The sequence below is a fragment of the Pseudomonas sp. CCC4.1 genome (assembly GCF_035019225.1).
Classification (GTDB): domain Bacteria; phylum Pseudomonadota; class Gammaproteobacteria; order Pseudomonadales; family Pseudomonadaceae; genus Aquipseudomonas; species Aquipseudomonas bubulae.
Genome location: NZ_JASJWL010000005.1, coordinates 57116 through 114786, shown reverse-complemented (window position 1 = coordinate 114786; position 57671 = coordinate 57116). Strand labels below are relative to the sequence as shown.

Annotated in this window: 49 protein-coding genes and 4 tRNA genes (2 of these 53 running past the window's edge); 38 read left to right on the top strand and 15 right to left on the bottom strand. The window is 58.4% G+C overall.

Features of this window, described 5'->3' with window-relative positions:
- The 9 genes from QN377_RS03770 to QN377_RS03730 all read left to right on the top strand — a co-directional run.
- Positions 1 to 218 carry the 3' portion of a TadE/TadG family type IV pilus assembly protein gene (locus tag QN377_RS03770; protein WP_095001738.1) on the top strand. The gene continues 253 nt to the left of window position 1, outside the view, so the window shows 218 of its 471 coding nt (coding positions 254-471); the start codon falls outside the window, past its left edge; its stop codon occupies positions 216 to 218.
- Positions 218 to 721, top strand: a complete 504-nt coding sequence (locus tag QN377_RS03765; RefSeq protein WP_095001737.1) for a TadE/TadG family type IV pilus assembly protein — start codon at positions 218 to 220, stop codon at positions 719 to 721. Before QN377_RS03770 ends, QN377_RS03765 begins: the two co-directional genes overlap by 1 nt.
- Positions 715 to 1932 carry an AAA family ATPase gene (locus QN377_RS03760; RefSeq protein ID WP_095001736.1) on the top strand — a complete coding sequence of 406 codons (1218 nt, stop codon included), beginning with the start codon at positions 715 to 717 and terminating at the stop codon, positions 1930 to 1932. The genes QN377_RS03765 and QN377_RS03760 overlap by 7 nt, the downstream gene beginning before the upstream one ends.
- Before the next feature lie 3 nt (positions 1933 to 1935).
- Positions 1936 to 3375, top strand: coding sequence for a CpaF family protein (locus tag QN377_RS03755; protein WP_095001735.1), 1440 nt, complete (start codon positions 1936 to 1938; stop codon positions 3373 to 3375).
- Complete coding sequence (locus QN377_RS03750) at positions 3372 to 4358, top strand: type II secretion system F family protein (protein WP_095001734.1); 987 nt, start codon at positions 3372 to 3374, stop codon at positions 4356 to 4358. Before QN377_RS03755 ends, QN377_RS03750 begins: the two co-directional genes overlap by 4 nt.
- Before the next feature lie 24 nt (positions 4359 to 4382).
- A complete protein-coding gene (locus QN377_RS03745; protein ID WP_095001733.1) occupies positions 4383 to 5345 on the top strand; it encodes a type II secretion system F family protein in 963 nt (320 codons plus the stop codon).
- 204 nt (positions 5346 to 5549) lie between these two features.
- On the top strand, positions 5550 to 6890 hold the full coding sequence (locus QN377_RS03740) for an MFS transporter (RefSeq protein WP_095019340.1): 1341 nt from the start codon (positions 5550 to 5552) through the stop codon (positions 6888 to 6890).
- Between the two features lie 25 nt (positions 6891 to 6915).
- Entirely contained in the window at positions 6916 to 8178 is a 1263-nt protein-coding gene (locus tag QN377_RS03735) for a gallate dioxygenase (protein ID WP_095019332.1), read from the top strand.
- A gap of 55 nt (positions 8179 to 8233) precedes the next feature.
- Positions 8234 to 9481, top strand: a complete 1248-nt coding sequence (locus tag QN377_RS03730; protein ID WP_095001731.1) for an OprD family porin — start codon at positions 8234 to 8236, stop codon at positions 9479 to 9481.
- Here the strand turns inward: QN377_RS03730 and QN377_RS03725 are convergent.
- Entirely contained in the window at positions 9460 to 10674 is a 1215-nt protein-coding gene (locus tag QN377_RS03725; RefSeq protein WP_322212582.1) for a LysR family transcriptional regulator, read from the bottom strand. The genes QN377_RS03730 and QN377_RS03725 overlap by 22 nt on opposite strands.
- Before the next feature lie 156 nt (positions 10675 to 10830).
- Between QN377_RS03725 and galB the strand changes: the two genes are divergently transcribed.
- From galB to nadA, 5 genes are all read left to right on the top strand, one after another.
- Positions 10831 to 11565 carry a 4-oxalmesaconate hydratase gene (galB, locus tag QN377_RS03720; protein ID WP_095019330.1) on the top strand — a complete coding sequence of 245 codons (735 nt, stop codon included), beginning with the start codon at positions 10831 to 10833 and terminating at the stop codon, positions 11563 to 11565.
- Positions 11562 to 12278 (top strand): 4-carboxy-4-hydroxy-2-oxoadipate aldolase/oxaloacetate decarboxylase, encoded by a 717-nt coding sequence (locus tag QN377_RS03715; protein ID WP_095019329.1) that lies wholly within the window; start codon positions 11562 to 11564, stop codon positions 12276 to 12278. Before galB ends, QN377_RS03715 begins: the two co-directional genes overlap by 4 nt.
- A 2-nt stretch (positions 12279 to 12280) precedes the next feature.
- On the top strand, positions 12281 to 13357 hold the full coding sequence (locus tag QN377_RS03710) for a 4-oxalomesaconate tautomerase (protein WP_095001727.1): 1077 nt from the start codon (positions 12281 to 12283) through the stop codon (positions 13355 to 13357).
- A 76-nt stretch (positions 13358 to 13433) separates the two neighbouring features.
- Complete coding sequence (locus QN377_RS03705) at positions 13434 to 14120, top strand: type 1 glutamine amidotransferase domain-containing protein (protein WP_095019328.1); 687 nt, start codon at positions 13434 to 13436, stop codon at positions 14118 to 14120.
- A gap of 215 nt (positions 14121 to 14335) precedes the next feature.
- Complete coding sequence (gene nadA, locus QN377_RS03700) at positions 14336 to 15394, top strand: quinolinate synthase NadA (RefSeq protein ID WP_095001725.1); 1059 nt, start codon at positions 14336 to 14338, stop codon at positions 15392 to 15394.
- 39 nt (positions 15395 to 15433) lie between these two features.
- Here nadA and QN377_RS03695 read toward each other — a convergent pair whose 3' ends face one another.
- Positions 15434 to 16864, bottom strand: a complete 1431-nt coding sequence (locus QN377_RS03695; RefSeq protein ID WP_322212583.1) for a M48 family metalloprotease — start codon at positions 16862 to 16864, stop codon at positions 15434 to 15436.
- 120 nt (positions 16865 to 16984) lie between these two features.
- Between QN377_RS03695 and QN377_RS03690 the strand changes: the two genes are divergently transcribed.
- Positions 16985 to 17224, top strand: a complete 240-nt coding sequence (locus QN377_RS03690) for a sulfurtransferase TusA family protein (RefSeq protein WP_095001723.1) — start codon at positions 16985 to 16987, stop codon at positions 17222 to 17224.
- Positions 17225 to 17311: 87 nt separating this feature from the next.
- On the top strand, positions 17312 to 18382 hold the full coding sequence (locus tag QN377_RS03685) for an AI-2E family transporter (protein ID WP_029611582.1): 1071 nt from the start codon (positions 17312 to 17314) through the stop codon (positions 18380 to 18382).
- A gap of 69 nt (positions 18383 to 18451) precedes the next feature.
- Here the strand turns inward: QN377_RS03685 and acnB are convergent, their stop codons facing one another.
- A complete protein-coding gene (acnB, locus tag QN377_RS03680) occupies positions 18452 to 21052 on the bottom strand; it encodes a bifunctional aconitate hydratase 2/2-methylisocitrate dehydratase (protein ID WP_095001721.1) in 2601 nt (866 codons plus the stop codon).
- A gap of 406 nt (positions 21053 to 21458) precedes the next feature.
- Here acnB and QN377_RS03675 point away from each other — a divergent pair, with 406 nt between their 5' ends.
- On the top strand, positions 21459 to 21929 hold the full coding sequence (locus QN377_RS03675) for a DUF1289 domain-containing protein (RefSeq protein ID WP_095001720.1): 471 nt from the start codon (positions 21459 to 21461) through the stop codon (positions 21927 to 21929).
- Between the two features lie 4 nt (positions 21930 to 21933).
- Here QN377_RS03675 and QN377_RS03670 read toward each other — a convergent pair whose 3' ends face one another.
- The gene (locus tag QN377_RS03670; RefSeq protein ID WP_095001719.1) at positions 21934 to 22797 is read right to left on the bottom strand and encodes a universal stress protein; all 864 of its coding nucleotides are present in this window, start codon (positions 22795 to 22797) and stop codon (positions 21934 to 21936) included.
- A gap of 220 nt (positions 22798 to 23017) precedes the next feature.
- On the opposite strand from QN377_RS03670, the gene QN377_RS03665 reads away from it, so the two are divergent.
- The 5 genes from QN377_RS03665 to QN377_RS03645 all read left to right on the top strand — a co-directional run bounded on the left by QN377_RS03665 (position 23018) and on the right by QN377_RS03645 (position 28641).
- Positions 23018 to 23626 (top strand): tRNA-(ms[2]io[6]A)-hydroxylase, encoded by a 609-nt coding sequence (locus tag QN377_RS03665; RefSeq protein ID WP_095001718.1) that lies wholly within the window; start codon positions 23018 to 23020, stop codon positions 23624 to 23626.
- A gap of 261 nt (positions 23627 to 23887) precedes the next feature.
- Positions 23888 to 24361, top strand: coding sequence for a MarR family winged helix-turn-helix transcriptional regulator (locus tag QN377_RS03660; RefSeq protein WP_095019327.1), 474 nt, complete (start codon positions 23888 to 23890; stop codon positions 24359 to 24361).
- A complete protein-coding gene (locus QN377_RS03655; protein ID WP_095019326.1) occupies positions 24358 to 25833 on the top strand; it encodes an efflux transporter outer membrane subunit in 1476 nt (491 codons plus the stop codon). The genes QN377_RS03660 and QN377_RS03655 overlap by 4 nt, the downstream gene beginning before the upstream one ends.
- A gap of 9 nt (positions 25834 to 25842) precedes the next feature.
- Positions 25843 to 27048 carry an efflux RND transporter periplasmic adaptor subunit gene (locus QN377_RS03650; protein WP_095019325.1) on the top strand — a complete coding sequence of 402 codons (1206 nt, stop codon included), beginning with the start codon at positions 25843 to 25845 and terminating at the stop codon, positions 27046 to 27048.
- Positions 27049 to 27111: 63 nt separating this feature from the next.
- On the top strand, positions 27112 to 28641 hold the full coding sequence (locus QN377_RS03645) for a DHA2 family efflux MFS transporter permease subunit (RefSeq protein WP_095001714.1): 1530 nt from the start codon (positions 27112 to 27114) through the stop codon (positions 28639 to 28641).
- Positions 28642 to 28762: 121 nt separating this feature from the next.
- On the opposite strand, the gene lpxH is transcribed toward QN377_RS03645, so the two are convergent.
- Positions 28763 to 29500 carry a UDP-2,3-diacylglucosamine diphosphatase gene (gene lpxH, locus QN377_RS03640; protein ID WP_095019324.1) on the bottom strand — a complete coding sequence of 246 codons (738 nt, stop codon included), beginning with the start codon at positions 29498 to 29500 and terminating at the stop codon, positions 28763 to 28765.
- Positions 29497 to 30000, bottom strand: a complete 504-nt coding sequence (locus tag QN377_RS03635) for a peptidylprolyl isomerase (protein WP_095001712.1) — start codon at positions 29998 to 30000, stop codon at positions 29497 to 29499. Before QN377_RS03635 ends, lpxH begins: the two co-directional genes overlap by 4 nt.
- Before the next feature lie 277 nt (positions 30001 to 30277).
- Here QN377_RS03635 and QN377_RS03630 point away from each other — a divergent pair, with 277 nt between their 5' ends.
- Positions 30278 to 31975, top strand: coding sequence for a glutamine--tRNA ligase/YqeY domain fusion protein (locus QN377_RS03630; protein WP_095019323.1), 1698 nt, complete (start codon positions 30278 to 30280; stop codon positions 31973 to 31975).
- Positions 31976 to 31997: 22 nt separating this feature from the next.
- A complete protein-coding gene (cysS, locus tag QN377_RS03625) occupies positions 31998 to 33380 on the top strand; it encodes a cysteine--tRNA ligase (protein WP_095001710.1) in 1383 nt (460 codons plus the stop codon).
- 220 nt (positions 33381 to 33600) lie between these two features.
- On the opposite strand, the gene folD is transcribed toward cysS, so the two are convergent.
- On the bottom strand, positions 33601 to 34458 hold the full coding sequence (gene folD / locus QN377_RS03620) for a bifunctional methylenetetrahydrofolate dehydrogenase/methenyltetrahydrofolate cyclohydrolase FolD (protein ID WP_088377854.1): 858 nt from the start codon (positions 34456 to 34458) through the stop codon (positions 33601 to 33603).
- 280 nt (positions 34459 to 34738) lie between these two features.
- On the opposite strand from folD, the gene QN377_RS03615 reads away from it, so the two are divergent.
- The 10 genes from QN377_RS03615 (at position 34739) to QN377_RS03570 (ending at position 44108) form a co-directional block, all read left to right on the top strand.
- Positions 34739 to 34815, top strand: a tRNA-Arg gene (locus QN377_RS03615).
- Positions 34816 to 34856: 41 nt separating this feature from the next.
- Positions 34857 to 34932, top strand: a tRNA-His gene (locus QN377_RS03610).
- A 56-nt stretch (positions 34933 to 34988) separates the two neighbouring features.
- Positions 34989 to 35073: transfer RNA gene (locus QN377_RS03605), tRNA-Leu, on the top strand.
- Positions 35074 to 35159: 86 nt separating this feature from the next.
- Positions 35160 to 35235, top strand: a tRNA-His gene (locus QN377_RS03600).
- A gap of 359 nt (positions 35236 to 35594) precedes the next feature.
- Positions 35595 to 36905: a trigger factor gene (tig, locus tag QN377_RS03595; protein WP_029611584.1), complete on the top strand. Its 1311-nt coding sequence runs from the start codon at positions 35595 to 35597 to the stop codon at positions 36903 to 36905.
- 90 nt (positions 36906 to 36995) lie between these two features.
- Positions 36996 to 37637 carry an ATP-dependent Clp endopeptidase proteolytic subunit ClpP gene (gene clpP, locus QN377_RS03590; protein WP_095001709.1) on the top strand — a complete coding sequence of 214 codons (642 nt, stop codon included), beginning with the start codon at positions 36996 to 36998 and terminating at the stop codon, positions 37635 to 37637.
- A gap of 106 nt (positions 37638 to 37743) precedes the next feature.
- A complete protein-coding gene (clpX, locus tag QN377_RS03585) occupies positions 37744 to 39027 on the top strand; it encodes an ATP-dependent Clp protease ATP-binding subunit ClpX (protein WP_016782313.1) in 1284 nt (427 codons plus the stop codon).
- Positions 39028 to 39189: 162 nt separating this feature from the next.
- Positions 39190 to 41586 carry an endopeptidase La gene (lon, locus tag QN377_RS03580; protein WP_095001708.1) on the top strand — a complete coding sequence of 799 codons (2397 nt, stop codon included), beginning with the start codon at positions 39190 to 39192 and terminating at the stop codon, positions 41584 to 41586.
- A 148-nt stretch (positions 41587 to 41734) separates the two neighbouring features.
- Positions 41735 to 42007 (top strand): HU family DNA-binding protein, encoded by a 273-nt coding sequence (locus tag QN377_RS03575; RefSeq protein WP_016782315.1) that lies wholly within the window; start codon positions 41735 to 41737, stop codon positions 42005 to 42007.
- Between the two features lie 229 nt (positions 42008 to 42236).
- Positions 42237 to 44108 (top strand): SurA N-terminal domain-containing protein, encoded by a 1872-nt coding sequence (locus QN377_RS03570; protein WP_095019322.1) that lies wholly within the window; start codon positions 42237 to 42239, stop codon positions 44106 to 44108.
- 240 nt (positions 44109 to 44348) lie between these two features.
- Here the strand turns inward: QN377_RS03570 and fabI are convergent, their stop codons facing one another.
- The 8 genes from fabI to gloB all read right to left on the bottom strand — a co-directional run bounded on the left by fabI (position 44349) and on the right by gloB (position 54972).
- Positions 44349 to 45143, bottom strand: coding sequence for an enoyl-ACP reductase FabI (fabI, locus tag QN377_RS03565; RefSeq protein WP_016782317.1), 795 nt, complete (start codon positions 45141 to 45143; stop codon positions 44349 to 44351).
- 19 nt (positions 45144 to 45162) lie between these two features.
- Complete coding sequence (locus tag QN377_RS03560) at positions 45163 to 46773, bottom strand: ABC transporter ATP-binding protein (protein WP_095019321.1); 1611 nt, start codon at positions 46771 to 46773, stop codon at positions 45163 to 45165.
- 1 nt (position 46774) lies between these two features.
- On the bottom strand, positions 46775 to 47794 hold the full coding sequence (locus QN377_RS03555; RefSeq protein WP_095019320.1) for an ABC transporter permease: 1020 nt from the start codon (positions 47792 to 47794) through the stop codon (positions 46775 to 46777).
- Position 47795: 1 nt separating this feature from the next.
- The gene (locus QN377_RS03550; protein WP_095019319.1) at positions 47796 to 48869 is read right to left on the bottom strand and encodes a microcin C ABC transporter permease YejB; all 1074 of its coding nucleotides are present in this window, start codon (positions 48867 to 48869) and stop codon (positions 47796 to 47798) included.
- On the bottom strand, positions 48870 to 50711 hold the full coding sequence (locus QN377_RS03545; RefSeq protein WP_095001703.1) for an extracellular solute-binding protein: 1842 nt from the start codon (positions 50709 to 50711) through the stop codon (positions 48870 to 48872).
- Entirely contained in the window at positions 50708 to 52513 is a 1806-nt protein-coding gene (locus QN377_RS03540) for an extracellular solute-binding protein (RefSeq protein WP_416194595.1), read from the bottom strand. The genes QN377_RS03545 and QN377_RS03540 overlap by 4 nt, the downstream gene beginning before the upstream one ends.
- A gap of 181 nt (positions 52514 to 52694) precedes the next feature.
- Complete coding sequence (locus QN377_RS03535; protein WP_095001701.1) at positions 52695 to 54095, bottom strand: lytic transglycosylase domain-containing protein; 1401 nt, start codon at positions 54093 to 54095, stop codon at positions 52695 to 52697.
- A gap of 97 nt (positions 54096 to 54192) precedes the next feature.
- A complete protein-coding gene (gene gloB, locus QN377_RS03530) occupies positions 54193 to 54972 on the bottom strand; it encodes a hydroxyacylglutathione hydrolase (protein WP_095019317.1) in 780 nt (259 codons plus the stop codon).
- A 109-nt stretch (positions 54973 to 55081) separates the two neighbouring features.
- Here gloB and QN377_RS03525 point away from each other — a divergent pair, with 109 nt between their 5' ends.
- The 4 genes from QN377_RS03525 to QN377_RS03510 all read left to right on the top strand — a co-directional run.
- A complete protein-coding gene (locus QN377_RS03525) occupies positions 55082 to 55840 on the top strand; it encodes a methyltransferase domain-containing protein (RefSeq protein ID WP_095001699.1) in 759 nt (252 codons plus the stop codon).
- A gap of 86 nt (positions 55841 to 55926) precedes the next feature.
- Positions 55927 to 56379, top strand: a complete 453-nt coding sequence (gene rnhA, locus QN377_RS03520) for a ribonuclease HI (RefSeq protein WP_095001698.1) — start codon at positions 55927 to 55929, stop codon at positions 56377 to 56379.
- On the top strand, positions 56372 to 57130 hold the full coding sequence (dnaQ, locus tag QN377_RS03515) for a DNA polymerase III subunit epsilon (protein WP_095001697.1): 759 nt from the start codon (positions 56372 to 56374) through the stop codon (positions 57128 to 57130). Before rnhA ends, dnaQ begins: the two co-directional genes overlap by 8 nt.
- A 67-nt stretch (positions 57131 to 57197) precedes the next feature.
- Positions 57198 to 57671, top strand: partial view of a GNAT family N-acetyltransferase gene (locus tag QN377_RS03510; RefSeq protein WP_095019315.1) — the 5' portion only. 102 nt of this gene lie beyond the right edge of the window; the window shows 474 of its 576 coding nt (coding positions 1-474); it begins with the start codon at positions 57198 to 57200; its stop codon lies beyond the right edge, outside the window.

The following is a 57671-nucleotide window of genomic DNA, read 5'->3' as shown; positions in this document are numbered from 1 at the left end:
TTTATGGCCTGCCGGCCAACCCCAACGGTTACCCGGCGGCGGCACCAGGCCTGACCACCGGTGATGTCACGGTGAGTGCGGTGGGCACCAACCATGTACGGGTCAGCATTGCCTACACCTTTGTCCCGGCGCTCGGCAGCGCCATTCCTGCGCTGTATGGCAGCAGCGTGCCACTGGGCCTGCTGTTGACTTCAACGGTCGTAATGAGGGCCTTGTGATGAACCGCAAACGCATGGGTGGCGTGTATATCGTCGAGTTCGCCATCACCGCTCTGGTGCTCTTCACCCTGCTGTTTGGCGCACTGGAAATGGGCCGGCTGTACTTCACCGTCAATGTGCTGAGCGAGTCGGTGCGTCGCGGCGCGCGGCTGGCAGCGGTGTGCAATATCCAGGACCCGGTCATCCTGCGTCGTGCCATGTTCAACACGGCGGGCAATGCCGGGCCAAGCAGCCTGATCGCCAGCCTGACCAGTGCCAATCTGAACCTGATCTATCTGGACGCCAACGGTGCAGTGGTCTCCAGCCCCAATGATCTGGTGGGGGCCGGCGGTTTTGCCGCCATTCGTTATGTGCAACTGCAGGTGACCAACTTCAGTTTCAATCTGTTGATCCCCGGCTTCAGGGGGGTCTTCATTCTGCCCACGTTCAGGTCGACCGTGCCTCGTGAGAGTCTTGGTCGCCAGCCTGATCCGGCGGTTACACCGGGGATTACGCCATGTTAAGTGTCCGAGAAGTGACGGCGGCTACGTCATCAGACCGCCAGGGAATGCGCCTGTTGATCAGCGGCCGTGATGCCGCGGCCTTGAATCATCTCAAGGCCTTGAGCCAGGGCATAGCCCACTTGCAGGTGAGTACTCGGCTGGTGAGCAATGGCCACACTGACCCGCTCTACGGCCTGGAACAGCAGCCTGATTTTCTGCTGTTGCGCGTCAGTCATTTATGGCGCGAGGAACTGGCGGCGTTGTTGCAGCATCCGCTCAAGGAGCGTCCGCCACTGCTGGTGTGCGGGTCGCTGGATGAGCATGAAGGCATGCGTATGGCCATGCAGGCCGGGGCCCGTGACTTTTTGCCGGAGCCAGTGTCGGCCGAGGACTTGCAGTCGGCGCTGGAGCGCATGCAGCTGGAGCAGCACAGCGAGTATGGGAGCAAGGGCAAACTGGTGTCGGTGATGAATGCCAAGGGCGGTTCGGGTGCCTCGATGCTGGCTTGCAATCTGGCTCATCAATTAAGTGTGCAGGGCGGCAGAACCCTGCTGCTGGATCTGGACCTGCAATTCGGCAGCCTGGCTCACAGTCTGGATGTGTTGCCCACCCACAGCCATACCGATGTGCTGCAACAGATCGATACCCTGGACAGCGTGGCGCTGCGGGGTTTCTGCAGTCATTTCAGCCCCAGTCTGCATGTGCTGGGCGGCCGCACCGATGAGCTGTGCCTGTCCCAGGAAATTCGCCTGGAGCAACTGGACAGTTTGCTGAAACTGGCGCGCAGCACCTATGACTGGGTCGTGGTGGATTTGCCGCGGCATATTGATCACCTCACCGGCATCACCCTGGAACAGTCGGACCGGGTCTATATCGTGCTGCAGCAAAGCTTGAGCCATCTGCAGGACGCCAACCGCCTGGTGCGCATTCTGCGCGACGACCTGGGCGTGCAGGGCAATCGTCTGCATGTGGTGCTTAACCGCTTTGACAAGGCGTCGCCCTTTAAACCCAAGGACATCAGCGAAGCCTTGCGCTGCGCGGAACTGCAAAAGTTGCCCAATGACTATGCGGTGGTCAGTGAAAGCCAGAATACCGGGGTGCCCCTGGAGCTGCATGCTCCCCGTGCCAGCATCACCTTGAGCCTGCGTGAGCTGAGCCAGAGCCTGATCGGCATCGAGGCCACTGAAGCAGGTTTGCTCAAACGTACTTTCAGCCGTCTGTTCGGAGGATAAGCCATGCTCAGCGACTTTCGTAATCGTCTGCGTCAGCAAGCCGGCAAGCTGGCCTCCGCAGAAGTGGTGGCACTGCCTGTCGAGGGCGCCGATTGCACCAGTGTATTGATGGCCTGGGAAGCCAGCGTGCCAGATGTGGTGTATGAAACCCGCACCAAGCTCAGCTCCATGGAGGCCGAGTGGCGGGAGAAGATTTACCAGCAGTTGCTCAAGGTCATGGACCTGTCCTTGCTCGACACCCTGGAGCTGGCCGATGCAGGGCGCCAGATTCGCGAGATCAGTCAGCGCCTGCTGGATGAATACTCGGCACCGGTCAGTGCCAGCAGCCGTCAGTTGATCATCAAGCAGATTACCGACGAGGTGCTGGGCCTCGGGCCGCTGGAGCCGCTGCTGGGTGACAGCAGCGTATCGGACATTCTGGTCAATGGTTTTGACTCGGTGTACGTCGAGCGCTTCGGTAAATTGCAGAGAACCGATGTGCGCTTTCGCGACGATCATCATCTGCTCAATATCATCGACCGTATTGTCTCCAGCCTCGGGCGGCGTATCGATGAGTCCTCGCCCCTGGTGGATGCACGGCTCAAGGATGGGTCGCGGGTCAACGCGATCATCCCGCCGCTGGCCATCGACGGGCCGAGCATGTCGATCCGCCGCTTCGCCGTAGACCTGCTCAATACCCAGAGCCTGGTGCAGATGGGCACCCTGACCCCGGCCATTGCCCTGATGCTCAAGGCCATCGTGCGCGGGCGGCTCAATGTGCTGATCTCCGGCGGCACCGGCAGCGGCAAGACCACCATGCTCAATGTGCTCTCCAGCTTTATCCCGCACAACGAGCGCATCGTCACCATTGAAGACTCCGCCGAGCTGCAATTGCAGCAGCCCCATGTGGTGCGCCTGGAAACCCGGCCCTCGAATATCGAGGGGCGTGGCGAGGTGGGTCAGCGTGAACTGGTGCGCAACAGCCTGCGTATGCGCCCGGACCGGATCGTGATCGGTGAGGTGCGTGGCGCCGAGGCGCTGGATATGTTGACGGCCATGAACACCGGCCACGACGGGTCGCTGACCACTATTCACGCCAATACGGCCCGCGACGCGCTGGGGCGGATCGAAAACATGGTGTCGATGAGCGGCGCCACCTTTCCTATCAAAGCCATGCGTCAGCAAATTGCCTCGGCCATCGGCGTGGTCATCCAGCTGGAGCGTCAGGAGGATGGTACCCGGCGCCTGGTCAGCGTGCAGGAAATCAATGGCATGGAAGGCGACATCATTACCATGACCGAGATCTTCGCCTTTGTACGCAGCGGCATGGGCGAAAAAGGGGAAGTGCTGGGCGAGTTCCGCTCAACCGGCATGGTGCCGGCATTTCGTGATGTGCTGGCCAAACGGGGTATTGAGCTGCCGCTCAGCCTGTTCCGGCCGGAATGGATGGAGGGGCAGTCATGAATCAGGTTCCTGGCGAATTTATCCTGGCGTTCCTGGGCATGGTGTTCACTGCCATGTTCCTGCTCAGTCAGGGTTTGACCATTCCGGTGTTCGGTGAGGCCAACCAGGTGCGCAAGCGCATTCGCGGGCGCCTGAACCTGCTGGAGCGGGCGAGTAACCTGCCCAATATGCAGTCGATCCTGCGCCAGAAATACCTGCGGCGTCTGCCACCCCTTGAGGCCCGCCTTGAGCAGTTGCCGATGATGGAAACCCTGGCGCAGATGATCGAGCAGGCCGGCCATGAATACAGGGCCTACCGCGTGTTGCTGCTGGGGCTGGTGCTGGCTACGGCGGTGGGGCTGGTGCTGTGGTCGTTGTTGCAGCTGTGGTGGGTGGCGTTGCCGGCGGCGTTTGTCTGCTTCTGGCTACCCATCTGGAAGATTTCCCACGATCGCATCAAGCGTTTTGCCCAGTTTGAAGAGGGTTTGCCCGATGCGCTGGATGCCATGTGCCGGGCTTTGCGCGCCGGGCATCCGTTTAACGAAACCCTGCAACTGGTTGCCGAAGAGCATCACGGGCCGGTGGCTTACGAGTTCGGCCTGGCCTTTGCCGATATCAACTATGGCAATGATGTGCGCCGGGCCATGCTCGGCCTGCTGGAACGGGTGCCCAGCATGACGGTGATGATGCTGGTGACCACGGTGCTGATCCACCGCGAAACCGGCGGCAACCTGACCGAGGTGTTGACCCGCTTGAGCAGCCTGATCCGCGGGCGCTTTCGCTTCCATCGCAAGGTCAAGACGCTCTCGGCTGAAGGGCGGATGTCCGGCTGGATTCTGGTGTCGATGCCCTTTGTGCTGGCGTTGGCCATCCTGATTTCCAGCCCGACTTATATGCCCCTGCTGTTCAAGGAGCCCATGGGCCAGAAGCTGATCATGGGGGCTTTTGTGGCCATGATCATCGGGATTTTCTGGATTCGCAAAATCATCCGGATTCAGGTTTGAACACGGCTCGCCCTGGAGGGTGACATGAACTATTTACTCGAACTGATCAACCGGATGGTGGGTAACGAGCAACTGACCCGCATGCTGTTTGCCGGGCTTATCGGCCTGAGTGTGGTGTTGGTGGTGGTCACCCTGGCGGTGCTGGTCAAGGGCCTGCAAAGCCCGGTACAGCGGCGCTTGATGTTGATCAAGCGCGGGCATGGTGTCGACCACCGGGCGCCGCCGAGCAATCTGCAAATGATGCTGGAGCAGGTCGGGCAGCGTTTCAGCTCCGGTGAGACCCGGGGGGCATCGGCCACCCGGACCCTGCTGATCCATGCCGGTTATCGCTCGCCGTCTGCGGTGCAGGTGTACTGGGCGATTCGTCTGCTGCTGCCACTGCTGCTGATGGGTATTGCGCTTCTGGCATTGCCGTTTATTCCCAACATGTCGCTGCTGCTGGGGGGCGGCATCCTGGCAGTAGCGCTCGGGGTGGGCTGGTTGATACCGGCGATCTATGTCAGCTCACGCAAGAAGTCGCGCATGTCGCGGTTGCTCATTGCCTTCCCGGATGCCCTCGACCTGATGGTGGTGTGTGTGGAATCGGGCCTGGCCTTGCCCCAGGCTATTGAACGGGTGGCCGAGGAAATGGCCGTCAGCCAGCCTGACCTGGCCATGGAACTGGCGCTGGTCAACGCCGAGGTGCGTGCCGGGGTGCCCAGTACTGAGGCGCTCAAGCACCTGGCCGAGCGTACCGGGCTGGAAGATATTCGCGGGCTGGTGAGCTTGCTGGCACAAAGCATTCGCTTTGGTACCAGTGTGGGTACGACCCTGCGGATTTATGCTGAAGAGTTTCGCGATCGGCGCACCCAGCTGGCTGAAGAAAAGGCCGCCAAAGTCGGTACCAAGCTGGTGTTTCCACTGATCTTCTGCCTGTGGCCGAGCTTTTTCCTGGTGGCCATCGGGCCTGCGATCATCAGTGTGTTCAAGGTGTTCGGCAAGATTTAAGTAGAAAAGCAAGGCGGTACGCACGAACGTGTGGAACACCTGATAAGAAAAATCGATACCCGCTTAAGGATTTCCCAGAGGCGGGGCAGGCATCGGCGGCCTTAGAGTCATGCCCAACAGTTCGACTGTTGGGCATGACTTTTTTTGGCCTGCGCTTATGCCAGTGCCAGTCGCAATTTCTACAAAAATAATAAGGTGGAAAACATGACTCACGAAACGGTCGATATCAAGGCCTGGATCGATGACAGGCCCGTCGCCAAATACCAGTGGTTGATTCTTGCACTGTGCTTTTTCGTTGTGTTGTTCGATGGTTTCGATGTGGCGGTGATGGGCTTTGTCGCACCGTCACTGATCCAGGAATGGGGCCTGTCACGCGCTGCTTTCGGCCCGGTGATGAGCGCGGGAATGGTCGGGCTGGCCATTGGCGCCCTGACTGCGGGGCCATACGCCGACCGTCTGGGGCGCAAGAAAATCATGCTGTTTGCCGTGACCGGGTTTAGCGTGCTGAGCCTGGCCTGCGCTTTTGCCCGTAATCCCTATGAGCTGGCAGCCCTGCGCCTGCTGACCGGGGTGGCGCTGGGGGCGGCGTTGCCCAATACCACCACACTGCTGGCTGAATACTTGCCGGAACGCAACCGCTCGCTGTTTATCACCATCATGTTCACCGGTTTCAATATGGGCTCCGGACTCGGCGGCTTTGTCGCAGCCTGGTTGATCCCGAGCCATGGCTGGCAGTCGGTGCTGCTGTTTGGCGGAATCATGCCGCTGCTGCTGTTGCCGTTCCTGTGGTTGCTGCTACCCGAATCCGCACGTTTTCTGGCGGCCCATAATGCCTCGGCCAGCCAGATTGCCAAGGTGCTGAACAAGCTGGGCGGCACTTTCACTGCCGCCACCCGGTTTGTCATGTCCGAACCCCAGGTGCAGCACAAAGCGCCAGTGCGCATGCTGTTCACCAGGCAGTACCGCTTCGGCACGCTGGCCCTGTGGTTGACCTATTTCATGGGCCTGTTGGTGATCTACCTGACCATGGGCTGGATGCCGACCCTGCTGCGTGACGGTGGTTTGTCCATCGAGCGTGCCGCCACCATCACCGGGCTGTTCCAGATCGGCGGCACGGTGGGTGCCATCGTGGTGGGCTGGGCAATGGACCGACGCAATCCCAATGCCGTGATCGCCACCTCCTATGCCCTGGGCGGTGCCTTTATCCTGCTGCTGGGGGCATTCAGCCTGGAGTCCAGCCTGCTGGCCGTGGGCGTGATTGCCGCAGGCTTTTGCATGAGCGGAGCGCAAACCGGTCTTAACGCTTTTGCGCCGGGCTACTACCCGACCGACTGCCGCGCTACCGGCGTGAGCTGGATGTTGGGCATTGGCCGTTTTGGCGCGATTTTCGGCTCGCTGATCGGCGGTGTGGTGCTCAGCCTGGGGCTGGACTTACCGTTACTGTTCGCGATGCTGGCGGTGCCGGCCTTTATCGCTGCGTTGGCAATCATGGGCAATGGCCGGGCACGGCAACGGGCTGTCAGCCGTGCGGTGCTGGCGCAATAAACTCTTATTATTCAAGGAATTCGTCATGGCTCGCATCATAGGTGGCCTCGCTGTATCACACACCCCGACCATCGGCTTCGCCGTTGATCACGACAAACAGAACGAGGCCGCCTGGGCACCAATATTTGATGGTTTTGAACCCATCAAGGTGTGGCTGAAAGAGCAGCAGCCGGACGTGCTGTTCTACATTTTCAATGACCATGTGACGTCGTTTTTTTTCGACCACTACGGTGCGTTTTCTCTGGGGGTGGATGAGCGTTACGAAGTAGCCGACGAAGGCGGAAATCCGCGCGCGTTACCGGGAGTCGGCGGGCATGCGGCCCTGTCCCGGCATATCGGCGAAAGCCTGATGGCCGATGAATTCGACATGAGTTTTTTCCGTGACAAACCGCTGGATCACGGTTTCTTTTCGCCCATGTCGGCGCTGCTGCCCCACGAGCCGCACTGGCCGGTGCAAATCGTGCCGCTACAGGTCGGCGTGTTGCAGTTCCCCATTCCCAGTGCGTTGCGCTGCTACAAGCTGGGGCTGGCGCTGCGCCGCGCCATCGAAAGTTATCCAGAGGATTTGAAGGTCGCCATCGTCGCCACCGGCGGGGTTTCCCACCAGGTGCATGGGGAGCGTTGCGGCTTCAACAACCCGGAGTGGGATGCGCAGTTTGTCGACCTGCTGGTCAATGATCCGGTGCGTTTGACTGAAATGACCCTGGCCGAGTTTGCCACCCTTGGCGGCCTGGAGGGGGCAGAGGTCATTACCTGGCTGATCATGCGCGGTGCGTTGTCGGCTGTGGTGAAAAACCTGCATCAGGATTACTACCTGCCGTCCATGACCGGGATTGCCACCCTGTTGCTGGAGAACCAGGATCGCCCGGTGCCGGCCGAGGTCAATGCCCGTCATCGGGCACATATGCAGCACCAACTGGCAGGGATCGAGAAGTTGCCAGGCACTTACCCCTTCACCCTGGCCCGCAGTGCCAAGGGCTATCGCCTGAACAAGTTTTTGCACCGCATGATCGAGCCCGAATGGCGCCAGCGCTTTTTGGCCGGGCCTGAGGCGATGTTTGCCGAGTCCGGGCTCAGCGAAGAAGAACGTGACCTGTTGCGTCGTCGCGACTGGCGCGGGTTGATCCACTACGGAGTGATTTTCTTTGTGCTGGAAAAACTCGCGGCGGTATTGGGTATTCCCAATCTGCAGGTATATGCCGCCATGCGCGGCGAAAGCCTGGAAGACTTTATCCAGACCCGCAATCAGCAAGTGCTCTATTCAGTGGCGGGCAAAGCTTCGCGCTGATCGTGTTGCCCCCGCAAAGGGGGCGATTAACCAATACAAACGGAAAACAATAACAATGACTGTCACCCTCAACTCACGCAATTTCTGCGCGTTGGCGCTTGCCTGTGCGTTGCCTTTACCAGGCCAGGCGGCCGGCTTTGTCGACGATGCCAGCGTCAACCTGAACCTGCGCAATTTCTTTATCAACCGCAATTTTACCAACCCGGGCAATGCCCAGGGGTTGGCTCAGGAATGGACCCAGAACTTTATTCTGGACGCCAAGTCGGGTTTTACCCAAGGCACTGTCGGCTTCGGGGTGGATGCGCTGGGCCTGTATTCGATCAAGCTCGATGGCGGCAAGGGCAGTGGTGGCACCCAATTGTTGCCGGTGGGCAGTGACGGGCGCCCGGCTGACGATTTCGGGCGTCTGGCGGTGGCCGGGAAAATGAAAATCGGCAAGACCGTGCTCAAAGTGGGGGAGTGGATGCCGGTGCTGCCGATCCTGCGTTCCGATGATGGTCGCTCACTGCCACAAACCTTTGAAGGCGCTCAGGTAACCTCGCAGGACTTTGATGGCCTGACACTGTACGGCGGCCAATTCCGCAAAAACAGCCCGCGCAACGACTCGAGCATGGACGACATGTTTATGCAGGGCAAAGCGACGGTTACATCCGATCGCTTCAACTTTGTCGGCGGCGAATACACCTTCAACGAAAAACGCACGATGGTCGGCTTGTGGAATGCCGAGCTCAAGGACATCTACCAGCAGCAATACCTGCAAGTGACCCACAGCCAGCCGCTGGGCGACTGGACGCTGGGGGCCAACCTGGGTTACTTCCGGGGTACCGAAGAGGGCAGTGCCAAAGCCGGCAACCTGGATAACCGCACGGTGTCGGCGCTGCTTTCGGCCCGTTATGGTGGCAACACGTTCTATGTGGGCCTGCAAAAGGTCAGCGGTGATGACGGCTGGATGCGGGTCAATGGCACCAGCGGCGGAACCCTGGCCAATGACACGTACAACTCCAGCTACGACAGTGCCCGGGAGAAGTCCTGGCAGTTGCGCCACGACTACAACTTTGCGGCGCTTGGGGTGCCCGGCCTGACGTTGATGAACCGCTATCTCAGTGGCAGTAACGTGCATACCGGCACCATCACAGATGGCAAGGAATGGGGGCGTGAAACCGAGCTGGCCTACACCCTGCAGAGTGGCACGTTCAAAGACCTCAACCTGCGCATCCGCAACTCGACGATACGCCGCGACTACAGCACCAGCGAGTTTGATGAAAACCGTCTGATTGTCAGCTATCCGTTGAATATTCTCTGACTTCGGGTTATTTCACGGATCACGTCCATCAACGCCTGCGCCACCGGTGAGTGCAGGCTGGCGGTGCGTGAGGTCAGGCCGATGGCGCGGGAGGTATGGCGCAGTTCCAGCGGCAGGATGCACAGCTCGCCACTGGCGATTTCAGGCTCCAGTTGGTGTGCGGACACCGCCGCGAGCATGTCCGAGCGCAGCAGCAGGCCGCGGATGATAGCCATGTCGCCGCTCTCGACCGCCGGGCGCGGCGGCGCAATGCCAAATGCCGTAAAACAGTCGTCGAGCATATGTCGCGCCGGCGAGCCGGCCCGTGGCAGTACCCATTGCGCATCAGCCAGTTCGGCCTGCAAGGCACTTTTCGAATACAGCGGATGACCGCGTCGCGCCAGCACCACCATCTCCTCCGTCAGCAAGGCCTCGCCCGACAGGTCGCTGGCGTACGCTGTCGAGCGCAAGGCGCCGAAAATAAAATCGACATCGCCCGCGCGCAACTCGGTGGCCAGCAGATCGAACGGACTTTCGTTGGTGATCACCTGGATGCCGGGGTGTTCGCGCATCAGGCGCACGATGGCCTCGGGCAGGATGCGGGTGCGGCCCAAGGGCAGGGCACCCACCTGAACCACGCCCTGCAGCGCTCCCTGCAGGGCGCTGATATCGGTGTCGATATGGCGCAGTTCATTGAGGGCGCGGCGCACCAGGAACAGGATGTCGAGGCTGGCGCGGGTGGGCAGCAGGCCCCGTGGCGTACGTTCGAAGAGGGTTTGGCCGCAACCGCTTTCGAGCACCTTGAGGGTCGAGCTTATGGCCGGCTGGCTCAGCCCGAGCAGGCTGGCGACAGTCTGCATATGGTGGGTTTCGCACAGTTTGACAAAGACTTGCAGGCGTCGGGCCTGAAACAGGTACAGCGGCTCGTTCTGGGCTTTGTCTGCACCGTTGAGCAGCTGCGGGACGCTGTCCAGTTCGGCCAGCACGCGGCGGGCGCGAGGCAGCAGGCGGGTGCCGTAATCGGTCAGGCGCATGCCGTTGGCATGGCGCTCAAACAACAGCACGCCGAGGCGAGCCTCCAGTTCGGAAATCGAGCGGGTCACGACCGACTGTGCCCGGAACAGGGCCTCAGAGGCTTTGGACACACTGCCGTAGTCGGCCACCCGGACAAAGGCGCGCACGTGCATCAGGCTGGGTAGCTCACTCGGCTGCATGGGGGCAGGCTCTTTGATTGGGCAATACGGTGGGACTATGCCTGCCTGGAAGATGAGCTGGCAATAAATAAAACGCATACCTGTAACAAGCTTATGCATTACTCCGGGGCGGCAGGTGGGTGCGATCCTTTGGCCAACTGTTGAAGGAGCCCGCACATGAATGCATCACCCAAAACCGCACTGGTTGTCAGTGCCCACTCGGCCGATTTTGTCTGGCGCGCCGGCGGTTCCATCGCCTTGCATGCGCAACAGGGTTATGCGGTGCACATTGTTTGCCTGTCGTATGGCGAGCGCGGTGAATCCGCCAAGTTGTGGCGCAAAGGCGAAATGAGTGAACAGCGGGTCAAGCAGGCGCGCCGCGAGGAAGCGCAGCAGGCCGCGGATATTTTGGGCGCCAGCGTCGAATTCTTCGATATCGGCGACTACCCGATGCGCGCCGACAAGGACACGCTGTTTCGCCTGGCTGATGTGTTTCGCCGCGTGCAGCCGGAGTTTGTGCTCAGCCATTCGATCAAGGACCCGTACAACTACGATCATCCGCTGGCCATGAACCTGACCCAGGAGGCACGCATCATTGCTCAGGCCGAAGGTTACCGGCCGGGCGAGAGAATCATCGGGGCACCACCGGTGTACAGCTTCGAGCCGCATCAGCCGGAACAGTGCGAGTGGCGCCCGGATGTGCTGCTGGATATCACCGATGTGTGGGACAAAAAATACGCGGCCATTCAATGCATGGCCGGTCAGGAACATCTATGGGAGTACTACACCCGTGTTGCTTTGCAGCGCGGGGTGCAGGCCAAGCGCAACGTGGGTATCGCCTCGGGGCGCAATATCGAGTATGCCGAGGGTTACCAGAGCATCTTCCCGCGTGTGACGGAGAACCTGGCATGAGCCAACTGATGGGTAAAACCGGCCTGGTCGTGCGCAATATCCCCCGTGCCGACGCGGCGCTGGTCAACGAACTGGGACGCTACGGGGTGGCCACGATCCATGAGGCCCAGGGCCGCAAAGGCCTGTTGGCCCCTCGCATCACACCGATCCAGCGCGGTACGGTGATCAGCGGCACGGCAGTGACAGTGCTGGTAGCGCCAGGGGATAACTGGATGTTCCATGTTGCCGTGGAGCAATGCCAACCCGGCGACATTCTGGTGGTGGCACCGACTTCACCTTGTACCGACGGTTATTTTGGCGATCTGCTGGCCACCTCGCTCAAGGCCCGTGGTGTGCGTGCACTGATTATCGATGCGGGAGTTCGCGACACCCATACCTTGCGTGGCATGGGCTTCCCGGTGTGGTCGCGGGCCATCAGTGCCCAGGGCACGATCAAGGAAACATTGGGCTCGGTGAACCTGCCGATCATCTGCGCCGGGCAACTGGTCAACCCTGGGGATGTGGTGGTGGCGGATGACGACGGGGTAGTGATTGTGCGCCGCGTCGAGGTGGCGAAGGTGGTCGAGGCCAGCCGCGAGCGGGCTGATCTGGAAGACCACAAAGCCCTGCGCCTGGCCAAGGGCGAGCTGGGGCTTGATATCTATAACATGCGCGGGCGGCTGGCCGAGAAAGGCCTGCGTTACGTCGACAGCATTGAAGAACTCGGGGGCTGAGCATGACCCAGACCCGCATTCCTTGCCTGTTGATGCGCGGTGGCACCTCAAAGGGCGCGTATTTTCTGGCCAGCGACTTGCCCGCAGACCCGCTGTTGCGTGATCTCGTGCTGCTGGCGGTCATGGGTTCGCCGGACAGCCGGCAGATTGACGGCATCGGTGGTGCCGACTCGCTAACCAGCAAGGTTGCAATTATCCAGCCGTCTGCCCGGCCGGACGCTGATGTGGACTATCTGTTTGCGCAAGTGCTGGTGGATGAGCCGCGAGTCGACTACGGCCAGAACTGCGGCAATATCCTGTCCGGCGTCGGGCCGTTTGCCCTTGAGCGGGGGCTGGTGCCAGTGGCGGGGGATGTGACCCCGGTACGGATATATATGCAGAACAGCGGGCAGATCGCGATTGCCCATGTGCCCACATCTTCCGGCCGTGTCTGCTACAGCGGTGATGCGCGAATCGATGGTGTGCCGGGATTTGCCGCGCCCCTGGTCGTCGAGTTCGAAGACATCGCCGGGGCCAGCTGCGGTGCGCTATTGCCAACGGGTAACGCTGTTGATGTGCTGGACGGAGTTGCAGTGACCTGCATTGACAATGGCATGCCGGTAGTGCTGCTGCGGGCCCAGGAACTGGGATGCAGTGGCTATGAAAGCCCGGCACAGCTGGATGCGGACGTTGCGCTCAGAGCACGGCTTGAGTCGATCCGCATGCAGGCCGGTCTGGCCATGAACCTGGGTGATGTGCGCCAGCGTAATGTGCCGAAAATGTGCCTGGTGGCACCTGCACAGGCGGGGGGGGCGTTGTGTACACGTACATTCATTCCGCATCGCTGCCATACCAGTATTGGCGTATTCGGGGCGGTCAGCGTGGCTGCCGCGTGTTTGATCGAGGGGAGTGTGGCGGCAGGATTGGCCCGGGTAGGGAAGGGGGATGTGCGGCAACTTTCGGTAGAACACCCGACAGGAGAGTTCACGGTGGAGCTGCGTTTGCACCACGGCCAGTTGGCTGGGTGCGGGCTGATGCGCACGGCGCGGTTGCTGTTTGACGGGGTGGTGTGTGTGCCGGCGGCGGTCTGGGCAGGCTAGGACAAATACGCGCTGGCGTGGTCTATGCTCTTGTTCCCACCGGTTTGCCGGTGTTCGCACAAACAGGAGGTTGACCATGAGCAAGAAGATTTTGGTGGTACTGACCAGCGTCGAGAAATACCCGAACCTTGATCGCGCCACAGGCTTATGGCTGGGCGAGGCCGTGCATTTTGTGCACAAGGTCGAGGCCGCAGGCTATGCCGTCGATTACGTCAGCCCGCAAGGTGGGTACACGCCGATCGACCCCCACAGCCTTGCCGCCGACATGGCGTCGCCGATTGACTGGCAGTGGTACCACAACAAGGCGTTTATGAACCGGCTTGGGGCAACACTGACGCCTGATCAGGTCAACCCGGATGACTACATCGCCATTTATTACGCGGGCGGCCATGGCGTGATCTGGGATTTCCCTGACAACGAGAAACTGCAAGCGCTCAGCCGTCATATCTATGAGCACGGCGGGGTGGTTTCGTCGGTGTGTCATGGCGCTGTGGGTTTACTGAATATCAAGCTGAGTAATGGTGAACTGCTGGTCAAGGGCAAGAAAGTCACTGGTTTTTCCAATGAAGAGGAAGACCTGGCCGGATTAAGCCAGCATGTGCCGTACCTGACCGAAACCGAGCTGGTGAAGCGCGGTGCCTTGTATCAAAAGGCCGGTACCCCATGGGCACCGTTTGCCATCGCAGACGGACGGCTGATTACCGGGCAAAACCCGGCATCGGGCGGGCCGGTGGCCGAGCTGGTACTGGCGGCGATTCAGTAAAATCCCCCGTTCTAAAGCCGATGCAGGCCCCTCAGTCTGCATCTACCTGCCTGATACCCACATTAAACTTTTGAATCCCAAGGATATTCTGTAGCCTTGTCGCGCTTCAGTGCTTGTCCGTGCCTGATAACACACATTCTCCCAGCGGGGCTTGCCGGCCCGGAGCTGGTGGTACACTCGACTTTCGCGCAACAGCGCTTGCAGGTCTTGCGAACATGACGCAAATTTCTGAACGACTTCTGGTTCAAGCCCACCTTGATGCCAAGCAGCCCAAGCCGTTGACTGAGGCTCAAGCCCTCAGCCTGCGGGCGCAAATCGCGGCTGAACTTAAAGCCCGCGACGCGGTGCTGGTGGCGCACTTTTATTGTGATCCGGTGATTCAGGCCCTGGCCGAAGAAACTGGCGGCTGTGTCTCTGACTCCCTGGAGATGGCCCGCTTTGGCGCGGCTCACCCGGCCAAGACCATTCTGGTCGCCGGTGTGCGCTTTATGGGCGAAACCGCAAAAATCCTCACCCCTGAAAAACGCGTGCTGATGCCGACGCTGGAGGCCACCTGCTCGCTGGACCTGGGCTGCCCGGTGGAAGAGTTCTCCGCGTTTTGCGACAAGCACCCCGAGCGCACAGTGGTGGTGTATGCCAACACGTCGGCGGCGGTCAAGGCCCGGGCGGACTGGGTGGTGACGTCAAGCTGCGCGCTGGAAATCGTCGAAAGCCTGATGGATAACGGCGAAACCATTATCTGGGGGCCGGACAAGCATCTGGGCCGTTATATCCAGCGCCAGACCGGTGCCGACATGCTGCTGTGGGACGGTGCCTGCATCGTTCACGAAGAGTTCAAGTCCAAGCAGCTGGAAGACATGAAGGCGCTGTACCCGGATGCAGCGATTCTGGTGCACCCGGAGTCGCCAGAGTCGGTGATCGATCTGGCCGATGCCGTGGGCTCTACCAGTCAGTTGATTGCTGCGGCGCAGAACCTGCCCAACAAGACCTTTATCGTGGCCACCGATCGCGGCATTTTCTACAAGATGCAGCAGTTGTGCCCGGACAAGGTGTTTATCGAAGCCCCGACCGCGGGTAACGGTGCGGCGTGCCGCAGTTGCGCACACTGTCCGTGGATGGCGATGAATACCCTGGAGCGCACGCTGGAATGCTTGCAGCAGGGCAGCAACGAAATCTTTGTCGACCCGGCACTGGTGCCCCATGCCATTCGCCCGCTCAAGCGCATGCTGGATTTCACCCAGGCGGCGCGGTTGAAGCTGGCGGGGAATGCCTGATTAGCAAACCCGCTCCCACAGGAACTGAGCCAGTCAGGCTCAGTTCATCATTTCCTTGAGCGCCCGTTCCTGATCCATCAACTCCCGCTTGCGCGCATCCAGGCGTGCCGACAGCTGAAAGTTGTTGGTCAGCTTCTGGGCGAAATCCAGCTGCTGGATGGCCTGGCGGTAATCCCCCACCAATGCGAAGTACTCCGCACGGGCCTGGTGCAGGCCGATGATATTGCCTGACAAACCTCGGGTCTCGGCAACCGAATACCAGACATCCGGGTCGTCGGGGCGGCTCTTGAGCAGCGCCTCAAGGGCCTTGTCGGCTTCCTTGGGATTATTCTGCTTGAGCAGCAAATCAACCCGGGCCTGATTGAGCGGGTAATTGCCCGGGTACAGGGTGCGCATCCGGTCGATACGTTGCTGGGCTTCGCTCAGGCGGTTGCTGTCCATGTCCAGCTCGATCTGTGCCAGGTTATAGGTGATGTCGTTGGGCGCCTTTTCCAGCAGTGGCTTGAGGGTCTCGCGGGCTTTGTTGAACTGGCTGCCTTTTATATAGGCAATCGCCAGGCCATAACGGGCTACGTTATTTTTCGGGTTTTCATCCAGTTGCTGGCGAAAGCGTTTGGCGGCCAGCCCCGGGGTTTCTTCGTAATTGAGTTGCACCCGGGCGCGGATCAACTGATAGCGCAGGCTGTCTTCAGTGCCGCCTGGCCGGGCCTGTTCCGCGCGGTTGCGGGTATCGGCGATACGCGACTCGGTGACCGGGTGAGTCAGCAAAAATTCCGGCGGCCTGCCATCAAAACGGTACTGGCGCATCAGGCGCTCAAACATGGTGGGCATGGAGCGCGGGTCGTAACCGGCTTTCTCCAGGTTAAGAATGCCGATGCGGTCAGCTTCCTGCTCGTTCTGACGCGAGAAGCGTCGCTGCTCTTGCAGGGCCGCAGCCTGGGTGCCGGCAATCGCAGCGATGCCGGCATCTCCTGCGCCAGAGGCTGCAACGATGATCCCGGCGAGTAGCGCTGCCATCATCGGCAGTTGCATGCGCTGCTGGGCTTCCACGCCACGGGCAAAGTGGCGTTGGGACAAGTGGGCCAGTTCGTGGGCCATTACCGAGGCATATTCACCTTCGGTCTGGGCATTGAGGAACAGGCCGCCGTTAACCCCGATGATGCCGCCGGGTGCGGCGAAGGCGTTGAGTTGCGGGCTGTTGATCAGGATGAATTCCAGGCGGCGGTCCTGCACCTGGCTGGTTTCGACCAGTTTGTAGACACTGGTCTCGACGTAGTCCTTGAGCTGCGGGTCGTTGAGTTGTGACACCTGGCCGCGCAACATGCCCAGCCAGGCGCGGCCCAGTTGGTACTCTTGCTGTGGCGAGACAATGGACGAACTGGCGTCACCCAGAGACGGTAAATCGTCGGCGAAACTCGGTGATGCGAGCAGGCAAGCGAGCGTCAACAGGGTAGGGCGCAGAAAAGTCATGCACAAGGCTCTGGTCGGTAAAGCGCTTACTGTAGCTGGACACTTGGCTGGCGACCAGTGGCGGGGTTGCTTGGGGTATTCTAGCCCGCATAAAAAAAGCCCTCTGTGGAGACGTATGCAATGACTGATGTGCTGGCCCATGATGCCGAACTGGATGCTGCCGGGCTCAATTGCCCGCTGCCACTGCTCAAGGCCAAGATGGCGCTTAACAAAATGGGCAGTGGCCAGACCCTCAAGGTGATTGCCACCGATGCCGGCTCACAACGGGACATTCGTACCTTCGCGCGCCTGGCAGGCCATGAGTTGCTGCGTGAAGAAGTAGATGCTGGCACTTATCGCTACTGGTTACGCAAGGCCTGACCCTTGCTTGACCTCGCTGTGGGAGCGAGCCTGCTCGCGAATGAATCGCTCCCGCAGAAGCGCTGCACTTTCTTTTAAGGAATATCGATGTTCAAGGTTTTACGTGGTTGGGTGCAGCGCTATTTCTCTGATGAAGAAGCGGTGGTGCTGGCGGTGTTGCTGGTGTTGGCTTTCACCGCCGTACTGACATTGGGCGGCATGCTGGCGCCGGTGCTGGCGGGCATGGTGCTGGCGTATTTGATGCAGGGCCTGGTGGTTGCACTGGAACGCATGCGGGTGCCGGCCGCGGCGGCAGTCGGGCTGGTGTTTGCGCTGTTTATGGGGCTGTTGCTGGTGTTTCTGGTGGTGGTAGTGCCTTTGCTCTGGCATCAGTTGATCACCCTGTTCAACGAACTGCCGGGCATGCTTGCCAAGTGGCAATCGTTGTTGCTGTTGCTGCCTGAGCGCTACCCTCACCTCGTATCGGATGAGCAGGTGTTACAGGCCATCGAAGTTGCACGGGGTGAAATCGGCAAGTTCGGGCAACTGGCACTGACCTTTTCGCTGTCCAGTTTGCCGCTGCTGGTCAACATCATGATTTATCTGGTGCTGGTACCGATCCTGGTGTTTTTCTTCCTCAAGGACCGCGCGGTGATTGGCCGTTGGGTGCGGGGTTATTTGCCCCGTGAACGGGCATTGATTACCCGCGTGGCCGAAGAAATGAACCGCCAGATTGCTAATTACATTCGCGGCAAGGTGATCGAGATCATCATTTGTGGCGGCGTGACCTATATCGCCTTTGTCACCATGGGCCTCAACTATGCGGCCTTGCTGGCGCTGCTAGTGGGGGTTTCGGTAGTGGTGCCCTATGTCGGGGCGGTGGTGGTGACGGTGCCGGTGCTGCTGATTGCGCTGTTCCAGTGGGGCTGGAGCGATCAGTTTATCTACCTGATGGCGGTCTACGGGATCATTCAGACCCTGGACGGCAATGTGCTGGTACCGCTGCTGTTCTCCGAGGCGGTGAGCCTGCACCCGGTGGCGATCATTTGTGCGGTGCTGTTGTTTGGCGGTTTATGGGGGTTCTGGGGGATATTCTTTGCGATCCCGCTGGCGACCTTGTTCAAGGCCGTGCTCGATGCCTGGCCGCGCGAGCAGCAAGTCGTATCACCGCTGTTGTAAATCACTGAACGCCAGAGATGAAAAAGCCCCGGCTCGTAAGAGTCGGGGCTTTTTCGTTACTGCATCAGCTTACGCTTGAATAACCGGGATATTGGCATTGGCGGCCGCTTCACGGAATTCGGCGATCTGATCAAAGCTCAGGTAGCGGTACACGTCCGCAGCCATGGTGTTGATCTCTGCCGCGTAGGCCATGTATTCCTCAACGGAAGGCAGGCGACCCAGGATCGAGGCCACCGACGCCAACTCGGCCGAAGCCAGGTAAACGTTCGCGCCGTCACCCAGACGGTTCGGGAAGTTACGGGTCGAAGTCGACACAACAGTCGAGTTCGGCTCTACACGTGCCTGGTTACCCATGCACAGCGAGCAGCCCGGCATTTCCATGCGCGCGCCAGCTTTGCCGTAAATACCGTAGTAGCCTTCTTCGGTCAGTTGGTGAGCGTCCATCTTGGTCGGCGGCGACAGCCACAGACGGGTTGGCAGCTGGCCTTTGACCTTGTCCAGCAACTTGCCCGCAGCGCGGAAGTGGCCGATGTTGGTCATGCACGAACCGATAAACACTTCGTCGATTTTCTCGCCAGCAACGCTGGACAGCAGACGGGCGTCATCCGGGTCGTTTGGCGCGCAGAGCACAGGCTCTTTGATGTCAGCCAGATCGATTTCGATAATGTGCGCGTATTCGGCGTCAGCATCGGCTTCCATCAGCTCAGGGTTGGCTACCCAGGCTTCCATCGCTTGAGCACGACGCTCGAGGGTACGTGCGTCGCCGTAACCTTCACCGATCATCCAGCGCAGCAGGGTGATGTTGGAATTCAGGTATTCGGTGATCGACTCTTTGGACAACTTGATGGTGCAACCGGCTGCCGAACGTTCTGCCGAAGCGTCGGACAGTTCGAAGGCTTGCTCGATGCTCAGGTTGTCCAGACCTTCGATTTCCAGGATACGACCCGAGAATTCGTTGATCTTGCCTTTCTTCTCTACCGTCAGCAGGCCTTTCTGGATAGCGACGTAAGGAATGGCGTGAACCAGGTCACGCAGGGTGATGCCCGGTTGCATTTCGCCCTTGAAGCGAACCAGAACCGATTCCGGCATATCCAATGGCATTACGCCAGTAGCTGCGGCGAACGCCACCAGACCCGAACCGGCCGGGAACGAAATGCCCATCGGGAAACGGGTGTGGGAGTCACCACCGGTACCGACGGTATCCGGCAGCAGCATGCGGTTCAGCCAGCTGTGGATGATGCCGTCGCCCGGACGCAGGGAAACACCGCCGCGGGTCATGATGAAGTCAGGCAGGGTGTGGTGGGTGGTCACGTCGATCGGCTTTGGATAAGCCGCGGTGTGGCAGAACGACTGCATCACCAGATCAGCGGAGAAGCCCAGGCACGCCAGGTCCTTCAGTTCGTCACGGGTCATAGGACCGGTGGTGTCCTGAGAACCTACGGTGGTCATCTTCGGTTCGCAGTAAGTGCCTGGACGAACGCCGGTCACGCCGCACGCCTTGCCGACCATTTTCTGCGCCAGGGTGAAACCCTTGGTGCTTTCAACCGGTGCTTCAGGCTTCTTGAACAGGTCGGTAGGGCCCAGACCCAGCTCGGCGCGAGCCTTCTCGGTGAGGCCGCGGCCGATGATCAGCGGAATACGGCCGCCAGCGCGTACTTCGTCCAACAGAACCGGGGTTTTCAGTTCGAAAGTGGTGATGACTTCGTCAGTACCGTGCTTGCAGACTTTGCCTGCGTGCGGGTACAGGTCGATCACGTCGCCCATGTTGATGTTGGAAACATCAAATTCGATTGGCAGTGCGCCAGCATCTTCCATGGTGTTGTAGAAGATCGGAGCGATTTTGCTGCCGAAGCAGAAACCGCCGGCACGCTTGTTCGGTACATAAGGAACGTCGTCGCCGAAGAACCACAGTACGGAGTTGGTTGCCGACTTGCGCGACGAACCGGTACCGACTACGTCACCGACGTAAGCGATAGGGAAGCCCTGGCCGCGCATTTCTTCGATTTGCTTCATCGGGCCGATGGAGCCTTGCACGTCCGGCACGATACCGTCACGGGCCATTTTCAGCATGGCCAGGGCGTGCAGCGGGATGTCAGGGCGCGACCAGGCGTCCGGTGCCGGCGACAGGTCGTCGGTGTTGGTTTCGCCGGTTACCTTGAACACGCGCAGGCTGATTTTGTCAGCCAGGGTAGGGCGGTTCTTGAACCACTCGCCGTCAGCCCAGGACTGCACCACGGCTTTGGCGTGGGCATTGCCGTTCTTGGCTTTTTCTGCAACGTCGTGGAAGGCGTCAAACATCAGCAGGGTGTGCTTGAGTTGCTCGGCGGCAACTGGAGCCAGCTCCGCGTCGTCCAGCAGGTCAACCAGGGTCACGATGTTGTAGCCGCCCTGCATGGTGCCAAGCAGTTCAACAGCGCGTTTTTTGCTGATCAGCGGAGAGGTCGCTTCGCCTTTGGCAATCGCGGCCAGGAAGCCGGCTTTTACGTAAGCAGCTTCGTCAACACCCGGCGGAATGCGGTTGGTGATCAGGTCAACGAGGAATTCTTCTTCGCCGGCAGGCGGGTTTTTCAGCAGCTCAACCAGGCCTGCGGTTTGTTCGGCGTTAAGCGGCTGGGGAACGATACCCAGTGCTGCGCGCTCTTCGATATGTTTGCGGTAGGCTTCAAGCACAGTTATTACCCTCATCATTGGTCCCAAATGGGTGTCCGGGACGCTCATCCAGGAATGCCGAGCACTCATGCGCTGCGCGGCTTTATGAGCCGCTTGGCCAGAGTTTCAAGGATTCCCAACAGAAGCTGTTTTCAAAGTTTTACGCCTTCCGAACGGGGGAGATGATGAATGTCGGTGGGGGTATCTGCAGTGCAAACACCCTTCACCAACACCGTTCTTCGGGATCAACTGTGCTCGTGACGCTTTGAAAACAGCTTCTAACGGACATTGGCGCCTTAAAAGGCAGGCCGATTCTACGGTAAAAACTTGTTAAAGGTAAGTTAGGCCCTGAAGGTTGAGGGGTGATCTGCGTTAGACAAAGGGCTAACATGGCCACCTGTTTCGTTCTGCAGTGCTCTATTTCGCCATGTCCAATCAAACCATCAAAACCCCCTGCATAGGCCTTTGCTCAACGGTTTACGGCGACCTTGTGTGCCGTGGTTGCAAGCGTTTCCATCATGAAGTGATCAACTGGAACGGTTACAACGAGGAAGAAAAGCGTGCCGTGTGGCGTCGGCTCGAGCAGCTTTTGGTGCAGGTGATGGCCGGCAAGGTCGAAGTGTTCGACCGGGCCACGCTGCGTGACCAGCTGGTGGCGCGCAAAATCCGCTTTGTGCCTGCCCAGTCCGAGTATTGCTGGGCCTACCAGCTGATTGCCCGCGGGGCGCGGGTGATCAACCAGCTGGAGCTGTACGGCATGGTGCTGTTGCCGGAGTTTCGCGGCTGGCCGCTGACCGATCTGCGCGATGCCATTGATCGGGAATTTTTCCTCCTGTCCGAAGCGCATTATCAGCGCTATATCGCCCCGGGCTTTCTGAAGGATGCGTTTGGCGAGTAAGCGCTCAGAGCTTGCTCGCCAGTTGCTCCAGATGCTCGACGATGTCATCGGGCTTGAGCACCAGAATGTCGCTTTCCAGCTTGTCGATCACCACTTCGGCGGTATTGCCGATCAGGGCCCCGGAAAAGCCGGTACGGGCGACGGTGCCCATCACGGTGACCACGGCGTCCAGGTTTTTGGCTACCCGCGGAATGATCACGTCCGCCGGGCCTTCTTCAATATGCAGGCGGCTGTCGTCAATTTCGCATTGTTGCTGGAAGACTTTACATTCTGCGCGGTAGGTCTGTTCCAGCTCGGTATCCAGCGGGTAGACCGCGTCGACTGTTGCGAGCATTGGCGCCGGGTGGGCGCTGACCACATGCAGTTCGGCATGGGCCATGCTGGCGATGCGAAAGCCGTGGTCGACAATGCTGGTATGCAGGGCCATATGTTCCGGGTCGTTATTGCCCACGTCGACGGCTGCCAGTATCACGCCGTGCTCCCAGCTCTGTGCTGTTTTGGCCAGCAGCACCGGGCTTGGGCAATAGCGCAGCAGTTTCCAGTCCTCAGGGGTCAGCAGGACTTTTTTTAGCGGGTTGTCGGGCACATGCTGTTTGATCACCAGCCCGCAGTTGTGCGCCTGCTGCACTTTGATAATGGTGGCGTGCTGGCTTTCGTGCCAGGCCTGCTCGCTGCTCACACTGTAGGCTTCGCTTTTGAGGCTGCTTTCAAGCACGCTCAGCAGGGCTGAGTGGTCATTTTTTTTATCGCAGATCAATAGATGCAGATGCGCCTTGGTGTGACTGGCAATGTGCTTGGCCCGCTTGAGTGCGAGGCTTTCCATCAGGTGAGGCTCGATGACGACCAACAGGCTGTTAATGCTGTGCATGACCGGTGACTCCACATGTAATAGAAACGGCGTGCATTCACTATAGTTGGTCGGCAGTTGAACCTGCGTTGATGCATATCAAGTTGTGTCGTTGGTGCTGCGCGCCGGGGCCCGTATAATCACCGGCTCGCCTCAATTCAGTCTTTGTGAGTCCCATGTCAGCAATTGTTCAAATCACTGCCGGTCTGCCGTGCAATTCCCAATGCCTGGGAGTGTGCGCGTGAATCTTCCTGAAATTCATGAGTTCCTGGGTTGCCGAACGCCTGACGGCTGGATTGCAGCGGCACTGGCTGATCAGGAAACCCTGCTGATCGATCACAAAAACTGCGAGTTCAAGGCCGCCAGCACGGCGCTGAGCCTGATCGCCAAATATCACTCCCATGTTGACCTGATCAATATGATGTCGCGTCTGGCTCGTGAAGAGCTGGTGCACCACGAGCAAGTCATGCGTCTGATGAAAAAGCGCAAGATCGAGCTGCGCCAGCTATCGGCCGGGCGCTATGCCTCGGCGCTGCGCAAGGTGGTGCGCAACCATGAGCCGGTCAAGCTGGTGGATACCCTGGTGGTGGGGGCGTTTATCGAGGCCCGCAGCTGCGAGCGTTTCGAGGCGCTGGTGCCGCATCTGGACGAAGAGCTCGGCAAGTTCTACTTCGGTCTGCTCAAGAGCGAGGCCCGACATTTCCAGGGTTATCTGAAGCTGGCCTACCAGTATGGCGACGCCAAGGATATCGCCCAGGTGATCGAGCGGGTGAGGGCGGCGGAGCAGGAGCTGATTGAATCGCCGGATGTTGAATTCCGCTTTCATAGTGGTGTGCCGGCAGTTTCTTGAGTCTTCTGTAGATCTACTGTGGGAGCGGGCTTGCTCGCGATGCAGACGCTGCGGTCTGTCATGCAGGCAGGGCGATGCCCTCGCGAGCAAGCCCGCTCCCACAACAATCCCACCATCATCTAGATAGTTGCTCTCTTAGGCACCGGTTTGCGTGCCCGCTGAAAAACCAGATAGATAGCCACCTAATAATCGGCTTGACATTAGCTGCCTAGACAGTAATATTTAGAAACATTACTGCCTAGGCAGCTTCCTGGTGCCCTGATGAAGCATTTTCACCCCGATAACTTTCAAAACTGCACCCTGGGTTTGCTCCTGGGGCGCACGGCCATGCTCAAAGACAAGATCATTGACCGCCATATGGAGCCTTACGGCATCACCGCGGCGCAGTTCAAGGTGCTGATCATCATGGCCCAGTTCGACGTCGACACTCCGGCTGAGCTTTGCCGCCATCTGTGCCTGGACAGCGGCTCGATGACGCGCATGCTCGATCGTCTTGAGCAGAAAAACCTGCTGGTGCGCCAGCGTTCCGAGGCTGACCGTCGCCAGGTGCGGCTGGTACTGAGCGAAGACGGCAAGGCCCTGGCAGGCCTTCTGCCGCAGGTCGGTGCCGATGCGATGAACCAGCTGGCCGGCGCCATCAGCCCGCAAGAACTGCAAAGCCTGGAACAGATCCTCAAGAAAATACTGTTGGCAGCGGGTGATCCCATCACTGTCATGCGTTTAGGTGAAAAATGAGCCACAAGACACTGCGTACAGGCTTTAGCCTGGTTTTTACGTCGATGCTGCTGGCCGGTTGTGCCAGCTACAGCGGGCTGAACACCGAGGGTGTGAGCCAGGACGGGAAAAACCTGGAAGCGGCCAGGACCCTTGCAGGCATTACCGTCAGCCCGGCGGCATGGCCTGAAAAGGACTGGTGGAAGCGCCTGGGCGACACTCAGCTGGATGGCTTGATCGAACAAGCGTTGCGCGACAGCCCTGATATGCAAATAGCGAGTGCCCGCGCCCATCAAGCAACGGCTGCAGCCGGGGCTGCAGATGCCGCACGCATGCCGACCCTGGATGCCGAGGCCGATGTTTCGCGTTCGCGCCTGTCGCGTTCCCAGGATCCGACCGGCCAGGGTGGCCGTTACGACACGCTACGTAACGCCAGCCTGACATTTAATTACACCTTCGACCTATGGGGTGGCCAGCGTGCGGCCTGGGAAGCGGCGTTGGGCCAGGCCCGCGCTGCCGAAGTCGACACTCAGGCCGCGAGCCTGACCCTGGCTGCCGATGTAGCGCGGGGGTATAGCAGCCTGGGACATGCCTTTATCGTGCGCGACCTGGCCAGGGATGACCTGGAACGCACCGGTAAAATGCTGGACCTGAGCAAGCGCCGCCTGCAAGCCGGTATCGACAGCCATTACCAGTACCAGCAAACCGAAAGCCTTGAGGCCAGCTCCCAAGAGCAGTTGATCAATGCTGAAAAACAACTCAAAAGTGCACGCATCGCGCTGGCGGTGTTGTTGGGCAAGGGGCCGGACCGCGGGATGGATATCGCTCGCCCGAAAACCCTCGCCCCGGGCGCCGTGGCGTTACCGAGCAGCTTGCCAGCTGAACTGCTGGGGCGTCGCCCCGATCTGGTGGCTGCGCGCTGGCGGGTAGAGGCAGCGAGCAAGAATATTGCCGCCGCCCGGACGCGTTTTTATCCCAATCTCAATTTGAGTGCAGCGGCGGGAACCCAGTCGTTGCTGGGTGATGCGCTGTTCGGTTCTGCCAGTCGCTTCCTCAATATTGCCCCGGCGATTTCGCTGCCGATCTTTGATGGCGGGCGTTTGCGTGCCGGGCTGGACGCAGAGGACGCCAATTACGATCTGGCGGTGGCGCAATACAACAAGATCCTGGTCGGCGCCCTGGGCGATGTCAGTGACACCCTGGCGCAGTTAAGTGCCGTGGGCCAGCAGATAAGCGCCCAGCAACGGGCCACCCAGATCGCTCAGGAGTCGTTCGATACCGTCTTGCAGCGCTACGGCTCGGGTGTCGGCAACTACCTCGACGTGCTCAGCATCGAGCAGCAATTGTTGCAGGCGCAGCGCCAGCTGGCGGGCCTGAATGCCGAGCAGATCGACCTTTCGATTCAACTGATGCAAGCCCTGGGCGGCGGACTTGAGCCCGGCAATCCGGCTGCGGCCGCTCCCGCTGAAGCCCTCGCTGGCAGAATAATTTAGGTACCCGTCATGGCCACTGTGCAAACACCGAATGAAACGCAACAACCCCAGGACGCTGCCAGCCAGCGCAAACGCAAGCTCTGGCTGAGCGGCCTGGCAATTTTGGTCATCCTGCTCGGGCTGGGTGTCTGGGCCTGGGAAGAGCTCTATGGTCGCTGGAATGAAAGCACCGACGATGCCTATGTAAATGGCAACGTGGTTGAAATCACCCCGTTGGTCACCGGTACGGTGGTGAGTATCGGCGCCGATGATGGCGATCTGGTGCATGAAGGGCAGGTGCTGATTGACTTCGATCCGAGCGATGCCCAGGTCGGCCTGCAGAGCGCTGAAGCCAATCTGGCCCGTACCGTGCGCCAGGTACGCGGCCTGTTCAGTGATGTGAAGGGCATGAAAGCCCAGGTGGCTGCGCAGAAAGTTGAAGTGCAGAAAAACCAGGATAACTACAGCCGCCGTAAAAGCCTGGCAGCAGGCGGGGCGATCTCTCAGGAAGAGTTGTCCCATGCCCGGGATGATCTGTCTTCGGCGCAAAGCGCCTTGCGCAATGCCGAGCAAAAACTCGACACCACCCTGGCGCTGGTCGATAACACCACGGTGGCCAACCACCCGGATGTGAAGGCTGCAGCGGCGCAACTGCGCCAGGCGTACCTGGCCAATGCCCGTTCCACCCTGATTGCGCCGGTCACCGGTTATGTGGCCAAGCGCACCGTGCAGCTGGGCCAGCGGGTTCAGCCGGGCACGGCGTTGATGGCGGTCATTCCGCTTAACCAGCTGTGGATCGATGCCAACTTCAAGGAAACCCAGTTGCACAAGATGCGTATCGGGCAGGCGGTGGATATTGAGTCTGATATCTACGGCAGCGGCGTGAAATACAGCGGCACCATCGACAGTATCGGTGCCGGTACCGGCAGTGCATTTGCTCTGTTGCCCGCGCAAAATGCCACGGGCAACTGGATCAAGATTGTCCAGCGTGTGCCGGTGCGTATTCATATCAATGCCGATGAGCTGGCCGAGCACCCGTTGCGGGTCGGCTTGTCGACGACTGTGGATGTCAACCTGCGTGACCAAAGTGGTCCGGTACTGGCTCAGCAACCGCCGCAAAAAGCTTCGTTCTCCACCACGGTGTATGCGCAGCAATTGGTCGATGCCGAAGCCCTGATTACGCGTTTGATTGACAGCAACAGCGCTGGCACTGGCGACATGGCCGCCCAACGCTGATTCGCCAATCCATGAGCCCCGCCGCAAGGGTGGGGCTGCATCCCCGGTTTTAAAGGATTTGCGATGAGTACAAACGCGTCATTTTCCCCTCCCAGCCTGGTAATGGCCACGATCGGCCTGTCGCTGGCGACCTTTATGCAGGTGCTGGACACCACCATCGCCAACGTCGCCTTGCCCACCATCTCCGGTAATCTTGGAGTGAGTTCGGAGCAGGGTACCTGGGTCATTACGTCATTTGCGGTCAGTAACGCGATTGCCTTGCCGTTAACCGGCTGGCTCAGCCGGCGGTTTGGTGAGGTTAAGTTGTTTCTGTGGGCCACGATGCTGTTCGTTCTGGCCTCGTTTTTGTGCGGTATTTCCACCTCGATGCCAGAGCTGGTCGGGTTTCGCGTGCTCCAGGGGTTGGTGGCCGGGCCGCTTTATCCCATGACCCAGACTTTGCTGATTGCGGTGTATCCCCCGGCAAAACGGGGGATGGCATTGGCATTGCTGGCAATGGTCACGGTGGTTGCACCGATTGCCGGGCCTATTTTGGGCGGCTGGATCACCGACAGTTACAGTTGGCCGTGGATCTTCTTTATCAATATCCCGATCGGTATTTTTGCCGTGATGGTGGTTCGCCAGCAACTCAAGGCGCGCCCGGTGGTGATTACCCGTCAACCGATGGATTACGTGGGACTAATCACCTTGATCATCGGTGTGGGTGCGTTGCAGATCGTGCTCGACAAGGGCAATGATCTGGACTGGTTCGAGTCCAGTTTCATCCTCTCGGGCACGGCGTTATCGGTAGTGGCACTGGCGGCCTTTATCATTTGGGAAATGACAGACAAGCATCCGATCGTCAACTTGCGCCTGTTTGCTCACCGTAACTTCCGGATTGGCACCATTGTGCTGGTGTTGGGTTATGCCGGGTTCTTTGGTATCAACCTGATTTTGCCGCAATGGCTGCAGACGCAGATGGGCTATACCGCTACCTGGGCCGGTCTGGCGGTGGCACCGATCGGGATCTTGCCGGTTTTGATGTCGCCCTTTGTGGGCAAGTACGCGAATAAATTCGACTTGCGCCTGTTGGCCGGGCTGGCCTTTTTGGCTATTGGCCTGAGCTGCTTTATGCGTGCCGAGTTCACCAATGAGGTGGATTTCCAGCATATCGCGATGGTGCAGCTGTTCATGGGGATTGGCGTGGCCCTGTTCTTTATGCCGACCTTGACCATTTTGATGTCGGATTTGCCGCCGCATCAGATTGCTGATGGCGCGGGGCTAGCGACCTTCCTGCGCACACTGGGCGGCAGCTTTGCGGCGTCCTTGACCACCTGGATCTGGATTCGCCGGGCGGATCAGCATCATGCCTACTTGAGCGAAAGCATCAGCGCCTATGACCCTGTGACCCGGCATACGCTCGAAAGCCTGGGGGGCGCCAGCACGCCCGCCTATGCACAGATGGACAAGATTCTGACCAGTCAGGCCTATATGTTCTCCACCGTGGATTACTTCACCATGATGGGTTGGCTGTTTATGGGCTTGATTCTGCTGGTGTGGCTGGCGAAACCACCGTTTATAGCCAAGGCGGGGCCGGCGACCAGCGGGCATTAGAGGTAGAGGGGCTGGAGCCCTGCAAGTCCCTTGTGGGAGCGAGCTTGCTCGCGAAAGTCGGCATGCGGTTTATCTGTGATGTTGCGCAGAAACCTTCGCGAGCAGGCTCGCGCCCACGAGTTTACTGTGCGTCAGGCGGAGCAAAATCAAACGGCGCGAGCTGCATACCTTGCTCATCCACTTGCAGTACCCAGCCCTGGCGGTCCCAGTCACCTAGCACAATGCGCCGGGCGGTCTGTTCGCCGATCTGCAGTTTGTGTATCGCCGGGCGGTGGGTGTGGCCGTGAATCAGGGTGTGCACACCAAAGTGCGCCATGATCCGGGGTACTTCCTCGGGGGTCACGTCAACGATGTCGTTGGCTTTCATGCGGGTCTGCGCGCGGCTTTCGCTGCGCAGCTTGCGCGCCAGTTTATGCCGGGTGCTCAGCGGCAGGTGGCGCAGGACCCACAAAGTGACGGGGTTGCGCAGGATGCGTCGCAGGCGCATATAGGCTTCGTCGCGCGTGCACAGGCTGTCGCCGTGCATCAACAAAACCGCTTCGCCATAGAAGTCGACCACGCTGGGGTCTTTGATCAGGGTGCAGCCAGCCGCTTTACAAAAGGCCTGGCCAAGTAAAAAGTCGCGGTTGCCGTGCATCAGAAAGATCTGCGTGCCGGTCTCGCTCAGGGTGCGCAGCGCTGCACAGATCGAGCGCTGATAGGGGGTCATGGCATCGTCGCCAATCCAGGCTTCGAAAAAGTCGCCCAGGATGTAGAGCGCCTGAGCCGAGCGCGCACGCCCGGTCAGGAAATCCAGAAACGCCCGGGTAATGTCCGGGCGCTCCTCTTCCAGATGCAAATCTGAAATCAGCAGTATCACTCAATGATCTCTGCTTTCTCGACGATCACGTCATCTTTAGGCACGTCCTGGTGGCCGGCTTTGGACGTGGTGGCAACGCCTTTGATCTTGTCTACTACGTCCTGGCCTGCAACGACTTTACCGAATACGGCGTAGCCCCAGCCCTGAGCGGTTTTGCCGCTGTGGTTGAGGAAGCTGTTGTCAGCCACGTTGATGAAGAACTGGGCGGAAGCCGAATGCGGTTCCATGGTGCGAGCCATGGCCACGGTGTACTTCTCGTTCGGCAGGCCGTTGTCGGCTTCGTTCTGGATGCTTGGACGTTTGTCTTTCTTTTCTTTCATGCCTGGCTCAAAACCGCCGCCCTGGATCATGAAGTTGCCGATTACACGGTGGAAAACGGTGTTTTCGTAGTGGCCGGCTTTTACGTATTCGATGAAGTTGGCTACGGTGATCGGTGCTTTTTCAGCGTTCAGTTCGATCACGATGTCGCCGTGGTTGGTGCTCAGTTTTACTTGGGTCATGGTCGTATCGCTCTATCAGGGAATTCGTCGGGCCGGGGAGCGGGGTGAACACACCTCAATCTCCCGGGCTGGCTGGGTAGATACAGCCGCGGGCGGAGTTTAGCGTGCTCGCACGGCATTTCGATGGTGTTTTTCCCATATGGGGACTAAAAGCCGGCATTTCAATCGCTTTGATTGAGCACCTGCTCTGTCAGTGACTTGGCGGCATCGGCTATGATAGGCGCTTTGATTTAGTCGGCCGACCCAGGCCGCGCACCCTGTTACGTTCAAGGATCCTATGAGCAAGCCCACTGTCGACCCCACTCTGAATCCAAAGGCTGGCCCTGCTGTCCCGGCTAACTTCCTGCGTCCAATCGTTCAGGCGGACCTAGACTCGGGTAAATACACACAGATCGTGACCCGCTTTCCGCCGGAGCCAAACGGCTATCTGCACATCGGTCATGCCAAATCCATTTGTGTGAACTTTGGGCTGGCTCAAGAGTTTGGCGGCGTGACGCATTTGCGTTTTGACGACACCAACCCGGCAAAAGAAGACCAGGAATACATCGACGCCATCGAAAGCGACGTCAAGTGGCTGGGCTTCGAGTGGGCCGGTGAAGTGCGTTACGCGTCGCAATACTTCGATCAACTGCACGAGTGGGCGATTTACCTGATCAAAGAAGGCAAGGCCTACGTCTGCGACCTGACGCCCGAGCAAGCCAAGGAATACCGCGGCAGCCTGACCGAGCCCGGCAAGAACAGCCCGTTCCGCGACCGCAGCGTTGAAGAGAACCTGGATCTGTTCGCCCGCATGACCGCCGGTGAGTTTGAAGACGGCAAGCGTGTGCTGCGCGCCAAGATCGACATGGCCTCGCCGAACATGAACCTGCGCGACCCGATCATGTACCGCATCCGTCATGCCCATCACCACCAGACCGGTGACAAGTGGTGCATCTACCCCAACTATGACTTCACCCACGGTCAGTCGGATGCCATTGAAGGCATCACCCATTCGATCTGCACCCTGGAGTTCGAAAGCCATCGTCCGCTGTACGAATGGTTCCTGGACAGCCTGCCAGTACCGGCGCGCCCGCGTCAGTACGAGTTCAGCCGTCTGAACCTCAACTACACCATCACCAGCAAGCGCAAGCTCAAGCAGCTGGTCGATGAAAAGCACGTCAACGGCTGGGATGACCCGCGCATGTCGACGCTGTCGGGTTTCCGCCGTCGCGGTTACACGCCTAAATCGATTCGTAATTTCTGTGACATGGTCGGCACCAACCGTTCTGACGGTGTTGTTGACTTCGGCATGCTGGAATTCAGCATTCGTGACGATCTGGACCACAGCGCGCCGCGCGCCATGTGCGTGCTGCGTCCATTGAAAGTGATCATCACCAACTACCCGGAAGGTCAGGTCGAAAACCTCGAGCTGCCTTGCCACCCTAAGGAAGACATGGGTGTGCGGGTGTTGCCGTTTGCCCGTGAAATCTACATCGACCGTGAAGACTTCATGGAAGAGCCGCCAAAAGGCTACAAGCGTCTTGAGCCTGCGGGCGAAGTGCGTTTGCGCGGCAGCTATGTGATCCGTGCCGACGAAGCGATCAAGGATGCCGATGGCAACATCGTTGAACTGCATTGCTCGTACGATCCGCTGACCCTGGGTAAAAACCCCGAGGGTCGCAAGGTCAAGGGTGTTGTGCATTGGGTGCCGGCGGCTGCCAGCGTCGAATGCGAAGTGCGTTTGTATGATCGTCTGTTCCGCTCGCCGAACCCTGAAAAGGCCGAAGACGGCGCGGGCTTCCTGGAAAACATCAACCCTGACTCGCTGCAGGTACTGACCGGTTGTCGTGCTGAACCCTCGCTGGGCAATGCACAGCCGGAAGACCGTTTCCAGTTCGAGCGCGAAGGCTACTTCTGCGCAGATATCAAGGACTCGAAACCCGGTCACCCGGTATTCAACCGTACCGTGACCCTGCGTGATTCGTGGGGCCAGTGATCAAGTTTTGAAGGAACAAGCCGTGCTTACGATCTACAACACGCTCACCAAGAGCAAAGAAGTTTTCAAGCCGCTGGACGGCAACAATGTGCGCATGTACGTGTGCGGCATGACCGTGTACGACTACTGCCACATCGGCCATGGTCGCAGCATGATTGCCTTCGATCTGGTGACCCGCTGGTTGCGTTTCAGCGGCTACAACCTGACCTACGTGCGCAACATTACGGACATTGAAGACAAGATCATCAATCGTGCGCGTGAAAACGGCGAGCCTTTCGAGGTGCTGACCGAGCGCATGATCGCGGCCATGCATGAAGATGAAGCGCGGCTCAATATCCTCAAGCCGGATATGGAGCCTCGTGCCACGGATCATATCCCTGGCATGCACGCGATGATCCAGACCCTGATCGACAAGGGTTACGCCTATGCCCCGGGCAATGGTGACGTGTACTACCGCGTTGCCAAGTTCATGGGCTACGGCAAGCTGTCGCGCAAAAAGATCGAAGATCTGCGCATCGGCGCGCGCATCGAGGTCGACGAGGCCAAGGACGATCCGCTGGACTTCGTGTTGTGGAAAGGCGTCAAGCCGGGCGAGCCGAGCTGGGAGTCGCCGTGGGGCCCGGGTCGTCCGGGCTGGCACATTGAATGCTCGGTGATGTCTACCTGCTGCCTGGGTGAGACCTTCGATATTCATGGCGGCGGCAGCGACCTGGAGTTTCCGCACCATGAGAACGAAATCGCCCAAAGCGAGGCGGCTACGGGTAAAACCTACGCCAATGCCTGGATGCATTGCGGGATGATTCGCATCAACGGCGAGAAGATGTCCAAGTCCTTGAACAACTTCTTCACCATTCGCGACGTTCTGGCGAAGTATCACCCGGAGGTTGTGCGTTATCTGTTGGTGTCGAGCCACTACCGTAGCTCGATCAACTATTCAGAAGACAATCTCAAGGATGCCAAGGCAGCCCTTGATCGCTTCTATAACGCACTGAAAGGGTTGCCCAAGGTTGCTCCGGCCGGTGGTGAAGCCTTTGTTGAGCGCTTTACCCAGGTCATGAACGACGACTTCGGTACGCCGGAAGCCTGTGCGGTGCTGTTCGAGATGGTTCGCGAGATCAACCGGTTGCGCGAAACCGATCTGCAGGCGGCTGCCGGTCTGGCGGCACGTCTCAAGCAATTGGCCGATGTGCTGGGTGTGTTGCAGCTTGAAGCGGATGACTTTCTGCAGGCCGGTGCTGAAGGCAAGATCGATGCCGCTCAGGTGCAGGCCTTGATCGATGCGCGTCTGGCTGCCCGCGCTGCCAAGGACTGGGCGGAGTCTGACCGTATCCGTGATCAGCTCGCCGCAATGGGTGTGGTGCTGGAAGACAGTAAAGGCGGGACAACCTGGCGCTTGGCTGACTAGATTGCCCGTTGTGTGAACAAAAGCCCGTACGGGGCGTGATGCTGATGATTTTGTGGGGGCGAGCCTGCTCGCGAAGGTCTCGGGTGGGCTTTCGCGAGCAGGCTCGCTCCCACAATTGAGGTCATGGCATTGCGCCAAGTGCGGGCTTTTGTTTGCTCGGATTTTAGCGGCGCCAATAAAAACGGCACCCGAAGGTGCCGTTTTTTTGCAGCGCTTTGCACTAGTTGCCGTGCAATTCTTCGGCTGCGTACAAGGTGTTTTCCAGCAGGCAGGCACGAGTCATCGGGCCTACGCCGCCCGGTACCGGGGTGATCCAGCCCGCGCGGGGCAGGGCGGTCTCGTACACCACGTCGCCCACCAGCTTGCCATCAGCCTGGCGGTTGATGCCCACGTCGATGACGATGGCGCCTTCCTTGATCCATTCGCCTTTGACCAGGCCAGGCTTGCCGGCAGCTACCACCACCAGGTCGGCGCGGCCAACGTGGCCGGCCAGGTCCTTGGTGAAACGGTGGGTTACGGTCACGGTGCAGCCAGCCAGCAGCAATTCCATGGCCATCGGGCGTCCAACGATATTGGAGGCGCCGACAATGACCGCGTCCATTCCGTACAGGTCCTGGCCGGTGCTTTCCAGCAGGGCCATGATGCCTTTGGGGGTGCATGGGCGCAGCAGCGGGATGCGTTGGGCCAGACGACCGACGTTATAGGGGTGGAAACCGTCGACATCTTTGTCCGGACGGATACGCTCCAGCAGTTTGGAGGCATCCAGATGGGCAGGCAGAGGCAGTTGCAGCAGGATGCCGTCGATGTTCGCGTCGTCATTGAGACGGTCGATCAGGTCGGTGAGGTCCTGTTGGGTCGTGTCGGAGGGCAGGTCATAGGCTTGGGAAATAAAGCCTACCTCTTCGCAGTCTTTACGCTTGTGCGAAACATAAACCTGGGAAGCAGGATCGCTGCCGACCAGAATCACTGCCAGACCAGGGGTGCGCAGGCCTTGCTCGTGGCGCTCGGCGACACGTTTGGCAATCTGCTGGCGCAGGCTGGCGGCGATCGCTTTGCCGTCGATTAGTTGTGCAGTCATTACGCGTGATTAACCATCGTAAAGGGTGGAAAAAGGACGTGCATTCTCGCATGCCGCGGCGCGAGGGCAAAGGCGCCTGGTCTGTTTATTGCCCTAACTCCTTTATATTTCTAAACTTTTTTTAAAAAACAGTTGACGACTTACGGGCTCACCTATAACATTCGTCGCACTTGTCGGGCACAGCCTAGCACTGGTTAAGAAGGTAGAGCGAAGTTGTTGTCCAGCTTGGTGATACTGAAAGCACTTGGTTTGTAGTCGTCAAAGAATACAGGCTAACAATGCGCCCGTAGCTCAGCTGGATAGAGCATCCGCCTTCTAAGCGGATGGTCGCAGGTTCGAGTCCTGCCGGGTGCGCCATTAGGCAGCTTTGGCACAAGTAAAGCAGTACAGGCAATATGGTGGGCGTAGCTCAGTTGGTAGAGCACGGGATTGTGACTCCCGTTGTCGAGGGTTCGATCCCCTTCGTCCACCCCATATTTAGAAAGCCGCCAGATTAAAAGTCTGGCGTCTTTGCTTCAAGAGTTTGAAATGCGGATGTGGTGGAATTGGTAGACACACTGGATTTAGGTTCCAGCGCCGAAAGGTGTGAGAGTTCGAGTCTCTCCGTCCGCACCAAATTTTGATAGAGCCGCTTGTAGCGGCTTTTTCTTTGGTTGTAACTGTCGGCTTCCAGGAGCAGGCAGCGTTGTAAACGCACTATGGTGGGCGTAGCTCAGTTGGTAGAGCACGGGATTGTGACTCCCGTTGTCGAGGGTTCGATCCCCTTCGTCCACCCCATATTAAAAGAAAACGCCAGACTAACCCTCTGGCGTTTTTTTGTATCTGCGGTTTGAGAATCGCATATAGGGGTGTCGTTCGGCGCCTTGTTTCCCGCATGCTTAGCGTCCTCTGTGATTTGTGTGACAATGCGCGCAGATCGGGGTAGCTCCAAAGGCTGCCCGTTATCGCCAATTGATCAGTGCAGTCTTCTATCTATATAGAAGGCGAGGCGGATGGCTGCTTTTACTTAATTTCTGTCGGCCGTTTCTTAGGGTGTTTGCGGTAGGGTGACTTCTTGAGTTTGACCCACTAGAATGCTTGCCCTTGATTATGGGGTCGGAAACGGCCGGCTAATGTCTGTGCAACGAGGAATATCCATGCAAGTTTCTGTTGAAAATACTTCCGCTCTTGAGCGTCGCATGACCATTGGCGTGCCAGCTGAGCGTATTGAGGCTGAAGTCAACAAGCGTCTGCAACAGACTGCCCAAAAGGCCAAGATCCCGGGCTTCCGTCCAGGCAAGGTGCCAATGAGCGTAATCCGTCAGCGTTACGAAGCTGATGCGCGCCAGGAAGCGCTGGGCAATGTAGTCCAGTCTTCGTTCTACGAAGCTGTGGTTGAGCAGAAGCTGAACCCGGCTGGTGCTCCTTCGATCGAGCCTAAGGTTTTCGAAAAAGGCAAAGATCTGGAATACGTTGCTACTTTCGAAGTATTCCCTGAATTCGAAGTGACCGGTCTGGACACCATCGCTATCGAGCGCCTGAGCGCCGAAGTGGCTGATGCCGACCTGGACAAGATGCTGGACGTGCTGCGCAAGCAGAACACCCGCTTTGAAGTGACTGACCGTGCTGCCCAGAACGATGATCAGCTGAACATCGATTTCGTTGGCAAGGTAGACGGCGAAGTGTTCGCTGGCGGCTCCGCCACCGGTACTCAGCTGGTGCTGGGTTCGGGCCGCATGATTCCTGGCTTTGAAGAAGGCCTGGTAGGCGCCAAAGCCGGTGAAGAGCGCGTTCTGAAACTGACTTTCCCTGCTGACTACCAGAATCTGGACCTGGCTGGCAAAGAAGCCGAGTTCACCGTAACCGTGAACACTGTTTCCGAGCCTAAGCTGCCAGAGCTGAACGAAGAGTTCTTCGCCCAGTTCGGTATCAAGGAAACCGGTCTGGAAGGCTTCCGCGCCGAAGTTCGCAAGAACATGGAGCGTGAACTGCGTCAGGCCATCAAGTCCAAGGTCAAGAACCAGGTAATGGACGGCCTGCTGGCTGCCAACCCGATCGAAGTGCCGAAGTCGCTGCTGGCCAACGAAGTTGACCGTCTGCGCGTGCAGGCTGTTCAGCAGTTCGGTGGTAACATCAAGCCTGATCAACTGCCGGCAGAGCTGTTCGAAGAGCAAGCCAACCGCCGTGTAGTGCTGGGTCTGATCGTGGCTGAAGTGGTCAAGCAGTTCGACCTCAAGCCTGACGAAGATCGCGTTCGCGAAATGATTCAGGAAATGGCTTCCGCTTACCAGGAGCCAGAGCAGGTTGTAGCCTGGTACTACAAAAACGACGCGCAATTGAACGAGGTTCGTTCGGTTGTGCTGGAAGAGCAAGTTGTGGATACTGTTCTGCAGAAGGCCAAGGTGACCGATAAAGCGGTCTCTTACGAAGAAGCTGTCAAGCCGGTGGAAGCTCCACAAGCCGACTGATTTCTGACTCGTTAGAAAACACAACCATAAGCCAGCCTCGAGCTGGCTTATGCGTATCCAGACAAGACTATTTGGGAGTGACTGCCGGACATGTCCCGCAATTCTTATATTCAGCAGAACTCTGATATCCACGCCGCTGGCGGCCTGGTCCCGATGGTTGTCGAGCAGTCCGCCCGTGGCGAACGCGCTTACGACATCTACTCGCGCCTCCTGAAGGAGCGAATCATCTTCCTGGTCGGCCCCGTAGAAGACTACATGGCCAACCTGGTGGCTGCGCAGCTGCTGTTCCTTGAAGCCGAGAACCCGGACAAGGACATCCACCTGTACATCAACTCGCCGGGCGGTTCGGTGACTGCAGGCATGTCGATCTACGACACCATGCAATTCATCAAGCCTGACGTGTCGACCATCTGCATCGGCCAGGCCTGCAGCATGGGTGCCTTCCTGTTGGCTGGTGGCGCACCGGGCAAGCGTCACTGCCTGCCGAACTCGCGCATGATGATTCACCAGCCACTGGGCGGTTTCCAGGGCCAGGCGTCGGATATCGACATTCATGCCAAGGAAATCCTCAACATCCGTCACCGTTTGAACTCGCTGCTGGCTCACCACACGGGCCAGACTCTCGAAACCATCGAGCGCGACACCGAGCGTGACAACTTCATGAGCGCCGAGCGTGCAGCCGAATACGGTTTGATCGACTCTGTGTTCAGCAAGCGTCAAATGCCCGCTTAAGCAGCTCAAATGTGGGTGGTTGGGTTAACCGACCACCTGCGGGCTTGAAAAAGCCCGCAGTTGCCTTCATCTTGTGTTGCAAGCCTATCGGATTTGGATCGATCGAATGACTGACACCCGCAACGGCGAGGACAACGGCAAATTGCTCTATTGCTCCTTCTGTGGCAAAAGCCAGCATGAAGTGCGCAAATTGATTGCCGGCCCCTCGGTCTTTATCTGCGACGAATGCGTTGACCTGTGCAATGACATCATCCGTGAGGAGGTGCAGGAAGCCCAGGCCGAGAGCAGCGCGCATAAATTACCATCGCCAAAAGAAATCAGCGGCATCCTTGATCAATACGTCATTGGTCAGGAACGTGCCAAAAAGGTTTTGGCTGTAGCGGTGTACAACCACTACAAGCGCCTCAACCAGCGTGACAAGAAAAACGACGACGTCGAACTCGGCAAGAGCAACATCCTGCTGATCGGCCCTACCGGTTCGGGTAAGACCCTGCTGGCAGAAACCCTTGCACGCCTGTTGAATGTACCTTTCACCATCGCTGACGCAACCACGCTGACTGAAGCCGGTTACGTAGGCGAAGATGTTGAAAACATCATTCAGAAGCTGCTGCAGAAATGCGATTACGACGTAGAAAAAGCCCAGATGGGCATTGTCTACATCGATGAAATCGACAAGATTTCGCGCAAGTCTGACAACCCTTCGATTACCCGTGATGTTTCCGGTGAAGGTGTGCAGCAGGCATTGCTCAAGCTGATCGAAGGTACCGTGGCTTCCGTACCGCCTCAAGGCGGCCGCAAGCACCCGCAGCAGGAGTTCTTGCAGGTTGATACCCGCAACATCCTGTTTATCTGCGGTGGTGCGTTCTCGGGCCTTGAGAAGGTTGTACAGGCTCGCTCGACTCGCGGCGGCATCGGCTTCAGTGCCGAAGTGCGCAGCAAGGAAGAGGGCAAGAAGGTTGGCGAATCCCTGCGTGAAGTCGAGCCTGACGATCTGGTCAAGTTTGGCCTGATCCCGGAATTCGTGGGTCGTCTGCCTGTGCTGGCAACCCTGGACGAGCTGGACGAGGCTGCCTTGATGCAGATCCTCACCGAACCGAAGAACGCCTTGACCAAGCAGTACGGCAAGCTGTTCGAGATGGAAGGTGTAGATCTTGAGTTCCGTGCCGACGCCTTGAAGGCCGTGGCCAAGCGTGCTCTGGAGCGCAAAACGGGCGCTCGTGGCCTGCGTTCGATTCTTGAAGGCGTGCTGCTCGACACAATGTATGAAATCCCCTCGCAATCCGAGGTGAGTAAAGTTGTGATCGACGAAAGCGTTATAGAAGGCAAGTCCAAGCCGTTGTTGATCTATGAAAACAACGAAGCGACTGCCAAGGTTGCACCTGACGCGTAAATGTAATGCTGGCATTCCACATTGCGTGTTAAAGAAGGGGCCTTCGGGCCCCTTTGTTTTTCCTGTCGTTCAACGCTTGTTTTTTTTCAAGACTGCCCCCATCTTGGCTTCAAGCTTACATCCATCTGATTACGGCCTTATGGCCGCCGTAGAGGCGAAATCATGAAGACAACCATCGAATTGCCTCTCCTGCCGTTGCGTGATGTTGTTGTGTATCCGCACATGGTGATCCCACTGTTCGTGGGACGCGAGAAGTCGATCGAGGCCCTTGAGGCTGCGATGACGGGCGACAAGCAAATTTTGCTGTTGGCTCAAAAGAATCCGGCTGACGACGATCCGGGCGAAGACGCCCTGTATCGCGTTGGTACCATTGCAACTGTTCTGCAACTGCTCAAGCTCCCGGACGGCACGGTCAAAGTGCTGGTTGAGGGTGAGCAGCGCGGTGCGGTTGAGCATTTTGGTCAGGCAGATGGTTATCTGAGTGCCGAAGTCTCCCTGATTGACGAAGTGGCTGCCCCGGATCGCGAATCCGAGGTCTTTGTGCGCAGCCTGCTTTCGCAGTTTGAGCAATACGTGCAACTGGGCAAAAAAGTCCCGGCCGAGGTTCTGTCATCGCTTAACAGCATTGACGAGCCAAGCCGTCTGGTCGATACCATGGCTGCCCATATGGCACTCAAGATCGAGCAGAAGCAGGAAATCCTCGAAATCATCGATCTGCAGGCCCGTGTCGAGCACGTTCTGGCCCTGCTGGATGCCGAGATCGACTTGCTGCAAGTCGAAAAGCGCATCCGTGGTCGCGTCAAAAAGCAAATGGAGCGCAGCCAGCGCGAGTACTACCTGAATGAGCAGATGAAGGCCATTCAGAAAGAGCTGGGTGATGGTGACGAAGGTCACAATGAAATCGAAGAGCTGAAAAAACGCATCGATGCTGCCGGTTTGCCGAAAGATGCAATGGCCAAGGCCCAGGCGGAGCTGAACAAGCTCAAGCAAATGTCGCCAATGTCCGCAGAAGCCACCGTGGTGCGCTCCTACATCGACTGGCTGGTGCAGGTGCCGTGGAAGGCTCAGAGCAAGGTGCGCCTGGATCTCAAGCGTGCTGAAGACATTCTGGACGCAGATCACTACGGTCTGGACGAAGTCAAAGAGCGGATTCTCGAATATCTTGCCGTGCAAAAGCGTGTGAAGAAAATTCGTGGTCCGGTTCTGTGCCTGGTCGGTCCTCCGGGTGTAGGCAAAACCTCGCTTGCTGAGTCCATTGCCCACGCAACAAATCGCAAATTCGTGCGTATGGCCTTGGGTGGCGTGCGTGACGAAGCGGAAATTCGTGGCCATCGCCGTACGTACATCGGTTCGATGCCAGGAAGATTGATTCAAAAGATGACCAAGGTTGGTGTGCGCAACCCGCTGTTCCTGCTTGATGAAATCGACAAGATGGGCAGTGACATGCGCGGCGATCCGGCGTCTGCACTGCTTGAAGTGCTCGATCCCGAGCAGAACCACAATTTCAACGACCATTACCTCGAGGTTGATTACGACCTGTCCGATGTGATGTTCCTGTGTACGTCCAACTCGATGAACATCCCGCCAGCCTTGCTGGACCGGATGGAAGTCATTCGTCTGCCTGGCTACACCGAAGACGAAAAAATCAACATTGCTGTCAAATACCTGGCCCCGAAACAAATTGAAGCCAATGGCTTGAAGAAGGGCGAGCTGGCATTTGATAACGAAGCCATCCGCGACATGATCCGCTACTACACCCGCGAAGCCGGTGTGCGGGGCCTTGAGCGCCAGATTGCGAAGATCTGCCGCAAGGCGGTCAAAGAGCATGCGCTGGAAAAACGCTTTGCGGTCACCGTCACGCCGGAGCTACTTGAGCACTTTTTGGGCGTAAGAAAATTCAGCTACGGTTTGGCTGAAGTTCAGGACCAGATCGGTCAAGTGACCGGCCTGGCCTGGACCCAGGTGGGTGGCGAGTTGTTGACCATCGAAGCGGCCGTTGTTCCTGGCAAAGGCCAGCTGATCAAGACCGGTTCGCTGGGCGACGTGATGGTAGAGTCCATCACCGCTGCATTGACGGTGGTGCGCAGCCGCGCCAAGAGCCTGGGTATCCCGTTGGATTTCCACGAAAAACGCGATATTCACATTCACATGCCCGAAGGCGCTACGCCTAAAGATGGCCCTAGTGCTGGTGTGGGAATGTGTACTGCCCTGGTCTCTGCATTGACCCTGATTCCGGTACGCGCCGATGTTGCCATGACCGGTGAAATTACCCTTCGTGGTCAGGTGTTGGCGATTGGTGGCCTGAAGGAAAAATTACTTGCTGCTCACCGTGGTGGCATCAAAACTGTAATTATTCCTGAAGAGAACGTTCGTGACCTGAAGGAAATTCCTGACAACATCAAACAGGATCTTCAGATTAAACCGGTTAAATGGATTGACGAAGTCCTGCAAATTGCGCTGCAATACGCCCCGGAGCCCTTGCCGGATGTGGCTCCCGAGATTGTTGCCAAGGACGACAAACGAGAATCTGACTCTAAGGAAAGAATTAGCACGCATTAATACGGATTCGCCTGACGGGCTTTCTTGACGCTTTTTAGAGCCCTTGTTATAAAGCGGCTCTATAAGTGTCCGTAAGTGCTTCAGCAGTCGTTTTGCTTTTACCAAAAAACTTTAGAAACATACTCAGACAGATATAAGGGGACTTAGAGTGAACAAGTCGGAACTGATTGATGCTATCGCTGCATCTGCTGATATCCCGAAAGCTGCAGCTGGCCGTGCGCTGGACGCAGTAATCGAATCCGTCACTGGCGCTCTTAAGGCTGGCGACTCTGTGGTACTGGTTGGTTTTGGTACTTTCTCTGTAACCGATCGTCCTGCCCGTATTGGTCGTAACCCACAGACCGGTAAAACGCTGGAAATTCCTGCTGCCAAAAAGCCAGGCTTCAAAGCCGGTAAAGCACTGAAAGAAGCGGTTAACTAAGTTTCTGTAACACCTTTTACCCAACCGGGTCAGGCGCACGCCAGGCTTGGCAGCGGAGCGGTAGTGCAGTCGGTGGCAACATCGATGTGTCACGCCGGGGGTCGCGGGTTCGAGCCCGGTCCGCTCCGCCAGTTACGAGAAGGCGCATCCTCGGATGCGCCTTTCTTCTATCCGGACTCTACCCACGCTCCACGGTTGCTCATTATGCAAGACCGTTTCTGGGGGAAGCATGCTGCAAAATATCAGGGACAATTCACAAGGCTGGATTGCCAAGACCATCATCGGTGTCATCGTCGCGTTAATGGCGTTGACCGGTTTCGATGCCATTTTTCAAGCCACCTCTACCAGCCAGGATGCTGCCAAGGTTAACGGTGAAGAAATCACCCAGGTTGAACTGAGCCAGGCCGTCGATATGCAACGCCGGCAGCTGCTGCAGCAGTTGGGCAAGGATTTCGACTCGTCGTTGCTGGATGAAAAAATGCTGCGTGAAGCGGCCCTCAAAGGGTTGATCGATCGCAAGCTGTTGCTGCAAGGCGCCAAAGACGCGAAGTTTTCGTTTTCTGAAGCCGCTTTGGACCAAGTCATTCTGTTGACTCCTGAATTTCAGGAAGACGGCAAATTCAGCCCTGAGCGTTTCGACCAGGTGATCCGTCAACTGGGTTACGGTCGCTTGCAGTTCCGTAACATGCTGGGCGAAGAAATGCTGATTGGTCAGCTGCGTGCCGGTCTGGCGGGCAGTGGTTTCGTGACCGACGAACAGGTGAATGCGTTCGCCCGTCTTGAGAAACAAACCCGTGATTTCGCTTCGCTGAACATCAAGGCCGACCCGGCTGCGGTGAAACTGAGCGATGACGAAATCAAGGCTTACTACGACGAGCACGCCAAGGAATTCATGACCCCTGATCAGGTCGTGATCGACTATATCGAGTTGAAGAAATCTTCTTTCTTTGACCAGGTAGCCGTGAAGGATGATGAGCTTCAAGCGTTGTATCAAAAGGAAATCGCCAACCTGGCCGAACAGCGCCGCGCTGCGCATATCCTGATCGAAGTGAACGACAAGGTCAGCGACGAGCAGGCCAAAGCCAAGATCGCCGAGATTCAGCAGCGTCTGGCCAAAGGTGAAAGCTTCGAAGCTCTGGCCAAGGAGTTCTCCCAGGATCCGGGTTCGGCTGCCAATGGCGGTGACCTGGGCTTCGCAGGCCCTGGTGTTTACGATCCTGTGTTCGAAACGGCTGTTTACGGGTTGAAGCAGGACCAGGTTTCGGAGCCGGTACGCACCAGCTTCGGTTATCACCTGATCAAGCTGTTGGGTGTTGAAGCACCTGAAGTGCCGAGCTTTGCCAGCCTGAAAGACAAGCTGACCCATGACCTGAAAACCCAGCAGGTTGAACGCCTGTTTGTCGATGCAACCAAGCAATTGGAAGACTCGGCATTTGAAGCGTCCGATCTGGCTCAGCCAGCTCAAGAGCTTAAGCTGACTGTGCATACCTCTGCGCCATTTGGTCGCGAGGGGGGCGAGGGTGTCACCGCCAATCGCGCTGTGATTCAGGCCGCATTCAGCACCGAAGTGATGGATGAGGGCGCGAACAGTACAGCCCTGGAGCTGGACCCTGAGACCGTAGTGGTGTTGCGCGTCAAGGAGCACCGCAAGCCTGAGCAGTTGCCGCTGGAGGCTGTTGCCTCGAGCATTCGTGCGCAACTGGTCAAGGAGCACGCCAGTGCTGCGGCCAAAACCCGTGCTGAAGAAATCATCAAGGAGCTGCGCGATGGCAAACTGCCGTTGAACCAGCCGGTTGATGGTCAGGCGTGGAAGGTCCAGGAAGCGGTTGCCCGTGGTCAGGAAGGTATTGATCCTGCCGTGCTGCAAGCGGTATTCCGCATGCCGAAACCTGCAGCCAAGGACAAGCCGACATTCAGCAGTGTCACCCTGGCAGATGGCACTGTGGTTGTATTGCGTTTGAACGGCGTCAACGATGCAGTAGCGCCGACTGAAGAAGAGAAAGCGTCGTATCGCCGCTTCCTCGCTTCGCGTGTTGGCCAGCAAGACTTTGCTGCCTACCGCAAGCAGTTGGAAAACGAAGCCAAGGTTGAGCGCTACTAAGTTCAGCCTGCTTCGCTAAAAATGGCCGCTCATTGAGCGGCCATTTTTTTGCGCTGGTTTTTTTGTGGGAGCGGGCTTGCTCGCGATGGCATCCATGCGCTCTGTCTGACGTATCGCGTCGTTTGTTTCGCGGGCAAGCCCGCCCTCACAGATCATCTCCCAGAGATTGTCGCGAGGCAAAAAAACGCCCGATGCAATCTCTGCACCGGGCGTTTTTGAGTAGCGCTTGTAACGAAGGGTTTACTCTTCGAGGCTGCCCATGGCGGTAGTGTTGAAGCCACCGTCTACGTACATGATTTCGCCGCTGATGCCCGATGCCAGATCCGAGCACAGGAAGGCGCCGGCATTGCCGACTTCGTCGATGGTCACGTTGCGACGCAGTGGAGTCTGCGCTTCGTTGGCCGCCAGCATTTTGCGGAAGTTCTTGATGCCCGACGCTGCCAGGGTACGGATCGGGCCTGCCGATACGCAGTTAACGCGAGTACCCTCAGGGCCCAGGCTGCCTGCCAGGTAACGTACACCGGCTTCCAGGCTGGCCTTGGCCATGCCCATCACGTTGTAGTTAGGCATGGTGCGCTCGGCGCCCAGGTAGGACAGGGTCAGCAGGCTGCCGTTGCGACCTTTCATCATCGGGCGACCAGCCTTGGCCAGGGCCACGAAGCTGTAGGCGCTGATGTCGTGAGCGATGCGGAAGCCTTCACGGGTGGTGGCGTCGGTGAAATCGCCATCCAGCTGGTCGCCAGGAGCGAAACCTACTGAGTGAACGATGCAGTCCAGACCGTCCCACTTCTTGCTCAGGTCTTCGAAGACCTTGGCGATTTCTTCATCGCTGGCAACGTCGCAAGGGAAGCACAGCTCAGGGTTCGAACCCCAGCCTGCGGCGAATTCTTCAACACGACCTTTCAGCTTTTCGTTCTGATAAGTGAAAGCCAGCTCGGCGCCTTCACGGTGCATGGCGGCAGCAATGCCAGAAGCGATGGACAATTTGCTAGCGACACCAACGATCAATACGCGCTTACCGGTGAGAAAACCCATGTGTTGTTCCTCTATCAGGTTAATCGACAGCCACTGGTGCCAAAAAGGCGGCTTCCAGCAGCTGTTGTGTATATGGATGTTGCGGTGAGGCAAAGATACTTTGCGCATCACCCTGTTCGACCACTTGGCCATGCTTGACCACCATCAATTGGTGGCTCAGCGCTTTGACGACAGCCAGGTCATGGCTGATAAACAAATACGTCAGGTTGTGCCTGGCTTGCAGTGAGCGCAGCAGTTCAACAACCTGGCGTTGTACTGTGCGGTCCAGCGCAGAGGTTGGCTCGTCCAGCAATATCAACTCCGGCTTTAACACCAGTGCGCGGGCAATGGCGATTCTTTGCCGTTGTCCGCCTGAAAACTCGTGAGGGTAACGGTGCCGGGTTTCCGGATCCAGACCTACTTCTCGCAAGGCTTCAATAATTGCACTTTCCTGTTCCGCTTCGGTGCCCATACGGTGAATGCGCAACCCTTCACCGACAATCTCGCTGACGCTCATGCGCGGGCTGAGACTGCCAAACGGGTCCTGGAATACCACCTGCATTTCCCGTCGCAATGGCCTGACTTCTTTCTGTGACAGACAGTCTAGCCGTTTGCCTTCAAAGCTGATCAGGCCCTTGCTGGCAATCAGACGCAAAATCGCCAGGCCCAGCGTTGATTTGCCCGATCCGCTTTCACCCACAATTCCCAGGGTCTGCCCCTGGGGCAAGCTGAAATTGATACCGTCCACCGCTTTCACGTAATCGACGGTCTTGCGCAGCAGGCCTTTCTTGATCGGGAACCATACCCTCAGGTCCTCGACTTGCAGCAATGGCGGACCGGCAATGGTGCTGGCCGGGCCTCCGCTGGGCTCTGCGCTGAGCAGTTCCCGGGTGTAAGGATGCTGCGGCGAACGGAACAGCTGCTCGCACGATGCTTGTTCGACGATTGAACCGCGCTGCATGACACATACGCGATGCGCAATTCTTCGTACAAGGTTCAAATCGTGACTGATCAGTAACAACGACATGCCCAGGCGGGCTTGCAGATCCTTGAGCAAGTCGAGGATTTTAAGCTGAACGGTCACGTCCAGGGCGGTGGTAGGTTCGTCGGCAATCAGCAGTTCGGGTTCATTGGCCAGGGCCATGGCGATCATCACGCGCTGTCTCTGACCCCCTGAGAGCTCGTGTGGCAGCGCCTTGAGGCGTTTGTGAGGCTCGGGTATGCCTACCAGCTCCAGAAGCTCCAGGGTGCGCAGGGTAGCGGCCTTGCCGGTGATCCCCTTGTGAATGCCGAGCACCTCATTGATTTGTTTTTCAATGCTGTGCAGCGGGTTCAGGGAGGTCATGGGCTCCTGAAAAATCATCGCAATGCGGTTGCCGCGAATGTTGCGCAGCTTTTTCTCGTCCACGCTGAGCAAATCCTCGCCGCCGTAGGCGATGCTGCCGCTGGGGTGGCGTGCAAGGGGGTAGGGCAGCAACCTGAGGATCGAGTGCGCGGTCACGGATTTGCCCGAACCGCTTTCGCCCACCAGGGCCAGGGTTTCGCCGCGCCTGATATCAAAACTGACGCCTTGCACCACCCGCTGCGGTGTGTCACCCGCTACAAACTCGACGCTGAGGTCGCGCACTTCGATCAGATTGTCCTGCGTCATCTTATTTCCTCGGGTCGAAGGCATCGCGAGCGGACTCACCGATAAACACCAGCAGGCTGAGCATGATGGCCAGCACTGCGAATGCACTGATGCCCAGCCAGGGCGCTTGCAGGTTGGACTTACCCTGGGCCACCAGTTCGCCCAGCGACGGCGCGCCCGGGGGCAGGCCGAAGCCCAGGAAGTCCAGGGCAGTGAGGGTGCCGATGGCGCCAGTGAGGATAAACGGCATAAAGGTCATGGTGGAGACCATGGCGTTGGGCAGGATGTGGCGGTACATGATGGCCATGTCCTGCATGCCCAGGGCGCGGGCGGCGCGCACATACTCCAGATTGCGCCCACGCAGGAATTCGGCGCGCACGACGTCCACCAGGCTCATCCACGAGAACAGCAGCATGATGCCCAGCAGCCACCAGAAATTGGGCTGCACAAAACTGGCGAGAATGATCAGCAGGTACAACACGGGCAAGCCTGACCAGATTTCCAGAAAGCGCTGACCGGCCAGGTCGACCCAGCCACCATAAAAGCCCTGCAAGGCCCCGGCGATCACGCCGATGATGGAGCTCAGTACCGTCAGGGTCAGGGCGAACAGCACCGATATGCGAAAGCCATAAATCACTCGGGCCAGCACGTCGCGGCCCTGGTCGTCGGTGCCCAGCCAGTTCTCGGCGGAGGGCGGGGCAGGGGCAGGGACTTTCAGGTCGTAGTTGATGCTTTGATAGCTGTAGGGGATGGGTGGCCACACAACCCAGGCATCTTTCTTGGCCAGCAGTTCACGGATATACGGGCTTTTGTAGTTGGCTTCGAGGGGGAATTCACCGCCGAAGTCGGTCTCTGGATAGCGCTTGAGCGCCGGGAAATACCACTCCCCGTCGTAATTGATCACCAGCGGTTTGTCGTTGGCGATGAACTCGGCGTTCAGGCTCAGCCCGAACAGCACCAGGAAGATCCACAGCGACCACCAGCCACGCTTGTTGGCTTTGAAACGGGCAAAACGGCGTCGATTGAGGGGGGATAGCTTCATCTCAATGCTCCCTGCTTTCAAAGTCGATACGCGGATCGACCAGGGTGTATGAGAGGTCACCGATCAGCTTCACCACCAGCCCGACCAGCGTAAAGATAAACAGGGTGCCGAATACAACCGGGTAGTCGCGATTGATCGCGGCCTCGAAACTCATCAGGCCCAGGCCATCGAGGGAGAAAATCACTTCGACCAGCAGTGAGCCGGTAAAGAAAATTCCGATAAAGGCCGACGGGAAACCGGCAATAACCAGCAGCATGGCATTGCGGAACACATGGCCATAGAGCACCCGGTGGTTGGTCAGGCCCTTGGCTTTGGCAGTGACGACATACTGTTTGTTGATCTCGTCGAGAAAGCTGTTTTTGGTCAGCAGGGTCATGGTGGCGAAGTTGCCGATAACCAGTGCCGTAACGGGCAATGCCAGATGCCAGAAGTAATCGAGAATCTTGCCGCCCAGGCTCAGTTCGTCAAAGTTGTTGGACGTCAGGCCGCGCAGAGGGAACCAGTCCAGGTAACTGCCCCCGGCAAACAGCACGATCAGCAGGATGGCAAACAGAAAGGCCGGGATGGCGTAGCCGATGATGATCAGTGAACTGGTCCAGACATCAAAGTGGCTGCCGTGGCGCGTGGCCTTGGCGATCCCCAGGGGGATCGACACCAGGTACATGATCAGGGTGCTCCACAACCCCAGCGAGATGGAGACCGGCATTTTCTCCTTGATCAGGTCGATGACCTTGGCGTCGCGGAAGAAGCTTTCGCCGAAGTCCAGTCGGGCGTAGTTTTTAATCATGATCCACAGGCGTTCCGGCGCCGACTTGTCGAAACCGTACATCTTTTCGATTTCCTTGATCAGTTCCGGATCCAGCCCTTGGGCGCCACGGTAGTTGGAGCCCGCCACCGACACTTCCGAACCACCACCGGCGATGCGGCTGGTGGCGCCGTCAAAGCCTTCGAGCTTGGCGATCATCTGTTCAACCGGGCCGCCGGGGGCCGCCTGGATAATGATGAAGTTAATCAACAGAATCCCGAACAGTGTCGGAATGATCAGCAGCAGTCGCCTGAAAATATAAGCCAGCATTTAAGGCTCCTGGCTCGCGCTTGAAGGTTTGGTAGAGGGTGCAGGTTTTGCGTCAGGTTTGGCCCACCAGGTGTTGGTGCCGATATCGTATTTGGGCGTAACTTCGGGATGGCCGATATGGTTCGAGTAGGCCACGCGCCAGGTTTTGATATGCCAGTTGGGGATCACGTAGAAGCCCCACTGCAACACACGGTCCAGCGCCCTGGCATGGTTGATCAGGCTTTGCCGTGACTCGGCGTTGATCAGGCCCTCGGTCAACTGGTCGATGGCCGGGTCCTTGAGGCCGATAAAGTTTCGGCTGCCGGGTTTGTCGATACTTTGTGATTCCCAGTACTCGCGCTGCTCGCTGCCGGGTGAGCTGGACTGCGGGAAGCTGCCGACAATCATGTCGTAATCCCTTGAGCGCAGGCGGTTGAGGTATTGGGAGGTGTCGACCCGGCGAATCTGCAAATCGATGCCCAGGTCGCTGAGGTTGCGCTTGAACGGCAGAAGGATGCGCTCGAATTCGGTTTGTGCCAGCAAGAATTCGATCTTCACCGGCTTGCCCTGGGCGTCGACCATCTTGTCATCGACGATGCGCCAGCCGGCGTCTTGCAGCAGTTGATAGGCGCGGCGCTGTTGCTCGCGAATCATGCCGCTGGCGTCGGTGACGCTGGGCTTGAACACCTGGCTGAACGCCTGCTCGGGAATCTGGCCGCGCAAGGGCTCCAGAATGGCCAGTTCAGCTTCGGTCGGCGGCGCCTTGGCGGCCATTTCCGAGTTTTCGAAGTAGCTGCCAGTGCGCGCATAGGCACCGTTGAACAGTTGCTTGTTGGCCCATTCAAAGTCGAACAGCAGGCTTAGCGCCTCGCGTACACGCACATCCTGGAACATTGGCCTGCGCAGGTTGAAGACAAATCCCTGCATGCCTGTTGGATTGTGGTTGCGGATTTCTTCTTTTTTCAGGCGGCCCTGAGTAAATGCCGGAGAGTTGTAGGCTCCGGCCCAGTTTTTGGCGCTGATCTCCAGCCAGTAATCAAACTGACCGGCCTTGAGGGCTTCGAAGGCAACGCTGTTGTCGCGAAAGTAATCGACCGTGATGGCATCAAAATTGTACAGGCCCTTGTTGATGGGCAGGTCCTTGCCCCAATAGTCCTTGTTGCGCTCGTAGCGGATCGAGCGCCCGGGCTTGATCTCGGCGATGGTGTAGGGGCCGCTGCCGGGCGGGATTTCCAGGTTGCCCTTGTTGAAGTCGCGGGTTTCCCACCAGTGCTTGGGCAGAACCGGGAGCTGGCCAAGGATTAGCGGCAGTTCACGGTTTTTGTTGTGCTTGAAGGTGAATTTCACTTGCAGCGGGTTTTCCGCGATGGCCTGGTCGACATCGCTGTAATAACCCTTGTACAGCGGCGAGCCACTTTTCATCAGGGTATCGAAGCTGAACACGACATCTTCGGCGCGAATCGGATGGCCATCGCTGAACTTCGCTTCCGGGCGCAGGTAAAACCGCACCCAGCTGTTATCCGGGGCTTTCTCGATTTTCCCGGCAATCAGGCCGTAGGACGTAAAAGGCTCGTCGAGGGTTTGCCGGGCCAGGGTATCGAAGGTCAGATCAATGTCGTCGGCTGGCACGCCTTTATTGATAAACGGGTTGAGGCTGTCAAAGCTGCCCAGCGCAGACTTGCGAAAGGTACCGCCCTTGGGGGCTTGCGGGTTGACGTAGTCGACATGCTTGAAGTCGGCAGGGTATTTCGGCGGCTCGTCATAGAGGGTCAAGGCATGCTGGGGAGCGGCCATGGCCGTGCAGGCAAAACCGGCAAACAACAAGCTAGCAAGGGGCTTTAGCCATGTACGCAAAGGCATCATTGTTTTTTCTCCGTAGGCTTAAGCCACCACGCGCTGAGGCCCAGGGTGTAGGGCGGCGTAGTCACAAAGGCGAACCGGTTGCGGTACGCCAGGCGGTGATAGTTCAGATACCAGTTGGGAATGATGTAGTGCTGCCAAAGCAACACGCGGTCCAGGGCCTGGCCGGCAGACAATTGCTCGTCGCGGGTCCGTGCGGCCAGCAGGCGCTCGAGCAGTTGGTCCACCACCGGGCTGGCTACCCCTGCATAGTTTTTGCTGCCCTTGACGTTGGCCTGGCTGGAGTGGAAGTACTGCCACTGTTCAAGGCCGGGGCTCAGGGTCTGGTCAAGGGTCATCAGGATCATGTCAAAGTCGAACTGGTCCAGGCGCTGCTTGTATTGCGCGCGATCCACGGTGCGCAGCCGGGCATCGACGCCAATGCTGGCCAGGTTCTCCACATAGGGTTGCAGGATGCGCTCAAGGTTCGGGTTTACCAGTAATATTTCGAAACGCAGGGTTTTGCCTTCACTATTGACCAGGCGCTGGCCCGACAGTTTCCAGCCGCTTTCATCCAGCAGTGCCAGTGCCTGGCGCAGAGTTGCGCGGGGGATGCCGCGGCCGTCGGTTTGCGGCAAGGTAAAGGCCTGGTTGAACAGTTCGGGCGGTAGTTGGCTGCGCCAGGGTGACAGCATCAGCCACTCATGCCCCTGGGGAATGCCGCTGGCCGAGAATTCGCTGTTGGGGTAATGGCTCACGGCGCGCTGGTAGGCGCCGTTGAACAGGGTGCGGTTGGTCCATTCAAAATCAAACATAAGGCCCAGGGCCTCACGGGTTTTGTTTTGCGCAAAGGTGGCGCGGCGACTGTTCATAAACAGCCCCTGGGTTTGTGTCGGGATCTGGTGGGTAATTTCGGCCTTGATCACATCGCCGCGGCGTACCGCCGGGAAGTTATAGCCATTGGCCCAGTTCTTGGCCTGGTGCTCGATGTAAATGTCGAACTCGCGGGCCTTGAACGCCTCGAAGGCGACATCGCTGTCGCGGTAGAACTCCACTTCAACCCGGTCGAAGTTGTATTTGCCGCGGTTGACCGGCAGGTTGGCGCCCCACCAGTTCTTGACGCGCTCAAAGACCAGTTGGCGCCCGGGGGTAACCCGGGTAATGCGATAGGGGCCGCTACCCAGCGGTGGCTCGAAGGTGGTGGCTTTGAAGTCGCGCTTTACCCAGTAATGCTGGGGCAACACGGGCAGTTCGCCCAGGCGCAAAATCAGCAACGGGTTGCCTGAGCGCTTGAAGACAAAACGAATTCGTTTGGGGCCCAGGATATCGACCCGCTGGACTTCCTGAAGATTGGTGCGGTACTGCGGATGACCTTCTTTTAGTAACAGGTCGTAGGAGAAGGCAACATCGTAGGCAGTGATCGGCGTCCCATCATGAAAGCGGGCTTCGGGTCGCAGGTTAAAGACGACCCAGCTGCGGTCCTCGTTGTACTCCACTGATTGAGCGATCAAACCATAGCTGGATGTTGGCTCATCGCCGGAGGGGGCATATTGGCCCGTACCGGCCATCAGGGTTTCGTTGAGTTCATTGACCCCGTACTGCAGGAAGTTGGGAGTCGAAACCGGGCTGGTGCCTTTGAAGGTGTAGGGGTTGATCGTGTCGAACGTGCCGAACGCCATGACCTTCAAGGTGCCGCCCTTGGGGGCGTCAGGGTTTACCCAGTCGAAATGGGTAAAGGTGGCGGGGTACTTGAGTGTGCCGAACTGCGCATAACCGTGGCTTTCGCTCAGGTTTGCGCTGGCGGTGAAGCTCAAGGCCAGGCAGATAAATAGCGTAAGGAGGGGACGCGTCAAGTCAGAGATCCGATCCAGGCATTGGGCTTAAGGTTTCCGTACAGTAACAGCTTGTATCTGTAGGAAAAAGGCCACGCTGGTAAGCACGACGGGCAAGCTGCGGCCTACTTTTGTGTAGGAATCAGCTTGCCCGCGGGGGATGTCAGCGCTGTGCTTATCGGGGTTTGGAAACGGTCAGCATTTGCCCCGGCTTGAGGGCTTTTGCGCTGTTTGGATTCCAGCGCTTGAGATGCTGCATTTCAACGTTGAAACGCTTGGCCACCATATACAGCGAGTCGCCTTTCTGGACCTTGTATTGGGTCGGCTTTTTGCCCGAGGGCTTGCGTGTGTCCTGCATCACCAGGACCTGGCCGGCCTTGAGGTTGTTGCCGCTGAGCTTGTTCCAGTGTTGCAAGTCTTTGACATTGACCTTGTTGGCCTTGGCAATCAGGGTCAGGTTGTCGCCGCTCTTGACCCGGTACTTGCGGTTCAGGCGAGCTGGGGATGTGCTTGCAACCTTGTCAAATACCGGCTTGTTGGGGCGCAGACTGACCAGTTGGTCGGAGCTGAGATTGGACAGGCTGGCAGTCAACAGCTGGGCTTTGGCCGTAGGTACCAGCAGATGCTGGGGGCCATCGGTGGTGGCGCGCTGTTTGTAGGCCGGATTGAGCTGGAACATTTCGTCTTCGTCGATTTCGGCCAGGGCTGCCACGCGGGACAGGTCCATGGACTGTTTGATCTCGACCATTTCGAAGTAGGGTTCGTTGGCGATCGGGTTCAGGTTGATGCCGTAGGCTTCAGGGGCCAGAACCACTTGTGACAGGGCCAGCAGTTTTGGCACGTAGTCTTTGGTTTCCTGCGGCAGTGGCAGGTTCCAGTAGTCGGTCGGCAGGCCGAGCTTTTCGTTGCGCTCGATGGCCCGGCTGACGGTACCTTCGCCAGCGTTGTAGGCCGCCAGGGCCAGCAGCCAGTCGCCGTTGAACATGTCATGCAGACGGTTCAGGTAGTTCAGGGCTGCCAGCGTCGAGGCGGTAATGTCACGGCGACCATCGTAGGCACGGGTTTGACGCAGGTTGAAGTAGCGGCCTGTCGACGGAATGAACTGCCAGAGCCCGACCGCATTTGCGTGGGAATACGCCATTGGGTTGTAGGCGCTTTCAATGGCTGGCAGCAGGGCCAGTTCCAGCGGCATATTGCGTTCTTCGAGGCGCTCTACAATGTAGTGGATATAAAGGCTGCCGCGCTCGCCCGCATTCTCGAGAAACGACGGGTTGCTCGCAAACCACAGGCGCTGTTGTTCAATTCGGGGGTTGACGTTCTGGCCGTCCTGCAACTTGAAACCCTGGCGCATGCGCTCCCACACATCTTGAGGGGGGAGGGGGCTGGGCTTCTGGCTGAGCCAGAGTGGATCCTGGGGAATGCGTTTGGCGATTTTAAGGCTGGCCCGCTCCGTGGTCTGCGCCGAATGATCCATGGACTGGCAGCCCGCGAGCGTGGCGCAGACAGCCACCGCAATGGCTTTGACCATGCGCGTCAATGCGTCTGAATTGATGGAGTTACCTTTAAATGACGACATTGTTTTGAAAAAAGTCAGGAAAAAATGTCGGGGGATTCTAGAAAGCAGGGGGGGCGCGGTCAACTGTTGAGAATTTTTGTTCTGACCGCGGCCGGTTTTAGAACCTGTCTTTCCAGCTGCGCAGGCTGGCAAAGACCGCACTGGGCGAGTCGTTGTCGCGGGAGTTCCACTCGTCAGCTTTTTCTTTAACAGATGTTTCGTGGACTCGCAGAAAGGGATTTGTGCGTAGTTCCAGTGCCATAGATGATGGCAAGCTGATACGACCTTCAGCCCGCCACTGCGTGACTTGCGCTACACGCGCGGCAATATCCGGGTTGTTCGGTTCCACGGCCTGGGCGAAGCGCAGGTTGCTCAAGGTGTATTCGTGGGTGCAGTACACGCCGGTGTGGGCGGGCAGCGCGGCCAGGCGAGTCAGGGAGTGATGCATCTGTTCCGGGGTGCCTTCGAACAGTCGGCCGCAACCCGCGGCGAACAGGGTGTCGCCACAGAACAGCAGGGGCGCCGTCGGGTCTTGGTGATAGTAGGCGATATGCCCAAGCGTATGGCCGGGTACCAGCAGGATCTGGAACTCCAGGCCCAGTACCTCGATGCGGTCGCCGTCGTTGAGTGCCACTTGTCGGGCCGGTATGGTCTCAAGCGCCGGCCCCCAGACCTTCGCGTTAGTGTGTGCGTGAAGTTGCGCGACACCGCCTACATGATCGAAATGGTGATGGGTGATCAGAATGTCGCTGAGGACCCAGTCCGGGTGCCTGGCCAGCCACTCCAGAACAGGCGCGGCATCACCCGGGTCGACCACGGCGCAGCGCTTTTGGGTAGTGTCCTGTAACAACCAGATGTAGTTGTCGTTGAAGGCGGGCAGGGCGTCGATCTGTAACATGGTGCAATTCCCAAGTGTGAAACAATGGCGCATCTTAGGGGCTGTTGACGTTTTATTGCGAGTCGCGTCGTCAGGGCTTGCGACAGATAAAGGGCGAGTTGGAGGAGCAATGACCGATAAAGCATTGGCTCAGGCTGATCCTGAGTGGCTGGCACTGATCAGTTCGGCGCGTGAGTGGCTGTCTGGCCCCCATGGGCAGTTGTTGCTCGAAGATGAGCAACGCGTGCTTGAGGACGAGCTGGGACGCTTTTTCGGCGGCTATCTGGTGCATTACGGCCCTGCTGCCGACACCCCGCCCAAGGCCCCGCAGGTTCAGCGCAACGTACGCCTGGGCGCGCCATTACCGGGTGTTGAAATCATCTGCGAAGAACAGGCCTGGCCATTGTGCGAGCACGCTGCCGACGTGGTGGTGCTGCAGCACGGGCTGGATTTCTGTCTGTCGCCCCACGGTCTGTTGCGCGAAGCGGCCAGCAGCGTACGCCCTGGCGGGCACCTGCTGATTGTCGGGATCAACCCCTGGAGCAGTTGGGGCTTGCGCCATGTCTTCGCCAAGGATGCCCTGCGCAAGGCACGCTGTATCTCACCTTCACGGGTCGCCGACTGGCTGAACCTGCTGGGCTTTGCGCTGGAGAAACGCCGCTTCGGGTGCTATCGTCCGCCGCTCGCTTCCAAAGTGTGGCAAAGCCGCTTGTCCGGCTGGGAACGCAAGGCCGGTAGCTGGCAATTGGCAGGTGGCGGCTTCTATGTATTGGTTGCTCGCAAAATGGTGGTGGGCTTGCGCCCTGTCAACCCGATGCGCCGGGAACCGATGGGCAAGCTGATTCCCTTGCAGATGGCCAAGGTCAATCGGCGCCACACAGACTCCTAAATTTATGTTGGGCCGGGTTTGCCCGGCTCAGGTGCTGGCCATTGCTGATGGTCAGGCCATAAGCAGCCTTACCTGGATAGTTTGCAATGATTGATAGCGTTGAAATGTTCACCGATGGTGCCTGCAAGGGCAATCCTGGCCCGGGTGGCTGGGGTGCCTTGCTGATCTGCCAGGGTGTCGAGAAAGAGCTCTGGGGTGGCGAGGCCAATACCACCAACAACCGCATGGAACTGATGGCCGCCATTCGCGGGCTTGAAGAGCTCAAGCGTCCGTGTGAGGTGCTGCTGGTGACTGACTCGCAGTATGTGATGAAAGGCATCACCGAGTGGATGGTCAACTGGAAAAAACGCGGCTGGAAAACCGCCTCCAAGGAGCCGGTAAAAAATGCCGACCTGTGGAAGCTGCTCGATGAGCAGGTCAGTCGTCACACCGTGAAATGGCAGTGGGTACGCGGTCACATCGGCCATCCCGGCAACGAGCGCGCCGACCAGTTGGCCAATCGTGGGGTCGATCAGGTACGGGGAATCAAGCATGCGTAGTGTTGTACTCGATACCGAAACCACCGGTATGCCGGTCACCGACGGCCACCGGGTGATCGAGATCGGTTGCGTCGAGTTGATGGGGCGCCGTTTGACCGGTCGCCATTTTCACGTGTATCTGCAACCCGACCGTGAAAGTGACGAAGGCGCCATTGGCGTCCACGGCATTACCAATGAATTCCTGGTGGGCAAGCCGCGTTTTGCTGAAGTCGCCGATGAGTTTTTCGAATTCATCAAGGGCGCACAGCTGATTATTCATAACGCTGCGTTTGACGTGGGCTTCCTCAACAACGAGTTTGCCCTGATCGGCCAGACCGATCGCGCCGACCTGACTCAGCACTGCACCATCCTCGATACCCTGGCCATGGCACGGGCCCGTCACCCGGGCCAGCGCAACAGCCTCGATGCGCTGTGCAAACGCTATGGTGTCGACAACTCGGGCCGTGAGCTGCACGGCGCCTTGCTCGACTCCGAGATCCTGGCCGACGTTTACCTGACCATGACCGGTGGCCAGACCAGCCTGTCGTTGGCCGGGAATGCTTCTGACGGTAATGGCTCGGGTGAGGGGTCGGGCAATCAGGCCAGCGAAATTCGCCGCCTGTCGGCGGACCGTCAACCGGGCCGGATTATTCGTGCAAGTGAAAGCGACTTGACCGAGCATGCGGCTCGACTTGAAGCCATTGCCAAATCGGCTGGCGGCCCGTCGTTGTGGGCGCAACTCCTCGACGCGAAAGGGCAGACGCTGCAGTAACCTGGCGCCTACCTGACTGCCGCTGCCGCTTATTGTCAGCGTCGACGACAGGAAAGAAGGATTTTTCATGCATCTGGTTATCAACCCCCAAGACCCTCAAGTCTCGGTACGCCTGGCCGACGAGGGTTTTGCGCCCTATGTCTGGTGCAACGATTTCAGCTTTGAAGTTCGTGCCTATGCCCGTGCCGACCGGTATAAAAAGGTCGAGCACTGGCCGCTGGAGCTGATTACGCCCTATCGCAAGTGCTACGGCATCGACCCGGATGAGTTCGCCAGCTACCGCGGTGGCAAGGGCAGCGACATCTTTATGGCGTACCTGGACAACCAGCCCGTGGGGCATGTGGTTGTAAGCACCCACTGGAACGGCTTTGCCCATGTCGATGAACTGGCCGTTATCGCGGGCGCCCGTCGCCACGGTGTGGCCAGGTCATTGCTGGAAGTGGTGAGGTTCTGGAGCCATAAAAAAAACCTGCCGGGGATCATGCTCGAGACCCAGAACAACAACCTGGGCGCCTGCCGGTTGTATGAGCGTTGCGGGTAT

Bases quoted from the DNA above. Each gene is read 5' to 3' on its own strand.
- QN377_RS03765 (WP_095001737.1), top strand. From the start codon at position 218: ATGAACCGCAAACGCATGGGTGGCGTGTATATCGTCGAGTTCGCCATC.
- QN377_RS03760 (WP_095001736.1), top strand. From the start codon at position 715: ATGTTAAGTGTCCGAGAAGTGACGGCGGCTACGTCATCAGACCGCCAG.
- QN377_RS03755 (WP_095001735.1), top strand. From the start codon at position 1,936: ATGCTCAGCGACTTTCGTAATCGTCTGCGTCAGCAAGCCGGCAAGCTG.
- QN377_RS03750 (WP_095001734.1), top strand. From the start codon at position 3,372: ATGAATCAGGTTCCTGGCGAATTTATCCTGGCGTTCCTGGGCATGGTG.
- QN377_RS03745 (WP_095001733.1), top strand. From the start codon at position 4,383: ATGAACTATTTACTCGAACTGATCAACCGGATGGTGGGTAACGAGCAA.
- QN377_RS03740 (WP_095019340.1), top strand. From the start codon at position 5,550: ATGACTCACGAAACGGTCGATATCAAGGCCTGGATCGATGACAGGCCC.
- QN377_RS03735 (WP_095019332.1), top strand. From the start codon at position 6,916: ATGGCTCGCATCATAGGTGGCCTCGCTGTATCACACACCCCGACCATC.
- QN377_RS03730 (WP_095001731.1), top strand. From the start codon at position 8,234: ATGACTGTCACCCTCAACTCACGCAATTTCTGCGCGTTGGCGCTTGCC.
- QN377_RS03725 (WP_322212582.1), bottom strand. From the start codon at position 10,674: ATGCAGCCGAGTGAGCTACCCAGCCTGATGCACGTGCGCGCCTTTGTC.
- galB (WP_095019330.1), top strand. From the start codon at position 10,831: ATGAATGCATCACCCAAAACCGCACTGGTTGTCAGTGCCCACTCGGCC.
- QN377_RS03715 (WP_095019329.1), top strand. From the start codon at position 11,562: ATGAGCCAACTGATGGGTAAAACCGGCCTGGTCGTGCGCAATATCCCC.
- QN377_RS03710 (WP_095001727.1), top strand. From the start codon at position 12,281: ATGACCCAGACCCGCATTCCTTGCCTGTTGATGCGCGGTGGCACCTCA.
- QN377_RS03705 (WP_095019328.1), top strand. From the start codon at position 13,434: ATGAGCAAGAAGATTTTGGTGGTACTGACCAGCGTCGAGAAATACCCG.
- nadA (WP_095001725.1), top strand. From the start codon at position 14,336: ATGACGCAAATTTCTGAACGACTTCTGGTTCAAGCCCACCTTGATGCC.
- QN377_RS03695 (WP_322212583.1), bottom strand. From the start codon at position 16,864: ATGACTTTTCTGCGCCCTACCCTGTTGACGCTCGCTTGCCTGCTCGCA.
- QN377_RS03690 (WP_095001723.1), top strand. From the start codon at position 16,985: ATGACTGATGTGCTGGCCCATGATGCCGAACTGGATGCTGCCGGGCTC.
- QN377_RS03685 (WP_029611582.1), top strand. From the start codon at position 17,312: ATGTTCAAGGTTTTACGTGGTTGGGTGCAGCGCTATTTCTCTGATGAA.
- QN377_RS03675 (WP_095001720.1), top strand. From the start codon at position 21,459: ATGTCCAATCAAACCATCAAAACCCCCTGCATAGGCCTTTGCTCAACG.
- QN377_RS03670 (WP_095001719.1), bottom strand. From the start codon at position 22,797: ATGCACAGCATTAACAGCCTGTTGGTCGTCATCGAGCCTCACCTGATG.
- QN377_RS03660 (WP_095019327.1), top strand. From the start codon at position 23,888: ATGAAGCATTTTCACCCCGATAACTTTCAAAACTGCACCCTGGGTTTG.
- QN377_RS03655 (WP_095019326.1), top strand. From the start codon at position 24,358: ATGAGCCACAAGACACTGCGTACAGGCTTTAGCCTGGTTTTTACGTCG.
- QN377_RS03650 (WP_095019325.1), top strand. From the start codon at position 25,843: ATGGCCACTGTGCAAACACCGAATGAAACGCAACAACCCCAGGACGCT.
- QN377_RS03645 (WP_095001714.1), top strand. From the start codon at position 27,112: ATGAGTACAAACGCGTCATTTTCCCCTCCCAGCCTGGTAATGGCCACG.
- QN377_RS03635 (WP_095001712.1), bottom strand. From the start codon at position 30,000: ATGACCCAAGTAAAACTGAGCACCAACCACGGCGACATCGTGATCGAA.
- QN377_RS03630 (WP_095019323.1), top strand. From the start codon at position 30,278: ATGAGCAAGCCCACTGTCGACCCCACTCTGAATCCAAAGGCTGGCCCT.
- folD (WP_088377854.1), bottom strand. From the start codon at position 34,458: ATGACTGCACAACTAATCGACGGCAAAGCGATCGCCGCCAGCCTGCGC.
- tig (WP_029611584.1), top strand. From the start codon at position 35,595: ATGCAAGTTTCTGTTGAAAATACTTCCGCTCTTGAGCGTCGCATGACC.
- clpP (WP_095001709.1), top strand. From the start codon at position 36,996: ATGTCCCGCAATTCTTATATTCAGCAGAACTCTGATATCCACGCCGCT.
- clpX (WP_016782313.1), top strand. From the start codon at position 37,744: ATGACTGACACCCGCAACGGCGAGGACAACGGCAAATTGCTCTATTGC.
- lon (WP_095001708.1), top strand. From the start codon at position 39,190: ATGAAGACAACCATCGAATTGCCTCTCCTGCCGTTGCGTGATGTTGTT.
- QN377_RS03570 (WP_095019322.1), top strand. From the start codon at position 42,237: ATGCTGCAAAATATCAGGGACAATTCACAAGGCTGGATTGCCAAGACC.
- fabI (WP_016782317.1), bottom strand. From the start codon at position 45,143: ATGGGTTTTCTCACCGGTAAGCGCGTATTGATCGTTGGTGTCGCTAGC.
- QN377_RS03560 (WP_095019321.1), bottom strand. From the start codon at position 46,773: ATGACGCAGGACAATCTGATCGAAGTGCGCGACCTCAGCGTCGAGTTT.
- QN377_RS03555 (WP_095019320.1), bottom strand. From the start codon at position 47,794: ATGAAGCTATCCCCCCTCAATCGACGCCGTTTTGCCCGTTTCAAAGCC.
- QN377_RS03550 (WP_095019319.1), bottom strand. From the start codon at position 48,869: ATGCTGGCTTATATTTTCAGGCGACTGCTGCTGATCATTCCGACACTG.
- QN377_RS03545 (WP_095001703.1), bottom strand. From the start codon at position 50,711: ATGATGCCTTTGCGTACATGGCTAAAGCCCCTTGCTAGCTTGTTGTTT.
- QN377_RS03535 (WP_095001701.1), bottom strand. From the start codon at position 54,095: ATGTCGTCATTTAAAGGTAACTCCATCAATTCAGACGCATTGACGCGC.
- gloB (WP_095019317.1), bottom strand. From the start codon at position 54,972: ATGTTACAGATCGACGCCCTGCCCGCCTTCAACGACAACTACATCTGG.
- QN377_RS03525 (WP_095001699.1), top strand. From the start codon at position 55,082: ATGACCGATAAAGCATTGGCTCAGGCTGATCCTGAGTGGCTGGCACTG.
- rnhA (WP_095001698.1), top strand. From the start codon at position 55,927: ATGATTGATAGCGTTGAAATGTTCACCGATGGTGCCTGCAAGGGCAAT.
- dnaQ (WP_095001697.1), top strand. From the start codon at position 56,372: ATGCGTAGTGTTGTACTCGATACCGAAACCACCGGTATGCCGGTCACC.